Genomic DNA, 57,671 nt, shown 5'->3' on the forward strand with positions numbered 1-57,671 from the left:
ATTCAACTTTGGGGGCTACCCGCATGGCCTGGCTCCTTTTGGGGATCATCGTGAATCGATGAAATCCCAGCCAGATTTTAAGCTTCATCAAGAATAAAACACTACACTAGTGTAGTGTTTGATGCTTGATGCGACAAATAAAACCGATGGATTTTTGGTCTGGGCAAGGCGCAAACCGCAGCGATACCGGGTGGTATCGCGAGGATTTGCAACGCGGCCCAGGCCGAAAAGACGCGGTTTTATGTCGCAAATAGCGTCGAACACTACACTAGCAGCCCGTCCGGGCTGCTCTACCTTGCTGCGCGCTTGGTGCGGCGTGCAAGATCGCGCGCGTTCACAGGGAGTCGATGAAGCTGCGCAGCTTTTCCGAGCGGCTCGGGTGCTTGAGCTTGCGCAGCGCCTTGGCCTCGATCTGGCGGATGCGCTCGCGCGTCACGTCGAATTGCTTGCCGACTTCCTCGAGCGTGTGGTCGGTGGACATTTCGATGCCAAAGCGCATGCGCAGCACCTTGGCTTCGCGCGGCGTGAGGCTGTCGAGGATGTCCTTGACCACGTCGCGCAGACCGGCTTGCATCGCGGCATCGACGGGTGCGGTGTTGCTGCTGTCCTCGATGAAGTCGCCCAGGTGGCTGTCCTCGTCGTCACCGATCGGCGTTTCCATGGAGATCGGCTCTTTGGCGATCTTCATGATCTTGCGGATCTTGTCCTCGGGCATCTCCATCTTTTCGGCGAGCAGCGAGGCATCGGGCTCGAAGCCGAACTCCTGCAGGTGCTGGCGCGAGATGCGGTTCATCTTGTTGATGGTCTCGATCATGTGCACCGGGATGCGGATGGTGCGCGCCTGGTCGGCGATCGAGCGCGTGATCGCCTGGCGGATCCACCAGGTCGCGTAGGTCGAGAACTTGTAGCCGCGCCGGTATTCGAACTTGTCAACCGCCTTCATCAGGCCGATGTTGCCCTCTTGAATCAAATCCAGGAACTGCAGGCCACGGTTGGTGTATTTCTTGGCGATCGAAATCACGAGACGCAGGTTGGCCTCGATCATCTCCTTCTTCGCGTCGCGGCTGGCCTTTTCGCCCTCGTTCATGCGCTTGTGGATGTCTTTGAGCTCGGCCAGCGGTACCACCACGCGCTGCTGCAGGTCGATCAGCTTTTGCTGCAAGTCCTGCACCGGCGGAATGTTGCGCGCGAGCACGGCGCTCCAGGGTTTGCCTGCCGCGGCCTGCTGCTCGACCCAGCGAAGGTTCAGCAGGTTGGGCGGGAATTCCTTGATGAAGACTTCCTGCGGCATGCCGCACTTGTCGACGATGATGCGGCGCAGCTCGCGCTCCTTCTTGCGGATGTCATCGACCTGCTCGCGCACCATGTCGCACAGCTTCTCGATGGTCTTGGCCGTGAAACGAATGGTCATGAGCTCGGCCGACAGCGCACGTTGCACTTCCAGATAGGCGGGCGTGCCGTAGCCTTCTTTTTCATAGATGGCATGCATCTGCTCGAACAGCGCACGCAGCTTGTCAAAGCGCTCCAGCGCCTGTCGCTTGAGCTCTTCGAGCTTCTTGGTCAGGGCCTTGGAGCCGCCCTTGCCGTCATCGTCGTCGGCTTCGTCGAATTCGTCGAAGTCCTCCTCGGCCACGTAGTCGTCGGCTTCGTTGGGGTTCGAAAAACCATCGACCACGGTGGAGATGTTGACCTTGCCTTCGCGAATTTCGTCGGCCATGCGCAGGATTTCGGCGATCGTCGCGGGCGAGGCGCTGATCGCTTCCATCATGGCCATCAGGCCGCCTTCGATGCGCTTGGCGATTTCGATTTCGCCTTCGCGCGTGAGCAGTTCCACCGTGCCCATTTCGCGCATGTACATGCGCACCGGGTCGGTGGTGCGGCCGAATTCGCTGTCCACCGTAGAAAGTGCAGCTTCGGCGGCCTCCTCGGCTTCTTCTTCGCTCGCACCCGTGGGGGCGTTGTCGGTGATGATCAGCGCCTCGGCATCAGGCGTTTGTTCGTACACGGCCACGCCCAGATCGTTGAGCGTGGCGATCACGGCTTCGAGCGTCTCGGCATCGACGAGCTTGTCGGGCAGGTGGTCGGAGATTTCGACGTGCGTGAGGTAGCCGCGTGTCTTGCCTAGCTTGATCAGCGCCTTCAGGCGCGAACGGCGCTTGGCCAGGTCTTCCTCGGACAGCACTGTTTCGTCGAGGCCAAACTCCTTCATCAAGGCGCGCTCTTTGGCCTTGCTGAGCTTCATGCGCAGTGGTTTGGCTTTTTCGACCGGCGCGGCTTCGGCTTCGGGAGGCACCTCGGCGGTGACATCTGCCTCGATTTCAACATCCAGGTCGAGCGCGAGGTCCAAATCGCCCTCGCCAAGATCGGCATCGTCGAGCGCCGGTGCTTCGGCGACCTTGGACTTGCGGCCGCGCTTGGCGGACGTTTTGGCCGCTGCCTTGGCGGGCGCTTGGGTATCGGCAGTGTCAGCACGGGCAGGCTTGTCGGCCTGCGTGCTGCCACTGGGTGTTTTGCTCGCGCGCTTTGCAGGTTTGGCAGCCGGCTGTTGCGCAGCAGCAACGGTTGCTTTTTCAGCGGTTTGTTTTTCTTTCGTGGCTGCAGCGCGTGTGGTCTTGGGCGGGCTGGCCACGGCTTGGACGTCGGTGGTCACGGGCTCGCTGGCAGCGGTCGCTGGAGCGGCCGTGATTTTTTCTTTTTTCTTCTTGGCCGCGACGGTGGAAGATGCGGAGGTGGCGGAAGTAGCAGACATCGCAGGCTTCGCGGACTTTGTGGCAGACATTGAAAAGACCTCGGAGTCAAAAAACGGTCAGGATGGGCTCAAATGTGAAGGCATACATGGCGCAGACAAGGGGCAAAAACAAAGTGCCTCGTGAGCAATGCGCACGCGCGCTGGAAAAAGTCCACGCCTTTTGGCACAAACCTTGGAACGAACCTTCACATGCGCATGAAAACACGCCCCCGATCGCAGGGCAAAATGGCCGCGCAACGAGCGCCGAACCATCCTTGCCGCATTCGCATGTTCGGCCCCCGGGCACCAAAAACAACGAACAACGGGCTGCACATCGAGTGCGCTGGCAAGATGTCTGGGCGAACATTTGGTGTGCAGTCCTTGCGATGGATGGGCCGCGCGTAACTAGATTTACGCGGTGCTGTGTTTTGCGCTGCCATCTCATACCAAGTAGGAAGGCATGCGCGGGCCCGGCTCGGAGGTGCTGCTGTCGCTCTTGCCAATGAACCCTAAATTATAGCAGGAGGTCGAATTTCAAGAGTGCAAGCGCAGGCTGTGCGCCGCCTCCAGCGCCTTGCGCCGGGCTTGCAGCTCGCGGTAGCGCTGCAGCGCCGCCGGGTCTTGGCTGGCCGTGGCGATGAGCGTGCTTTCCTCGGCCTTGATCTGTTCGATCAGCACGCGGTTGAGCAGGTCGCGCAGTTCGGCGCGCAGCTCGTGCAGGTCTCCCTCGGTCTGGGCATGCGAGCCGGTCATGAGCTTTTCGGCCAGCGGCGCGCAGGCGTGGCCGCGCAGGCGCTCGCGCAGCAGCGCCCAGGTCTGCACGCCGTGCGTGTGTAGCTGCTCTTCGAGCCAGATGAACAAGGGCCCGTGCGGCGGCGGCAAAGCACTCAGGGCTGCATGGTCTTCGGGTGCGAGCTCTTCGAGGAAGGCCATGTGCGACAGCAGCAGCCGCACGGCGTGGTCGGCGCGACTCGTGGGCGCGGAGCGCGGCAGGTGGGCGCGCCATGCCGTCGCGGCGTAAGGGCTGGCCGCGGCACCCGTGAACCTGCCGCGCGGGTGGGCGATCAGGCCGCCGCGCTGCTTCGTGCCCGCTGGATGGGCGCCTGCGCCGGGCGCAGGGTGTTGCGCCTGCGCCCAGAATTCACTGAGCTCCGCAGCGTCGATTTGCGCGAGGCTCGCGAATTCGCCGAGCAGCTGGCGCTTGAGCAGCCCTTCGGGCAGCGCGCTCCACAGAGGCCGGGCGTGGTGTGTCATCTGCGCACGGCCTTCGGGCGTGCCCAGGTCGCAGCCTTCGCTCGCGGCGTCGAGCAGAAAACGGCTCAGCGGCACTGCGTCGCCGATGTGGCGCGCAAACGCATCGCGGCCCCAGGCGCGGATGAAGCTGTCGGGGTCATGCTCGGGCGGCAGGAACAAAAACTTGAAGCTGCGCGTGTCCTGCGCGTGCGGCAAGGCGGCGTCGAGCGCCTTGCGCGCGGCGCGCCGGCCCGCGGCGTCGCCGTCGAAGCTGAACACCACGGCGTCGGTAAAGCGCAGCAGCTTTTGCACATGCTCGGGCGTGCAGGCGGTGCCCAGCGTGGCCACCGCGTTCGGAAAGCCGAGCTGCGCGAGCGCCACCACGTCCATGTAGCCCTCGGTCACGAGCGCGTAGCCATGCTCGCGGATTGCGCTGCGCGCCTCGAACAGGCCGTACAGCTCGCGCCCCTTGTGAAACACCGGCGTTTCGGGCGAGTTGAGGTATTTGGGCTTTTCGTCGCCGAGCACGCGCCCGCCAAAGCCTATGCACTCGCCCTTGACGTTGCGGATCGGGAACATCACGCGGTCGCGAAAACGGTCGTAGCGCTTGTGGTCTTCGGGCTGCACGATGACCAGGCCCGCCTCCTCGAGCAGCGGGTCGTCGTAATGGGCAAAGACGCCCGCGAGCTTGTGCCAGCCTTCGGGCGCGTACCCAAGCCCATAGCGCTTGGCCACGGCGCCCGACACGCCGCGCTGTTTGAGGTAGGCGATGGCGCGCGGAGACTTGCGCAGCTCCTCGCCATAGGCGGCGGCGGCACGCGCGAGCACTTCGGTCAAAGTGGCGCGCTGTTGCCGCTGGGCCGCAGCGCGTGCCTTGTCCTGCGTCGAGGCGTGCTCCTCGGGCACCTGCAGGCCGACTTGCTGCGCCAGCTCGTGCACCGCCTCGACGAAGTCCAGCCCCGCGTGCTCCATCAGGAAGCCGATGGCGTCGCCGCTCTTGCCGCAGCCGAAGCAGTGGAAGAACTGCTTGGACGGGCTCACGCTGAACGAGGGCGATTTTTCTGCATGAAACGGGCACAGACCCATGAAATTGGCGCCGCTTTTCTTGAGCGGGACGTAGCGGCCCACGACGTCGACCATATCGACGTGCGCGAGCAGTTCTTCGATGAAAGACTGAGGGATGGACACGGCGCGATTGTCGCCCAATGCCGTGGGCGTCGCCCCGATGGGCCGATGGGCCGATGGGCAGGCCAGGCATTGATCAGCCTCGCGTCAGCCGCTTTTGCTGTAATCGGGGGTGTAGGAAAAACGCAAGGAGCCCTTCATGAGCAGCATCTTCGACCAGCATCTCGAGCGCAACGCAGCCAATTACGCACCGCTCTCGCCCCTGTCCTTCATCGAGCGCACGGCTGAGGTCTATCCCGAGCGCCTGGCCATCGTGCACGGCAGCCTGCGCCAGAACTGGCGCGACACCTACGCGCGCTGCCGGCGCCTGGCCAGCGCCCTGCGCCAGCGCGGCATAGGCAAGAACGACACCGTGGCCGTGATGTTGCCCAACACGCCGCCTATGGTCGAGGCGCACTTCGGCGTGCCCATGGCGGGCGCGGTGCTCAATGCGCTCAACACCCGGCTCGACCCCGAAGCCATCGCCTTCATGCTCGACCACGGCGAAGCGCGCGCGGTCATCGTCGATCCCGAATTCGCACCCGTCATGGCCAAGGCCCTGGCCCTGCGCCAGAACCCACAGCCGCTGCTGCTGATCGACGTGGAAGACGCCGTTTATGGCCCCGCGGCGCAGCGCCTGGGCAGCCTGAGTTACGAGGACTTGCTCGCAGAGGGCGATCCGCAGTTTGCCTGGGAGCTGCCCGCCGACGAATGGGACGCGATCGCCCTCAATTACACCAGCGGCACCACGGGCAACCCCAAAGGGGTGGTTTATCACCACCGCGGCGCGGCGCTCAACGCCATCTCCAACGTGCTCGAATGGGACATGCCCAAGCACGCGGTCTATCTATGGACGCTGCCCATGTTCCACTGCAACGGCTGGTGTTTCCCGTGGACGGTGGCGGCGCGCGCGGGCGTGAACGTGTGCCTGCGCCGCGTCGAGGCGCAGGCCATTTTCGACGCCATGCGCCAGCACGGCGTCACGCACTACTGCGGCGCGCCCATCGTGCACAGCCTGCTCGTGAATGCACCGGCCGCGCTCAAGGAGGGCGTGCCCAAAGGCATCAAGGCCATGGTCGCGGGCGCCGCGCCGCCGGCCTCGATGATCGAGGGCATGGAGATGCTGGGCTTCGACCTCACGCACGTGTATGGTCTGACCGAGGTCTATGGCCCAGCCACGGTGTGCGCCAAGCATGAAGCCTGGAACCAGCTCGACATCGGCGAGCGCGCGCGCCTGAACGCGCGCCAGGGCGTGCGCTACCACCTCGAGCGCGACGTGCGCGTGCTCGACCCCGAAACCATGCAGCCCGTGCCGCAGGACGGAGAAACCATGGGCGAGATCATGTTCCGCGGCAACATCGCGATGAAGGGCTACCTCAAGAACCCCGAGGCCACGGCGGAAGCCTTCCGCGGCGGCTGGTTTCACAGCGGCGACCTCGGCGTGCAATACCCCGACGGCTACATCAAGATCAAGGACCGCAGCAAGGACATCATCATCTCGGGCGGCGAGAACATCTCCTCGATCGAAGTCGAGGACGTGCTCTACCGCCACCCGGCCGTGCTCGCGGCCGCCGTGGTCGCCAAGCCTGACCCGAAATGGGGCGAGACGCCCTGTGCCTTCATCGAACTCAAGCCTGGCGCGCAGGTCACGGCCGAGGACATCATCGCCCATTGCCGCGCGCACCTCGCAGGCTTCAAAGTGCCGCGCGCCGTGGTCTTTGGCGAGCTGCCCAAGACCAGCACGGGCAAGATCCAGAAGTTCGAGCTGCGCAAGCAGGCCGGCTCGGCCGCGGCCCTGGACGCATAAATCGCTGGGATCATCCCAGAATGTCCATTAGGACGCGGGATGATGGCGAGGCGGCTGGCGTGGCAGTTTGGTCGTGGGTGAGAAGTCCATGGCCAGTGTCATGGACGCCGAAGCCGCGGCCAAAATGACCGGCAGCAGTCCGCCAGCGCCCGCGTAGGTGCGCAGCACCGCCTAATGGACAATCTGGGATCATCGTACGAAGCCGGTCAAAATAGCGCTTTTGCCACACCCGAAAGCACGCGCCGGCGATGCGTCGCCCGTTGCTCGCAAGCGCCGGCCGCGACGGGCTTTCGGTGTTTCTCTAATCGACTGGATTCATGTTTCCATTTTTTTCCCGCAGCAAAATGTCCGATGCACCTGAAGTGACCCCGGCTCCGGCCCCGAGCAAGACCCACGAGCCGCATCCGCTCGATGCGCTGACCGGCGGCGCTTTCTCGGCCGCCACCTCCGGCGAGCGCGCCGCGCGTATCCGCGAGTGGCTGGCCACTCAGCCCGCGCCCGAGCAGCTGCAGGAGGTGTTCAAAGAGCTCAGCGCGCGCGACAAAGGGGCGGCGCGTGCGGTGCGCGAGCGCCTCGACGAAATCCGCCGTGCCAAGGCACAAGAAGCCATCGCCGCCGAATGGGCCGAAAAAGCCCAGGCGCTGCTGGCCGCGCCCAAGCTCAACATCGCCGACGCGCTGGCCTGGCAGCGCGACGCCGCGAAAGCCGGCGCGCCGCTGTCGCGCGAGCCGCTCGCCACGCTCAAGGCGCAGCTGGCCGAGCGCGTCAAGGTGATCGAAGACCTGCAGCACCGCGTGCAGGTACAGCGCGAGGCCGCGGTGCTGCTCGCGCAGCGCATCGAGGTGCTCTCGACCAAGCCTTGGCGCGACGCGCAGGCGGCGCTCGAGCAATTGCGTGCCGACATCGCGCGCTGGCAGACGCAGGCCGACGAGCTCACGGGCGACGCGAGTTGGGCGAGCGTGGAAGCGCGCTTTCCGCCGCTGCTCGAAACTTCGCGCACGCAGCTGCTCGCCGTGTGGGAGGCCTTCGAGGCCGCGCTCGCGCAGGCCGTGGCTGCGGCCGAAGACGCGCAAGCGCCGCTGCCGCCCGTGCCGGTGTGGGCCGAAGAGCTGCGCGCCGCGCGCGGCCTGCCGAGCGAGGCCGTCGCGCGGCCCGAGCGCCCCGCCAAACCTCCGATCGCGCCCGAAGTGCGCGAAAAAGCCGAGCAGGCCGTGCGCAGCGCGCTCGCCGTACTTGAACAAGCCACCGCCGAAGGCCAGGGCAAGGCCAGCTCCGCCGCTGCCGCGGCGCTGCGTGCCGTGCTCAAAGAACACGGCAAACACATAGGCGCGGCCCTGGAGCAGCAAGTGCACCAGGCACTGGTGGCCGCGGGCGAGCTCGAAGGCTGGCAGCGCTGGAGCGCCGACCAGGTGCGCGAAGAACTCGTCGCCAAGGCCGAGGCACTGCTGCAGCGCCCCGAGGGCCAGGCACTGGGCGGGCGCAAGATGCAGGAAACCTTGCGCCAGCTGCGCGAGCAATGGAAGCAGGCCGACCAAAGCAGTGCGCCCAACCATGCACTGTGGAAGCGCTTTGATGATGCCTGCAATGCCGCGCACAAAGTCGTCGAAGAATGGCTCGAGAAGGTGCGCGCCGAAGCTGCGCAGCACCGCGCCCAGCGCGAGGCCCTGATCGAGGAGCTCAAAACCTGGGCGCAAACGCAGGCGCAGGCCTTGGCCGCTGCGGGCGACTGGAAGGGGCTGCAGCGCGCCCTGCACCAGTTTGCCGAACGCTGGCGCGACGCCGGACACGTGTCCGAAAAGGTTTTTGCCGAATTGCAGCCGTTGTGGAAACAGGCCATGGCCGAGGCCAGCGCGCCGCTCGAAGCCGCGCAAAAAGAAAGCCTCGCCCGCCGCCACGCGTTGATCGAAGAGGCGCAGGCCTTGGCCGCTGCGCCGAGCCTGCGCATAGACGCCGTGCGGGCCTTGCAGCAGCGCTGGCAGGCCGAGGCGCAGGCCGTGCCGCTCGATCGCAAGCTCGAGCAAAAGCTCTGGGAGTCATTTCGCCAGCCGATCGATGAAGCCTTTCAGCGCAAAACGGCCGAGCGCAGCAAGGCCGAGGCTGCGCTGTCTGCGCGCGATCGCGCCGTGATCGAGGCCGCGCGGGCCCTCGAAGCGGCAAGCGCAAGCGGCGATGCGCAGCAGATCCGCGCCGCCATGGCCGCGCTCGACGCCGCGCTGCATGCGCCGGCCGTGCCCGAGCCTGGCGCCGCACCCGCGGCTCCAGCTGCTGCACCTGCGCAGCCTGCTCCCGCCGCTGCAGAATCTGAACAAAATCAGCCCGTAGCGCCCGTAGAATATACGCAGATAGCTCCTGAAAGTGAAGCTGCCGAAGCTGCAGGTGCTGCGGCAGAAACGGTGGCACCTGCCCCCGCTGCCGCCAAACCCGCACCGCGCCCCGTGATCGCCGTGCGCGGCGACGACCGGCCCGGTGCGCAGAAGAATCTGCCTGCCACACACCCGCACGGCGCCCGGCCCGCAGGCCGACGTGATGCACGCCCCGAAGGCGGGCGCGCTGCATTCGGGCGTGATGCCAGCCGAACGGGTGAGCGTGCAGGACGGGGCGGTTATGAAGGGCGGGAAGGGCGCGGGGAACGCGCAGAACGTGCCCCGCGCCTGGGCGATGCGGCTTTCCGTGCGCAGCGTGAAGCGCTGGAGCGTGCCCAGCTGGCGCTCAAAAAGCTCGCGGCGCAGGCGCACGGCGAGGTGCTCACGCACTTGCTCACGGCCTGGGAAAAACGTGATCCGGCGCTCGTACCCGCTGCGCAACAACTGGGCGTGCGCGTGAGCGCAGCGCAGCGCAATGCCTGGGTGCAGGCCCTGTCTGCCGCGCCCACGGCGTCTGCGGCCGATGCCGAACAATCGCTGTTGCGCCTGGAGATCGCCGCCGAAGTACCCACGCCCGCAGAGCAATTGAGCGCGCGCCGCCTGCTGCAACTGCAGTTGCTCACGCGCCGCAACGAGCCCGCGCCGGCCCAGACCTGGACGCAGGACGTAGCCAAGCTGCTTGCCGCGCCCTACGACGCCGCGCAGGCGCGCCGCCTGCAAAACGTGCTCAAGGTACTGCTGCGCAACAAATGAGCAGTGCCATGGGGCAAGGCGAGGGCAGGGCGCCTGAAGGGCCTGGGGCAGTGCCGACACCGCTTGCACGGCCGGGCGGGCACAAAGAGATCGACCAAGGGCATACCCTCCACCCACCTGCAGATCGCGGCCACGCCGACGCCAACCCCCATGCCTGTGGGCCGGGCGTGCGCCACCCCTGCCATGGGCACTTTCACCATGAACACCACCACGGCGCAGCCGGGCAGGATTTCAGTCGCGCGTTTGCGTTCGGCATCGCGCTCAACCTTGGCTTCGTCGTGCTCGAAGTGGCAAGCGGCTGGTGGGCCGGCTCGCTCGCCTTGCTTGCCGACGCGGCGCACAACCTGAGCGACGTGGCAGGTTTGGCGCTGGCCTGGGCCGGGGCCTGGGCGCTGCGCCTCAAGCCCGACGCACGCCACACCTATGGCTGGCAGCGCGCCTCCATCCTCGCGGCTTTTGCCAACGCGGTGCTGCTGTTTGCGGCCATGGGCTGGCTGGCCTGGGAGGCGGTGCAGCGCCTGGCGCAGCCGCAGGCCGTGCAAGGCTGGACGGTGGTGGGCGTGGCCGCTGCCGGCATCGTGGTCAACAGTGCCACGGCGCTGCTGTTCCTGCGCGGCCAGCACGGCGACCTGAACGTGCGCGGCGCCTTTTTGCACATGGCAGCCGACGCGCTGGTGTCGCTGGGCGTGGTGATTGCGGGGGCGCTGTACCTGTGGCGCGGCTGGAGCTGGCTGGATCCGGTGATGAGCCTGACGGTGGCCGTGGTGATCGTGCTTGGCAGCTGGGGGCTGCTGCGCGAATCCACACGCCTATTGTTCGACGGCGTGCCCGAGCGCGTGGACCCGCTCGCCGTGCGCGCTTACCTCGAACAGCTGCCCGGCGTGGAGCGCGTGGACGACCTGCACATCTGGGCCATGGGAACCACGCAGATCGCTCTTTCGGCGCATTTGATCGCACCTGGCGGGCCGCTGGGCGATGCCGCACTGCACCGCATCGCCGAAGAGTTGCAACACCGTTTCGGCATCCAGCACGCCACACTGCAGGTGATGCGCGAGCCGATCACATCACTGCATGCCAGCAGCCTGTCGGACTTTGGGCGTCGATAGCGAGAATGGGCCCCAGCGAGGCCAGTTTTTGCCGGATTCGCCGCCCCATAGCGGGACTATGGGGCAAGAAGACGGTAAAAAATGGGCCGCTGCGGCGCATTCGCAGCCGACGATTCCAAAGTCCGACAGGCTGCCAGCCACGGCTGAGCGCCAGCATCGCCGCTCGAGCGCTTGCTGTGCTTGCCTCCTGCGCGCGCTCATTGGCCGGCGAGCAATTTGTGCACGAGATCGGTGGTCGTCGAGGCGCCGTACTTGCGCATGAGGCGGGCGCGATAAATTTCCACGGTGCGATGGCTGATGCCCAGTGCCTTGCCGATCTCCTTGGACGTGAGTCCTTCGAGCAGACGGGCCGCGACTTCGCGCTCGCGGCCCGTGAGCTGGGCGTGTACGGGGCGCTGCGCGCTCAGGTCTTCGAAGCTCCAGATGCCCGATTCGTGCGGCGCAGCGCGGTTGAGCGCGCGGCCGGCCACATGGCACCAGAACAATTCACCGCTGGCACGCTTCATGATGCGGTCATCGGCGTAATGGCCCTTGGCATTCAAAATGGGCGCCATGCGCGCACCTTGGCGTTCGTATTCGTCGGCGCTGGGGTAGAGCACCTGAAAGGATTGGCCGATCAAGACCTCACGCGAGGCACCGAATATCTCGCACACCAGCCGATTGCAGTCCACCATGGTGCGGTTACGCGAAAGCACGAGGCCCACGGGCGCCATCTCGAAGGCCAATCGATAATCGGGACTTGGGTCGCTCATGGGATTTTTCTCTACGGAATACTACTTATAAAAATACGTAGTATCTTCGAATTCCTTTATGTAAGGAGGTAATGGTGAACAAAGTATTTCCTTCCGCTGCCGATGCCTTGCGCGGCGTGGTGGCCGATGGCCAGACGCTCGCCGTGGGTGGCTTTGGTTTGTGCGGCATTCCCGAGGCCCTGATCGACGCGCTGCGCGACTCGGGGGTGAAGAACCTCACGGTGATCTCGAACAACGCTGGTGTCGATGGCTTTGGCTTGGGCAAGCTGCTCGAGACGCGCCAGATCAAGAAAATGATCTCGTCCTACGTGGGCGAAAACAAGGAGTTCGAGCGTCAGTACCTCTCCGGTGAGCTCGAACTCGAATTCACGCCGCAAGGTACGCTGGCAGAAAAGCTGCGTGCGGGTGGTGCAGGCATCCCGGCGTTTTTCACCAAGACCGGTGTGGGCACGCTCGTGGCCGAGGGCAAGGAGCTGCGCGAGTTTGACGGCGAGACTTACGTCATGGAACGCTCGCTCGTGCCCGACGTGGCGCTGGTCAAGGCCGACATCGCCGATCGCGCGGGCAATCTGCGCTTTCACCTGACGGCGCGCAACTTCAACCCGGCTGTAGCCATGGCCGGAAAAATCTGCATCGTCGAAGTCGAGCGCGTGGTGGCAACGGGCGAGCTGGCCCCGGATGACATTCACTTGCCGGGCATTTACGTGCACCGCATCGTGCACAACCCCACGCCCGAAAAACGCATCGAAAAACTCACCACGCGCAACCGCAAATAAAGGAGAACGTCATGCCCTGGAATCATGACCAAATGGCTGCGCGCGCAGCGCAGGAATTGCAAGATGGCTTTTATGTCAACCTCGGCATTGGCATCCCCACGCTGGTGGCCAACCATGTGCCCAACCACGTCGAAGTGTGGCTGCAGAGCGAAAACGGCATGCTCGGCATAGGGCCCTTCCCGTATGAGGACGAAGTCGATCCCGACCTGATCAACGCGGGCAAGCAGACCGTGACGACGATCAAGGGCTCGTCGATTTTCAGCAGCGATCAGTCTTTCGCGATGATCCGCGGCGGCAAGATCAACCTGTCGATCCTGGGCGCGATGCAAGTCAGCGAAAAGGGCGATCTGGCCAACTGGATGATCCCTGGCAAGATGGTCAAAGGCATGGGCGGGGCCATGGACTTGGTGGCCGGCGTGCCGCGCGTGATCGTGCTCATGGAGCACGTGGCGCGCCGCAAGGATGGCGGCGAAGACTTGAAAATCCTGCCTCAGTGCACGTTGCCGCTCACGGGCGTGGGCGTGGTCGATCGCATCATCACCGACCTGGCGGTGCTCGACGTCACGCCGCAAGGGCTCAAGCTCATCGAACTCGCGCCGGGCGTGACCATGGACACGCTGCGCGCCAAGACGGGTGTGCCCGTGCTTGCCTGAGCGAAAGGCGCAAGCCGGCGTGCAGCGGACGGGGGGTGGGGTCAGCCGGCTGAATACGAAGCCATGGCCTCGCCGAGCCGCACGCCCTGGCCGGCTTGCCACCGGGGATGGAATTGCAAGGACAGGTTCGGCTTGCGCGGCAGCAGCAGTACCACGGTCGAGCCGAGCTGAAAGCGCCCCATCTCCTGCCCTTGCTCTAGTCGTACTTGGCCCGCGCTGTAGTCCCAGCGGCGCACCACGCCGGGGCGCGGCGGATTCACCTGCCCGTGCCACACCGTGGCCATGCTGCCGACGATGGTCGCGCCCACGAGAACGAGAACGAAGGGGCCGTGGACGGAGTCGAATACGCAGAGCACACGCTCGTTGCGCGCAAAAAGCCCGGGAATGCCACGTGCCGTGGCCGGGTTGACCGAAAACAACTCGCCGGGCACATGCACCATGCGCTGCAATTCTCCGGCGCAAGGCATGTGGATGCGGTGGTAGTCACGCGGGCTCAAGTAAAGCGTGGCAAAGTAGCCCTGCGCGAACTGCGCTGCAAGCGCAGCATCGCCGCCGAGCAAGGCCGTGGCGCTGTAAGAATGTCCCTTAGCCTGGAAAATCTGCCCCGCCTCGATCGCGCCGAACTGGCTGATTGCACCATCGACTGGGCAGATCCAGTCCGCTTGGGCCAGGGGGCGAGCATCGGCGCGCAAGGCGCGCGTGAAAAAGTCGTTGAAGCTGGCATAACGCGCAATATCGGGCTGGGCTGCTTCGGCCATGTCCACGCGGTAGTGGGCCACGAATCGGCGGATTGCAAAATGCGTCAAAGCCCCCAACTGGGCGCGTGCAAAACGGCCGGCCAGCACGGTGAGCGCCCGTTTGGGCAGAATCTGTTGCAGGGCGACGAATAGACGGTCGTGCAAGAAAGATGCCTCTCGAAAAGCTGCGCATTGTAGGCGCGCAGCAAAAAACCGCTGGCGTTACAATCAGCCGTTTTGCACGGCGCTGTGCGGCGCCTTTGCCTTCAGCAGTCTGAGTCCCTGGCTTTGGGGCGCCAGCCAGCGGTGCATCGTGGGCCGCAATGCGCTGCGCCCTTGGGCGCGGAGAACTTTTACCGCGCTTGCAGCAGTTCATCTCTGTCCGCATCTATCGGCGCCACAGACTCAGCGGGCATGGATTTTTGCTGCGCTGGCGCAAAGAAAAATCACATTTGTCAAAAAACAATTTATGGCCAAAGAAGAATTGATCGAAATGCAGGGCGTCGTGACCGAAGTGCTGCCGGATTCACGTTTTCGTGTAACGCTCGACAACGGTCACCAACTGATTGCCTATACCGGCGGAAAGATGCGCAAACACCATATTCGCATTCTGGCGGGCGACCGGGTGTCGCTCGAAATGTCGCCTTATGACTTGACCAAGGGCCGCATCACCTTCCGTCATCTGCCCGGCCGTGGCCCGGCGCCTTCAGGAACGTCAGGCTCAAGCCGTTGAACAAAAAGCCGCACGGCTTCGCCAGGAAAGCCCATTTTGCACGGTAGAATTGCCGTTTGTCGGAGCGTAGCGCAGCCTGGTAGCGCATCTGCTTTGGGAGCAGAGGGTCGCGAGTTCGAATCCCGCCGCTCCGACCAAGTTTTGACTTCTCCAAGGGGCTTGCGGTCTATGCTGCAAGCCCTTTTCTGTCGGCAAAAGAAAAAGACGCACAAAAAAGCCTGCAATGAATCGTCATTGCAGGCTAAGCCAAAATCTTGGATGAAATACCGGTGCGCTTTGCGCAGGTTTTTGCGTGGTGCCCAGGAGAGGACTCGAACCTCCACGATGTTACTCGCTAGTACCTGAAACTAGTGCGTCTACCAATTCCGCCACCTGGGCATTTCAGGAAAGAACGAAATTGTACACTAAAAAAACCACTTCAGTCAGAGCCTCGAGCGCAGGCGCCCAACAAAGTCGCCTGACCGATGAGATCGTGGGCACGGTGCAGGGGCATCGCGATGGGCATGGCTTTGTCATCCGCGACGATGGCGAGCCCGACATCTATCTGCCGCCGAATGAAATGCGCGCCGTGCTGCACAAGGACAGGGTGCGCGTGCGCATCGTGCGCTACGACCGGCGCGGCCGCCCCGAGGGGCATGTGGTCGAGATCATCGAGCGTCCGCCGCAGCCCATCATCGGGCGCCTGCTGCAGGAAAGCGGTGTGTGGCTCGTCGCGCCCGAGGACAAGCGCTATGGGCAGGACATTTTGATTCCCAAGGGCGCGACGGGCAGCGCGAAGCCGGGGCAGGTGGTGGTGGTGCAGCTGACCGAGCCGCCGGCGCTGTTCGGCCAGCCCGTGGGGCGCGTGACCGAGGTGCTCGGCGAGGTCGATGACCCGGGCATGGAAATCGAAATCGCCGTGCGCAAGTACGGCGTGCCGCATGTGTTTTCGGCTGAATGTCTGGCTGAAACCAAGGCCTTGCCCGACAAGGTGCGCGCGCAGGACAAGCGCGCGCGCATAGACCTGACCGATGTGCCGCTCGTCACCATCGATGGCGAGGATGCGCGCGACTTCGACGACGCCGTTTACGCCGAGCCTGCGCGCGTGGGGCGCGGCAAGGGTTGGCGCCTGCTCGTGGCGATCGCCGACGTGAGCCACTACGTGAAGACCGGCAGCGCCATAGACACCGACGCTTACGAGCGCGCCACGAGCGTGTATTTCCCGCGTCGCGTGATCCCCATGCTGCCGGAAAAGCTCAGCAACGGGCTGTGCTCGCTCAATCCGCAGGTCGAGCGGCTGTGCATGGTTTGCGACATGCTCGTCACCGCCAAGGGCGAGGTGCACGCCTACCAGTTCTACCCCGCGGTGATGCGCAGCCACGCGCGCTTCACCTACACCGAGGTGGCCGCGATCTTGGCCAACACGCGCGGGCCCGAGGCCGCGAAATACGCCGAGCGCGTGCAGGACTTGCTGCACCTGCACGACGTCTATCGTGCGCTGCTGCAGGCGCGGCAGGCGCGCGGCGCGGTGGACTTCGAAACCACCGAGACACAGATCATTTGCGACGACAACGGCCGCATCGAAAAAATCGTGCCGCGCACGCGCAACGAGGCGCACCGCCTGATCGAAGAGGCCATGCTCGCGGCCAACGAGTGCAGCGCCGACTTCATCGCCCAAGGCGGCCACGCCAGCCTGTACCGCGTGCACGAAGGCCCCACGCCCGAAAAACTCGAAGTTCTGCGCAACTACCTCAAGGCCATGGCCGTGGGCATGTCGATCAGCGAGAATCCGCGCCCCGCAGAATTCCAGGCCATCGCCGAGGCGACCAAAGCCCGGCCCGATGCGCAGCAGATCCACACCATGCTGCTGCGCTCCATGCAGCAAGCGATCTACACGCCCTACAACAGCGGCCATTTCGGCCTGGCGTTCGAGGCCTACACGCATTTCACGAGCCCCATCCGGCGCTACCCCGACTTGCTGGTGCACCGCGTCATCAAGGCCATCCTGGCGGGCAAAAAATACCGTTTGCCCCCTTTGCCCACGCCCGGCGAAGCCCAGTTCAAGCTCGCCAAGCGCCTTGCGGGGCGTGCGGGAGCCGGCGCACAGGCCGAGGCGCCGGTGCGCGTGGACCCGGAACTGCTCGCCTGGGAGGCTGCGGGCCTGCACTGCAGCGCCAACGAGCGCCGCGCGGACGAGGCCAGCCGTGACGTGGAAGCCTGGCTCAAGTGCAAATACATGCGCGAGCACCTGGGTGAGGAATTCAGCGGCGTGGTCAGTGCCGTCACGGGTTTTGGCATCTTCGTCACGCTCGACGCCTTGTACGTCGAAGGGCTGGTGCACATCACCGAGCTCGGCGGCGAGTATTTCCGCTTCGACGAAGCGCGCCAGGAACTGCGCGGCGAGCGCACGGGCATTCGCTATGGCATAGGCACGCGGCTGCGCGTGCAGGTCAGCCGCGTCGATCTGGACGGCCGCCGCATCGACTTTCGCCTCGTGCGCGAGGGCGAGGATCGTCCGGCGCGCAGCGCCAAGGACAAGGGTGAGAAAAACACCGACCAAGCTGCGGCGCGCGAAGTGTCTGCCCCGGTGCCCGACGCCGTGCCCGATGCAGCGCCCAAGTCAAACCCGCGGACGCCACGCAAACGCGAGAAAAAGCCTGAAGCGGCCGGGCTCGAACGCCCCGCAGCGCGCACCAGCCGCAAGGGGATGAAGAAGGCAGGCAAAGACGCTGCCGGGAAACGCCCTCCGCGGCGTTGACGCGCCCCTTTGGCGCCTTCGGCGGCACGTCTCAAACACACAAACTTCGCGCCAAAGCCCCCGCCGTGAGCGTGCGTCCCGCGAGCCATTGGTCGGCGGCCTGGCCGTGCTGGTACACGGCGGCGCACGCCGCTTGCAAGGCCGTGTGTCCGGCGGCAAGGCGCGCACCGATCAGGCCCGCGAGCACGTCGCCCGTGCCGGCGGTGGCCAGGCGTGCGTTGCCCGTCGGATTGATGCTGGGCGCGGCGCCGGGCGCGGCGACGACGGTGCCCGAGCCTTTGAGCACGGCCACGCACTGAAAGCGCTCGGCCAGCGCGCGTGCGGCGCGCAGGCGGTCGGCCTGGACACTTGCCGCATCGGTACCGAGCAGGCGCGCGGCTTCGAGCGGGTGCGGCGTAAGCACGGTGGGCTGGCCGCGGCTCGCGCGTGCGGCCAGCAGCGCTTGCAGCGGCGGCGTTGCGGCGATGGTGTTGAGCGCGTCGGCGTCGAGCACGAGCCGCGCGGCGTGTTCGAGCACCGCGGGCAGCACGGCGCGCACGGCCTCGCCGCCACCGCAGCCGCATACCACGCTGAGCTGCTCGAGCGCGAGCACCTCGAAGCGGCGCAGCATGAGCTCGGGCTGCTGCACATCGACGGCCAGGCCCGCATCGTCGAGCAGCGCGAGCAGCACGCGCCCGGCGCCGCCGTGCAGCGCGGCAGAGGCGGCCAGCAGCGCGGCCCCCGTCATGCCCAGGCCGCGCCGCGCGAGCCCTTCGCCGCCGACCACGGCCACGTCGCCAAAGCTGCCCTTGTGGCTTGCGTGCGCACGCGGTGCGGGCGCGGGCGGGCCACTGAGCCAGGCGCTCGCGGGCATGTCGGCGCTAGGAGCCTGTCGGACTTTGGGCTTCGAAAGCGAGAATGGGCCCCGGCGAGGCCAGTTTTTGCCGGATTCGCCGCCCCATAGCGGGACTATGGGGCAAGAAGACGGTAAAAAATGGGCCGCTGCGGCGCATTCGCAGCCGACGATTCCAAAGTCCGACAGGCTCCTAGACATGTCGGTTTCGGGCGCCACGCCCAGATCGTCGAACCACAGCGTGCCGCAGGCGTCGCGGCCTTCGCAGGTGAACAAGCCGGGTTTGAGCGTGAGCAGGCTCAGCGTGTGGCGGCGGTTTTCGGCATAAAAATGGCCGTTTTCGCCCGTGTAGAAATCACTAGTAGCTTCTGAATAAATAGCATCCGGGCGCAGCCAGCGGCCCGTGTCGGCGTTCAGGCCCGTGGGCAGATCGACGGCCAGGCTGCGCGCGGGGCTTGCCGCCATGTGCGCGAGCCATGCGGCCATGCGCCCTTCGGGGGCGCGCGTCACACCGATGCCGAGCAGCGCGTCTATGCAGAGGTCTTGCGCCTGCAGCGCAGGCGGCGCGTCGGCAAAGCACACGCCGGCGGCGCGGGCGCGTGCGAGCGAGGCGCGCGCGTCGGCGGGGGCATGGGCTTCGTCGCCAAGCCAGGTGACCACGGGTGCAAGCCCCCATTGGCGCAGGTGCATCGCGGCTTCGAGTCCGTCCCCGCCGTTATTGCCGGGGCCGCAGGCGACCCACACGGTACGCGCGTGCGGCGCGAGCGCCAGCGCGAGCCGCGCCACCGCCAAGCCTGCGCGCTGCATCAAGGTGTGCGGCGGCAGCGTGGCGGCAGCGGCTTGTTCGATGCGGCGCGTGGCCGCGGTGTCGTACAGCGGGTAGGGGGTGGAGGGTGTGATGCGAAGCATGGTGCGAAGGAGTCCGGTAGGTGCGGTGCCCACAGCAGGGGGCTGTGCAATAGCGTGGATTTTGCGCTGCTGCGCATCCACAGGGCCAATGCTCGCTGCTTGTCAGGGGCAGCGGCGCGCAGCGCATGTCAAGGTGCGCAAGCCGCACAGCGGGGCCGCCGGGTTTCTCGCGCAGCGCCGCACGCCATCGGGCGGAGCTGGCGACAATCGACGGCTATGCGTTCTTCTTCTTTTCATTCCGTCATGCAGGCGAGCCCGGCCGCGGCGTCTGCTGCCGCAATGTCCGCTCCTGCGAAGGCTGGCCACTCCTTGCCGCCCGAGAGCCTGCCCAAAAGCCTGTCTGCAACACCCGGCGCGCCCGATCCCGAGCGCGCGAGCAGCCTTGCGATGCTGGTGGTGGTCTGTGGCATCGCTGCGGCGGTGCTCGACGCGAGCATCGTCAATCTGGCGCTGCCCGGCATCGCGCAGGAGTTGCAGGCCGACGCGGCGCAAGCGATCTGGGTGCTCAACGCCTACCAGATGGCGACGCTGGTGATGCTGTTGCCACTCGCGGCGCTGGGCGAGCGGCTGGGCTACCGGCGCGTGTACCTGGGCGGGGTGATCTTGTTCACGCTGGCTTCGCTGGGTGCGATGCTCGCGCATTCGCTCTGGACTCTGATTTTGGCGCGCGCCGTGCAGGGCCTGGGAGCCGCCGGGGTGATGAGTGTGAACACGGCGCTGGTGCGGCTGATTTACCCGCGCGCGCTGCTGGGGCGGGGCATGGCCATCAATTCGATGGTGGTGGCGGTGTCTTCCGTGGCCGGGCCGGCGGTGGCGGCGGCGATCTTGTCGGTGGCCTCGTGGCCCTGGCTGTTTGCGCTCAACCTGCCGCTCGGGGCCTTCGTGCTGTGGCTGGGGTGGCGCGCACTGCCGTTCAATGCCCACCCGCACACGGGCGCGCAGCGCCTGGGCTGGCTCGACGTGCTGCTCAACGTGTTGATGTTCAGCCTGGTGTTCGTCGGCGTCGATCAACTGGGGGTGCGCAGAGAGCAGAAGGCGGGTGTGGATGCCGGGCTGGGCTGGGCGCTGCTCGTCGCGGGGGTGCTGGTGGGCTGGTTCTATGTGCGGCGCCAGCGCCACCTGGCGGCGCCCCTGTTTCCGATCGACTTGCTGCGCATCCGGGTGTTTGCGCTTTCCATGGCTTCGTCCGTCGGGGCGTTCTGCGCGCAGACGCTGGCTTATGTAGCGCTGCCCTTTTTGCTGCTCGACACTTTCGGACGCACGCACTTGCAGGCGGGTCTGCTGATCTCGGCCTGGCCCTTGGCCATCGTGGCGGTGGCGCCGCTGGCCGGGCGGCTGATCGGGCGCTACCCCGGTGGGCTGCTGGGGGGCATAGGCATGGCGGTGTTTGCCTGCGGGCTGCTGCTGCTTGCGCTGCTGCCGGCGCAGCCGACGAATTTCGACATGGTCTGGCGCCTGGCGCTGTGCGGCGCGGGTTTTGCGCTGTTCCAGTCGCCCAACAACCACACCATCGTGACCTCGGCGCCCTTGCACCGCAGCGGCGCGGCCAGCGGCATGCTGGGCACGGCGCGGCTCACGGGGCAGACGCTGGGCGCGGTGGTGCTCGCGGGCTTGTTTTCGCTGTGGCCCGCGCAGCTCGGGCGTGCGCCCATCGTGGCGCTGTGGGTGGCCGCAGGCTTTGCGGCGCTCGCGGGCGTGACGAGCACGCTGCGCGTGCGCGCAGCGTGAGCAAAGATTGCGCATAAAAAATGGCTTTTGTGCGCAATTGGCAAGCGTCTGCAGATATGCTTTTGGGAGCATTTTGAGCGCTCTCATGCTGCCGGCGTATGGCACACTCGCAGGCTTTCCCGTGCCTGTTTTCGCTATAGAACCATGGAATCCATCGTCCGGCAGCTTGCCGCAGAAATCCGTATTTCCGAGGCGCAGGTGCGCGCCGCCGTCGCTTTGCTCGACGGCGGGGCCACGGTGCCCTTCATCGCGCGCTACCGCAAAGAGGCCACGAACGGGCTCGACGACGTGCAGCTGCGCGAACTCGAAGCGCGCCTGGCGTACCTGCGCGAGCTGGCCGAGCGGCGTGCGGCCGTGCTCAAGAGCATAGACGCGCAGGGCAAGCTCACCGACGCGCTGCGCGCCGCGATCGCCGCTGCGCCGACCAAGCAGGAGCTCGAAGACCTGTACCTGCCGTTCAAGCAAAAGCGCCGCACCAAGGGGCAGATCGCGCGCGAATGCGGGCTCGAGCCGCTCGCGGACCTGCTCTGGGCCGACCCCACGCGCGACCCGGCCGAGGCCGCGCAGGCCTTTTTGCGCGCGCCCGAAGTGCTCGAGGATGGCAAGCCGGGGCCGGACTTTTCCACCGTGGCAGCGGTGCTAGACGGCGTGCGCGACATCCTGAGCGAACGCTGGGCCGAAGACGCGGCGCTCGTGCAGGTGCTGCGCGCCTGGCTCTGGGACGAGGGCGTGCTCGCGAGCCGCAAGATCGAGGGCAAGAACGAGAGCGACCCCGAAGTCGCCAAGTTCCGCGACTATTTCGACTATGCCGAGCCGATCCGCCGCGTGCCCTCGCACCGCGCGCTGGCCGTGTTCCGCGGGCGCGCGCTCGAGGTTCTGGACGTGAAGCTGCTGCAACCCGCAGAGCCCGCGCCCGGCCAGGCGAGCCTGGCCGAAGGGCGCATCGCGCTGCACCTGGGCTGGAGCCACAGCGGCCGCGCCGCGGACGACCTGCTGCGCAAGTGCGTGGCCTGGACCTGGCGCGTCAAGCTCAGCCTGGCGCTGGAGCGCGACCTGTTCAACCGCTTGCGCGAAGAGGCCGAGCAGGTGGCGATCAAGGTCTTTGCCGACAACCTGCGCGACCTGCTGCTCGCCGCGCCCGCGGGCCCGCGCGTGGTCATGGGGCTCGATCCGGGCATACGCACGGGCGTCAAGGTCGCCGTGGTCGATGCCACGGGCAAGCTCGTCGCCACCGCCACGGTGTATCCGCACGAGCCGCGGCGCGACTGGGACGGGGCGCTCTTCACACTCGCGCAGCTGTGCGAGCGCCACCGCGTGCAGCTCATCGCGATCGGCAACGGCACCGCGAGCCGCGAGACCGACAAGCTCGCGGCCGAGCTCATCGCTTTGGTACAAAAACAGGCCAAAGCCAAGGCGGATACTGCGCTCGCAGCTATACAAAAAATAGTCGTGAGCGAAGCCGGCGCCTCGGTCTATTCGGCCAGCGAGTACGCGGCGCAGGAAATGCCCGACGTCGATGTGAGCCTGCGCGGCGCCGTGAGCATCGCGCGGCGCCTGCAAGACCCGCTCGCCGAACTCGTGAAGATCGACCCCAAGAGCATAGGCGTGGGCCAGTACCAGCACGACGTGAACCAGAGCGCGCTCGCGCGCACGCTGGACGCGGTGGTCGAGGACTGCGTGAACGCCGTGGGCGTGGACTTGAACACGGCGAGCGTGCCGCTGCTCGCGCGCGTCTCGGGGCTCTCGCCCGGCGTGGCGCGCGCCGTGGTGCACTGGCGCGAGGCGCATGGCGCGTTCCGCAGCCGCAGGCAGCTGCTCGAAGTCGCGGGCCTGGGCCCCAAAACCTTCGAGCAAAGCGCGGGCTTCCTGCGCATCCGCGGCGGGGACAACCCGCTCGACATGACCGGCGTGCACCCCGAAACCTACCCCGTGGTCGAGCAGATCATCGCGCGTGTCGGCAAACCCGTGGCGGAGTTGATGGGGCGCGCCGAGCTGCTGCAAAGCCTGCGCCCCGAGCTGTTCGCGAATGAGCGCTTCGGCGTCATCACGGTGCGCGACATCCTCGGCGAGCTCGAAAAACCGGGCCGCGACCCGCGTCCGGACTTCAAGGTGGCGCGCCTGCACGAAGGCGTGGAGGACATCACCGATCTGCGCGAAGGCATGGTGCTCGAAGGCACGGTCAGCAACGTGGCGCAGTTCGGCGCCTTCGTCGATCTGGGCGTGCACCAAGACGGCTTGGTGCACGTGAGCCAGCTCGCGCACCGCTTCGTGCACGACGCGCGCGAAGTGGTCAAAACCGGCGACATCGTGAAGGTGCGCGTGCTTGAAGTCGATGTGCCGCGCAAGCGCATCAGCCTGAGCATGAAGCTGGACGCTGCCCCGGCGCCGCCGGGCGCGCGGCGTGGCGCCGAGCCGCATGCGTCGGGCGCCGCACATGGCAGAAACAGTCAGAACGGCCCGCGCTCCGCCAGCCCCAGCCGCCACACGCCGCGCAATGCAGAACCGGCAGCGCCCTCGGCCATGGCCGCAGCCTTTGCCAAACTGCAGCGAGGCAAGGGGCCAGTGCCCTGAGCCCCTGCCAAGGCGAGGGCTGACCCACCTCCCGCACGCGCACGACTGACGACGTCATGCAAGAGCTCGACGCGCTGCTGGCCCACAGCGGTAAGCTGCCCGCCTTGCCGCGCAGCGTGGCGCTGCTGCTGGCCGAGCTCGCGCACGCGCAGCCCGATCTGCGCCGGCTGAACCAGCACTTCGGGCAAGACCCGGTGCTGGCCGCGCGTTTGCTGGCGCTGGCCAATGGCCCGGCATTCCAGATGGCGCGGCAGGTGGCCGGCATCCCTGAGGCGCTGGCGCTGGCAAGTGGGCAGCAGCTGCGCACGCTCGTGGCCGCAACGGCGGTGAGCACTGCAGCGCAAGCCCCATCAGGCGTGCGCCTGGCGCAGTTTGCGCACTACAGCCAGCAGACGGCGCGCCTGGCGCGTGCACTGGCGGGTCAGCTGCCGCAAGACCAGGTCGCCGCCTACACCGTGGGCTTGCTGCATGGGCTGGGCGAACTGCTCTTGCGCCTGGGCATGCCCGAAGAGATGAGCGCCATCGATGCGCTGGTGTCGCCGCTCGATGCGCGGCGTGGCTTGGTCGAGCAGCAAATCCTGGGCTATAGCTATGCGCAGGTGAGCGCACGCCTGGCCGAGCGTTGGCGCTTGCCCATGCGTATCGTCGAAGCAATGCGCTACCAGAATGAACCGCTCGCAGAAAACGCAGGCGAGCCGCTCGCAGCCATCGTCCACCTCGCCTCCTGGCGCATGCGTGCGCACCTGGCGAAGCTGGACGAAAAGCAAATGGCCGACAGCTTTCCGGGCGACGTGGGCCTGCTCGTGGGCTTGGACATCGACATGGTGCTGCAGCAAGACCCTTTCGACTGGCGCGGCCAGCCAGCGTAGAACGTAGAAAACGCGCGCTGCTGCATCCTTGTTTGCGTAAGTCCGACAGGCTGCCCTTGAATCGCAGTTTTTGCCCGCTTGCAACGGGCAGCGGCGAATACCCCTGCGGGGCAGTGAAGTCTTCGCGACTGCGAATGCCAACATGCTTCGTGCTGGGTTATTGTTTTAGGGTTTTCCCTTATCTAGTCCAGTGTTCGACGCTATCTGCGACATAAAACCGCGTCTTTTTGGCCTGGGCCGCGTTGCAAATCCTCGCGATACCACCCGGTATCGCTGCGGTTTGCGCCTTGCCCAGACCAAAAATCCATCGGTTTTATTTGTCGCATCAAGCATCAAACACAGCACTAGTTTGCGTATCCAACCGTTGAAGGAGTCTCTTGATGGGCATGATCAAATCCTGGGCCGCCAAGGCCGCCGGACAAGCGCTCGAGCGTTACGACTACGACCCCGGCCCGCTCGGCGCCGAAGAGGTGGAGATCGCGGTCGAATACTGCGGCGTCTGCCATTCGGACTTGTCCATGATCGACAACGAATGGGGCATGGCCAGTTTTCCGCTGGTGCCTGGGCACGAAGTGGTGGGCCGTGTGGCGGCATTGGGCAGCCAGACCAAGGGCTTGCAGGTGGGCCAGCTCGTCGGTCTGGGCTGGACGGCCGCCAGCTGCATGCACTGCCGTAGCTGCCTGGGCGGCGACCACAACCTGTGTGCCCACGCCCAGCCCACCATCGTGGGACACCATGGCGGTTTCGCCGACCGTGTGCGCGGCCACTGGGCCTGGGTGGTGCCGCTGCCCGAAGGCGTGCGCGCCGAAGTGGCCGGGCCCTTGCTGTGCGGCGGCATCACGGTGTTCAACCCGCTGCTCGAATTCGATATCCTGCCCACGAGCCGCGTGGGCGTGGCGGGCATTGGCGGCCTGGGCCACATGGCGCTGCGCTTTGCGCGCGCCTGGGGCTGCGAGGTCACGGCCTTTACCTCGAGTCCGGACAAGGCCCAGGAGGCGCTCGAGCTCGGTGCCCACCGCGTCGTCTCCAGCCGCGACGGCACGGCGATCCGCGCCATCGCGGGGCAGCTCGACCTGATCCTCGTGACCGCGAACGCCGCGCTCGATTGGGACGCCATGCTCACGGCGCTCGGGCCGCGCGGGCGGCTGCACGTGGTGGGCGCAGTGCCGCAGCCTATTCCTGTGCCCGCGTTCTCGCTGATTTTCGGGCAAAAGCAGGTGTCCGGTTCGCCCTCCGGCTCGCCGACGGCGATCGCGCGCATGCTCGACTTCTGCGCGCGCCACGGGATCGAGCCCATGGTGGAGATGTTCCCCATGTCCGAGGTCAACCAAGCCTTGGAACGCCTGCGCACGGGCAAAGTGCGTTACCGCGCAGTGTTGCGCAATGATTTTTGAAAGGCCATTGAGATGCAAGAACGTCAATTGGGTGCACTGAAAGTTTCGGCGCTCGGGCTTGGCTGTATGGGTATGTCCGAGTTTTACGGACCGGGCGACGAGGCCGAAGCCATCGCCACCATTCACCGCGCGCTCGACCTGGGGGTGACGCTGCTCGACACCGCCGACATGTACGGCGTCGGGCGCAACGAGGAGCTGGTGGGGCGTGCGATCCGCGGGCGGCGCGAGCAGGTGGTGCTGGCGACCAAGTTCGGCAACGTGCGCGCTCCCGATGGCAGCTTCGTGCGTATCGACGGCTGCCCCGAATATGTGCGCGCCGCCTGCGAGGCGAGTCTGCGCCGCCTTGGGGTGGAGACCATCGATCTGTATTACCAGCACCGCGTCGATCCGAACACCCCGATCGAGGACACGGTGGGTGCGATGGCCGAGCTCGTGCGCGCGGGCAAGGTGCGCTACCTTGGCCTGTCCGAGGCCGCGCCCGAGACGATTCGGCGCGCGCACGCGGTGCATCCCATCACCGCCTTGCAAACCGAGTATTCGCTGTGGAGCCGCGACCCCGAGGACGCCATCCTGCCCACGGTGCGCGCCCTGGGCATCGGTTTCGTGGCCTACAGCCCACTGGGGCGCGGCCTTCTGACCGGGCAGATCAAGCGCATCGAAGACCTGGCGGCCGACGACTACCGGCGCAACAGCCCGCGTTTTCAAGGCGAGAACTTCGCGCGCAATCTGGCGTTGGTGGCCGAGGTCGAGGCCATGGCGCGCGAAAAAGGCTGCACGCCCGCGCAGCTCGCGCTCGCCTGGGTGCTGGCGCAGGGACAGGACATCGTTCCCATTCCTGGCACCAAGCGGCGCCGTTACCTTGAAGAAAACCTGGGCGCTCTGGCCGTGCAGCTGGACGCACAAGACCTCGAGCGCATCCACCGTATCCTGCCGCCGGGAGCGGCTGCGGGGACGCGCTACGCAGCGCCGCAGATGCAGGCACTCAATCGTTGACGCTGGCAGGCTGCTAGCGCCCAAAGGAATGACCCTATGAGCAGCACCAGTGCGACAGAAGATTTTTTGCGCGAGCGCGTGGCCATCGTCACGGGCGGTGGGCGCGGGATGGGGCGGGCGATGACGCTCGCTCTCGCCGCGGCGGGCATGCATGTGATTGCCACGGCGGCACGCGAGCGCGCCGAGGTCGAGGCGGTGGCCGAAGAGGCGCAGCGTCAATGCGGTCATGCGCGTGTGCTGCCGCTGTGCGCCGACGTCACGCACGAAGACGACTGCGAGCGCGTCGTGGCTGCGGCGTTGCAGCGTTTCGGGCGGCTGGACGTCCTCGTCAACAACGCCGGGCGCGGCATGAAGTACGTGAGCCCGCAATTCCTGACCGAGCCCACGCGCTTTTGGCAAACCGACCCTGCCGTGTGGCGCATGGTCATCGATACCAACGTGAACGGGCCGTTTTTCATGGCACGGGCGGCGGTGCCGACGATGCTGCAGGCGGGCTGGGGGCGCATCGTCAACCTTTCGATGAACCGTGAGACGATGCGCCGGCGCGGTTTTTCGCCCTACGGCCCCTCCAAGGCCGCGCTCGAGTCCGAAACCGTCATCTGGGCCCAAGACCTTGCTGGTACGGGCGTCACCGTGAATGCGCTGCTGCCCGGCGGCGCGACGCACACCGGCATGATTCCCGAGGGCGTGGACGCTTCGGTGCGCGCCGGCCTGCTGGTCCCCGAGGTGGTGGTGCCGCCGCTGCTTTGGCTGCTCTCCCCCGCGGCCGATACCGTGACGGGCAAGCGCGTGGTCGCAAACCGCTGGCGCGCCGGCCACGAAGGCGACGCGCTCGAGGACGCGGGCTGCTGACGCGGGCTGCAACGGCGTCTTTGCGCACGCCTCGTTGTATGCGCCGCATCATGCGACGCGCAATGCAGCCTGCTCCTGGATGTCGCGGGTGCGGCTTGTCGTTGCCGGATCGGCGGGCGTGCTGCTGGGGTCGCTGGGTGCTTGCTGCACCGCAGACAGCGTGCTGCTGCGCAGCGCCTGCATGAGCCGACCCGCGTCCAGGCACTGCACCAGTAGCGGCGGCTCGCCCGGGGCCGGGTCGGGCTGGATCAGTGCGGTGACGAGCTGCGCCTGGTTGCCCAGCACGTTCGGTGCCTCGAAGATGCGCGTGCGCGCAAAGGCCGTGACGCCGTGCAGTTCGTTGACGAGCAGGCCGATGCGCCGCCCTTCGTGCTGCAGCACGATGACCTGGCTGTCGGGCGTGATCTCGGACGGCGTGCCGCGCAGCAGCTGGCCCAGGTCGAACACCCAGACGTAGCCGGTGACGCTGCCGTGCGCCTTGCGTGCGAGCGTGCCCACGCAGTAGGGCATGCGCCCGGCAGAAACGGCCGCGATGGCGCTCGCGGGCAGGGCTTCGAGCACTTCCTCGGCCTTGAATGCGAACAGTGCGGCGTCGATGAAGAAGGTCGCCATCTCCTGCACCTCGGTCTGGCCCACGTCGGCCGTGAGGACGGTGCGGCGGCGCTGCACGGCGTCCAGGGCCCCGGTCTGCACCGCGCCCAGCGACTCGAACGAGAGTGCGAGCACGTCGTCGCGGTAGCCGTCGCTGACCTTGAACTCGCGGTAGCCGTGCGAGGCCGAGCAGCCGACGATGCAGTAATGCCCGTCGTGCACCATGGCGCGCGAGGTGCTGTGGCCGTTGGGCAGCGCGAGCAGGTCCGGCGGCAGCGCCATGGTGTGACCGGGCGGGCGCGCGGGGTCGGTGCTCGCAATCACTTGGCCCGAGCGGTGCACGAACACGGTGTGCGTGTGCGGTTTGCTTGCCGTGGCGCCGCGCAGCATGGCGTCGAACTCCACGCTGGAGTTGAACACGATGCCTATGCCGCCCACGACTTCGCTGGCAGCGCCGGGCGCGCGGATCGCGGCGTGATAGACGTAAGTCAGGCGCCCTTCGTCGAGCGCCGAGGCCTGCCAGGGCGAGACATGGTAGGACTGCGTGTCGGGCAGCGTGAGCACCGCGGCGAGTGTGGCCGGGTCTATGCGCGTGCCGAGCACCGAGCTGCCGTCCTTGCACGTGGGGCGGCTCGCGGCGACGATGCGGCCCGTGCGGTCATAGACCACGAGGCGCGTATAGACCGTGTAAAGGCTGTTGATGTGCTCGAGGATGCGGCAGGCCGTGGTTACGTCTTCTGCCTGCAGGCGGCCCTGCGCGGCGTCGGCGAGCAGGGCGCGCAGCTCGGGTGTGAGCGCCCACCAGCGGCAGTCGTTGGCACGCTCGTAGAGGTTGCGGTCGAGCAGATCGACGAGCAGCTGCGTGAGGAACATGCTGTCGCGCATGCGCGAGCTCAGCACGGTGTCGTAGAGGTCGCGGATCGACTGCGTGAACACCTCATTGGTGCGCGCGCCGGTCTCGCCGATCTGCTCGAGCACGGCCTTGAGCTTTTGCGCCGCGCCTTGCTTGCCCGCGGTCATGACCTGGCCGTTCCAGACCACGCGGCGTATGGTGTCGGCCGCGGTGACGATTTCATACAGCGGTGGGCAGAAGGTCTTGGCGTGTGCGAGCAGCCCCTGCGCAATCGCCGGGTCGAGCGCGTCTATGGTGCGCTGCAGCTTGGCCGAAAACGCCAGCTCCACGGGCACCATGACCTGCCCCTTCCAGCCCGGCGGGCCGGGGTAGCCCTGGTAGCCTTGTGACGCCACCGTGCGCACCAGATAGGTGCGCCCGCCGTGCACCAGCAACTGCGGCGCACCGCCGAGGTTCACGGGCACCTGCGCGCCCACGGGAATCCACAGCGCGTCACTGCTCGCAATCACGCGGTTGTCGGCGTCGAGTAGCAGCGCGATGTTGCGCTGGTTCCTGCCCTGGCGCGCATGGAAGATGCCCTCCATTTCGCTGTGAAAGGCAAAGCTCAGGCACAGCACGCCGGCCGGCTGGCCGGTGCGTGGGTCGAGCATGCGCTGCGAGTAGATCAGCGCATGTTCCTTGCCGGGGCGCAAGGGCGTGGCGCGAAAGGTCTCGACGTGGCCCGTGGCGGCGAGCGTCTGCGCGATCAGCGGGTCGTGGCTGCCTTCGACGGGTGCGTCTTCGTCGATCTGCGCGAGCACGGCGCCCTCGCGGTCGAGCAGCATGATTTCGTCATAGACCGTGTATTTGTTGCGGTACTCGCGCAGGCGCTGCAGCACGGGGCCGGCGTCGGTGGTGATGCCCGCGACGAAGCGGCACAAGTCTTGGTCGGTGGCGAGAAATCCCACGTCGGCCGTGCGCTCGTAGAGGTTGCGCACCACGATGTCGATCACGTGGTGCGCATGCGTGCCGATCTCGGCCATGACTTCGCCGAGCGACTCCTGCACCAGCGAATGCACCAGGTCGCCCTCGAGGCGCTGAAAGCCCGCGCGCGTGGCCGCCATCATGGGCAGGATGCTGTGCGCCTCCTCGGGGCAGTTCATCTTGGCGGAAGACTCTATGAGCCGCCACATCAGATTGAGCTCGCGCAGCGCGCTCTCGCAGCGCACCACGTCGCGCATGAAGGGGATGAAGGTGTCGGTGTGGACGCTGGCGGCGGTAGATACGTCCGCTGCGTCGATGTTGCCGTGGGCCATGGGCTGCTTTCCTTTTTTGCGCGGGGTGGGCCTGCGGTAAGGCAGGCGTCGTTACTTCCTGAAACGACACAAGCAATAGGCTTGCCAACCCGTGGACTTGGCCGCGCAAAAAAGCAAAGCGTGCGCTGGAGCGGATGCGGCGCAGCGGCCGCTGCATCCACGCGGGGCTACTCGATGTCTATGCAGTGCAGGCCGAAGCTGCCGCGTTTGCGGTCGGCGAAGTAGCAGCGCAGCGTCTCATTCACGGTGCGAAACGCGATTTCGTCCCAGGGCACCTCGTCTTCGGCGAACAGACGTGCCTCTATGGTTTCGTGGCCGGGGTTGAACTGATCGCTCAGCAGCGTGGCGAGGTAAAACAAATGCACCTGGCCCACGCGCGGCACGCTGAGCAGGGTGAACAGCGGCCCCAGACGGATGTGCGCACCGGCTTCTTCCTCGGTTTCGCGCACGGCCCCTTCGGCGGTGGTTTCGTCGAGCTCCATGAAGCCCGCGGGCAGCGTCCACTTGCCCCAGCGCGGCTCGATGTTGCGTTTGCACAGCAGCACGCGACCATCGGCAGACACCGGCACCGTGCCCACGACGTTGAGCGGGTTCTCGTAGTGGATGGTGCCGCAGACGGTGCACACGGCGCGCTCGCGCGTGTCGCCGTCGTCCGGCAGGCGGTAGGTCACGGCGGCGCCGCAGGCACGGCAATACTTGATGGGACTGCGGAAGGTCATGCAGGAATTTTGGATGAAAAATGCTTCTTATGCTTGTCTGATCTGCGCTAATAGCTATTGAAAAAATAGCGTTCGTTCAGACGACTTGTACGCGCAAGGGCGTGAGGCCAGCGACGCCGCATTCGATCACGTCGCCGCGCACCACCGCGCCCACGCCTTCGGGCGTGCCGGTGTAGATCAGGTCGCCGGGCTGCAGCGTCCAGGCGGCCGAGAGGTGCTCTATGGTTTCGGCGATGTTCCAGATCATTTGGCTGATCTGGCTGCGCTGGCGCTCAGCACCGTTGACCTGCAGCCAGATCGCGGCCTGCGCGAGATCGCCCACCTGCTCGGCGGGGGTGATAGGCGCGATCGGCGCGCTGTGCTCGAACGCCTTGCCTATGGACCAGGGGCGGCCTTGCTTTTTCATCTCGTTTTGCAGGTCGCGCCGCGTCATGTCCAGGCCCACGGCGTAGCCGAACACATGCTGCAGTGCATCGGCGGCGCGGATGTTGCTGCCGCCACGGCCCAAGGCGACGACGAGCTCGACCTCGTGGTGCAGGTTGCTCGTGAGGCTGGGGTAGGGCAGCGCGCCGGTTTCGCCCGCCGGCACGGCCAGTACGGCGTCGGCGGGTTTGAGGAAGAAAAACGGCGGCTCGCGCCCCGTGAAGCCCATTTCCTTGGCGTGCTCGGCGTAGTTGCGACCCACGCAGTAGATGCGGTGCACGGGAAAGCGCTCGGCCCGGCCTACGACGGGCACGCTGGCGATGGCAGGGGGTGGGAAAACGTAGTGCGTCATGCAAAAACTCAGCTGGCAGCGGGGTGGAGATTTTGGGTGTTGTGTGTGCGGCGCGGGCGACGGCGACACAAGCTGCAGTGTGCCATGGCGAAGCTGCCTGCGCAGTTGCTGGTGCAGGCTGGCGGTGCGCGGTTATGCTGCCGGCCATGCCCACGCCTTTTGCTTCGCCCGCTGCAGCGTCCGTCTCATCCAGCGCCGCGCCGCCCGCGGACTGGCTCATTCCCGACTGGCCGGCGCCGCCCGGCGTGCATGCGCTGTGCACCACGCGCACGGGCGGCGTGAGCGCGGCGCCCTACGACAGTCTGAACCTCGGCGACCAGGTAGGTGACAACCCCGCTGCGGTGCAGGCCAACCGCGCGCGCCTGCAGGCTGCGCTGCAAAGCATCACGCCGGGCACGCGCCCCGTGTTTCTGCGCCAGGTGCACGGCACGCGCGTGCTGCAGCTCGACGCCGCCACGCCCGACGGCTCCGAGGCCGACGCCTGCGTCAGCACGCAGCCCGCGCTTGCGTGCACCATCATGGTTGCGGACTGCCTGCCGGTGCTGCTCGCGCACCGCTCGGGCGCAGTCGTCGCGGCGGCACATGCGGGCTGGCGCGGGCTGGCGGGGCAGGGCGGGGTCGGTGTGCTGGAGCGGATTTTCGAACGTTTTTGCGCTTTAGCCCAATCCCAGCAAGCGCAAGCAGCTATTCAAAGTGAAGCGCCGGAAAGCGTGGCCGCAGACACACTCGCCTGGCTCGGGCCGTGCATTGGGCCGCAGGCTTTCGAGGTCGGCGCCGAAGTGCGCGCGGCTTTTTGCGCGGCCGATGCGGCGGCAGCGCGTTTTTTTGCGCCCGCCGGGCCGGGGCATTTTCTGGCCGACCTCGCGGGCCTGGCGCGCCATCGGCTGCGCGCGCTGGGCATCACGCAGGTCTATGGCAACGACGGCAGCCCCGCGTGGTGCACGGTAACGCAGGCCGCGCGCTTTTTTTCCTACCGCCGCGACCAGCGGCTTGGGGGCGGCAGCGGGCGCTTGGCCGCGTGCATCTGGCGCGCAAACGCGGATTTGCTGCGATGAGTGCGTGCAATGGCCATGGGCCGCAGGCAGAATGCTCATTTCTTTAGAACGAAAACCAAGGAGGCTTCCATGAACTCGCCCTCGTCTTTCTGGGCCGCAGGTGCCCAGCCCTTGACGCAATTGCTGGGTCAGGACTGGACCCAGGCGTTGCAGGCTTTCGAGCCGTTGGCCCCCGCAGCGGGCGCGCCCGGCGCGGCGCCGTTGCGTTTCGTGCCGGAAAAGTTGCAAGCACTGCAGCAACAGTATCTGGAGGAGGCACGCGCGCTCTGGATGCAAAGTCTGCAGGGCAGCATCCCCAGCCTGCAGGACAAGCGCTTCAGCGGTACGGCCTGGGCCGAGAACCCGATGGCGGCCTACACCGCGGCGGTGTACCTGCTCAATGCGCGCACGCTCATGGGCCTGGCCGAGGCCGTGGAGGCCGACGCGAAGACGCGCGCGCGCATCCGCTTTGCCATAGACCAATGGTTGGCCGCGATGGCGCCGAGCAACTTTCTCGCCTTCAACGCCGAGGCGCAGAAAAAAGCCCTCGAAACCAAGGGCGAGAGCATTGCCAAAGGCTTGCAAAACCTGCTGCACGACATCAGCCAGGGCCATGTGTCCATGACCGACGAGAGCCAGTTCGAGGTCGGCCGCAACGTCGCGACGACCGAAGGCGCGGTGGTGTTCGAAAACGAGCTGTTCCAGCTCATCGAATACAAGCCGAGCACGGCCAAGGTGTACGAGCGCCCTTTGTTGCTCGTGCCGCCGTGCATCAACAAGTTCTACATCCTCGACCTGCAGCCTGACAACTCCTTCGTGCGCTACGCCGTCGAGCAAGGGCACCGCACCTTCATGCTGAGCTGGCGCAACCCCGACGCGAGCCTGGCGCACAAGACCTGGGACAACTACGTCGAAGACGGTGCCATGGCCGCGATCGAGGTGGTGCGCAACATCACCGGCGCGGCGCAGATCAACGCATTGGGCTTTTGCGTGGGCGGCACCATCCTCAGCAACGCACTCGCCGTGCTCGCGGCGCGTGGCGACGAGCCCGTGGCGAGCGCCACCTTTTTGACCACGCTGCTGGACTTCAGCGACACGGGCATCCTCGACGTGTTCATCGACGAAGCCTTCGTGCGCATGCGCGAGCTGCAGTTTGCGCAAGGCGGCATCCTTCCTGCTGCCGAGTTGGCCTCGACCTTCAGCTTTCTGCGCCCCAACGACCTGGTGTGGAACTACGTGGTGGGCAACTACCTCAAGGGCGAAACCCCGCCGCCCTTCGACCTGCTGTATTGGAACAGCGACAGCACCAACCTGCCAGGGCCGTTCTACGCCTGGTACTTGCGCAACTTCTACCTCGAAAACAATCTCGTCAAGCCGAACAAGCTCACCGTGTGCGGCGAGAAGATCGACCTGAACCAGCTCCAGCTGCCCGTCTATATCTACGGCTCGCGCGAGGATCACATCGTGCCCATTCATGCCGCCTATGCCAGCACGCAGGTGCTGCCCGGGCCCAAGCGCTTCATCATGGGTGCTTCGGGCCACATCGCGGGCGTGATCAACCCGCCGGCCAAGAAAAAGCGCAGCTACTGGTCGCGGGAGGACGCGCAATTTCCCCCCACGCTCGAAGAGTGGCTCGCGGGCGCGACCGAGCACCCGGGCAGCTGGTGGCCCGACTGGGCGCAGTGGCTCGCAGGCCACGCAGGCAAGCAGATCGCCGCGCCCAAGACGTATGGCAAGGGCAAGTTCAAGCCCATAGAGCCCGCGCCGGGGCGCTACGTCAAGCAAAAAGCGTAGCAGCTCTGGCCGGCTGCTTGCGGCTTGCAGGGCTCTGCGGGCTCAGCCTCTCAGGCGAGTTCGGCGATCAGCTCGATCTCCACGCACGCGCCCATGGGAATTTGCGCGACGCCGAAGGCGCTGCGTGCGTGCGCGCCCTTGTCGCCAAACACTTCGGCGAGCAATTCGCTCGCGCCGTTGGTCACGAGGTGCTGCTCGGTGAAGTCGGGGCTGGAGTTGACCAGGCTCATCACTTTGACGATGCGCTGCACGCGGTTCAGGTCGCCGCCGGCCGCGGCCTGCAGCGTGCCCAGCAAGTCTATGGCCACGGCACGCGCCGCGGCCTTGCCCTCTTCGGTGCCGAGGTTACGCCCGAGCTGGCCGACCCAGACTTTGCCGTCCTTGCGCGCGATGTGGCCGCTCAAAAACACCAGCTTGCCGCTTTGCACATAGGGCACATAAGCGGCTGCGGGCACGGCGACGGGGGGCAGGGTGATGCCGAGTTTTTGCAGTGATTCGTACACGTTCATCGGGGGGCCTCGTGGATGTGAGATGGGTTAGAAATGCGGAGCGTAAGTGTTGCACAGCCCGGGCGCTGCTGCAGTGCGGGCGAGCCATTGCGCTTGCGGCACCCGGGTACGATGCGCGCATGCCGCCCCCTGCCGTAGATTCGTTCCTCGCGGAAGATCCCGAGCGCGCCTTCTGGCGCCTGCCGGCGCTGCTGCTGGGCGTGCTCGCGGGCAGTGCGTTGCAACTGCAGCAGGCGGCATTGTGGGATTGGCGCGCGTATGCGGGGCTGCTGCTTTGGGCGCTGGCGTGTGGCGCGCTGGGCGCGTGGCTCGTGCGCCGCTCCTGGCGTGCGCGCTCGGCGCGCGCGCTGCGCTGGTTGCGCCGCGGCGCGTGGTGGCTTGCGCTGGTGGTGGGCGCGCTTGGGGCGTTTGCCGGCGTGGGTTTGCGCGCCGCGGCCTACCAGGACGATGCATTGTCGCCCGCGCTCGAAGGGCGCGACCTGCGCGTCACGGGCGTGGTCGCGGCCATGCCGCAGGTCAGTGACGTGGGGCTGCGTTTGCGCTTTGCGGTCGAGTCTGCCGAACTCGCGGGCAGGGCCGTCGCGCTGCCGCCCTTGCTCGAGCTGAGCTGGTGGGGCGCGAGCCTGTTCGAGTCGCCCGAAGGCAGCCAGGGAGAAGACGCCGACCCGACGGCTGTGAGCGCGCGCGCCACGCCTTCGATCGCTGCGGGCGAGCGCTGGGCCATGACGGTGCGCCTCAAGGCCCCGCACGGCGCGCGCAACCCTTACGGCTTCGACTCCGAACTCTGGTTTTGGGAGCAGGGCGTGCAGGCCACGGGCTACGTGCGCACGGGGCGGCGCGATGTGCCGCCGCAACGGCTCGCGCGCACCTGGCTGTACCCCATCGAGCAGGCGCGGCAGGCCGTGCGCGACGCCATTTTTGCGCGCCTGCTGCCTGCGGACGCAGGCGCTGCGCAAGAGAGTCCGCTGGCTGCGCGCGCTGCGGGCGTGGTCGCGGCGCTCGTGACGGGCGACCAGCGCGCCATCGAGCGCGCCGACTGGGACATTTTCCGCGCCACGGGCGTGGCGCACCTCATGAGCATCTCTGGTCTGCACATCACCATGTTTGCGTGGCTCGCGGCGCGCCTCGTGCGCTGGGCCTGGGGGCGCTCGGCGCGGCTGTGCCTGGCGGTGCCGGCGCAGTCTGCAGCGCTCGTCGCGGGCGTGTTGCTCGCGGCGGCGTATGCGCTGTTCAGCGGCTGGGGCGTGCCCGCGCAGCGCACCGTGACCATGCTCGCGACGCTCGCGCTGCTGCGCCTGGCGGGCCTGCGCTGGCCCTGGCCGCAGGTGTGGCTGCTTGCGTGCGCAGCGGTGGTGCTGGTCGATCCCTGGGCTTTGCTGCAGGCGGGTTTCTGGCTCAGCTTCGTCGCCGTGGGGGTGCTGTTTGCTTCGGATGTAGGAGCTGCTGACGCAGGTGCGAAGGGCGTGAGAGGCCATTTTTATGCTTTATTGCGCGAGCAATGGGTGGTCACGCTCGCGCTCACGCCGCTGTCGCTGGTGCTGTTCGGACAGATTGCGCTCGTGGGGCTGCTCGCGAACCTGCTGGCGATTCCGTGGGTCACGCTGCTCGTGACGCCGCTCGCGCTCGCGGGCGTGTTCTGTGCGCCGCTGTGGCAGCTCGCGGCCTGGACGCTGCAGCCTTTGCTGGCGTTGCTGCAATGGTTGGCGGCCTGGCCGCAGGCCGTCTGGTTTTTGCCGCAGGCGCCGCTGTGGGCGGGCGTGGCTGCGGTGGGCGCGGGCGCTTTGCTCGCCACGCGCTGGCCTTGGGCCGTGCGTGCGCTGGCTTTGCCCTTGCTGCTGCCGGTGCTGTGCTGGCAGCCGGCGCGGCCCGCGCCGGGGCAGTTCGAATTGCTCGCGGCCGACGTAGGGCAGGGCAGCGCAGTGCTGGTGCGCACGGCCACGCACAACCTGCTCTACGACGCCGGGCCGCGCTACGGCCGCGCGGGCGTGGCGAGCGACGCGGGCCAGCGCGTGCTCGTGCCGCTGCTGCGCGCGCTCGGCGAGCGCCTGGACATGCTCATGCTGAGCCACCGCGATGCCGACCACATCGGCGGCGCGGCTGCCGTGCTCGCCCAGCAACCCAAAGCAGCGCTCACGGGCTCCATCCTGAATGAGAGCGCCTTGCTTGCCCTGCGCCCCGCTAGGCCCTGCCTTGCCGGGCAGCGCTGGCTGTGGGACGGCGTGGCTTTCGAGGTGCTGCACCCGCAGGCGCAGGAGGTGGCGGCTGCGGAGCGCGCCAAACACAGCAACGCCACCAGTTGCGTACTGCGCATCAGTGCCGCCGCAGGAGGTGACGGCGCACCTGGCGCAAGTGGCGCATCTGCTGCGGCCTTGCTGGTGGGCGACATAGAGTTTGCGCAAGAGCAGGCGTTGCTCGCGCGCGGCGCGCCGCTGGCCGCCGACTGGCTGCTGGCCGCGCACCACGGCAGCAAAAGTTCCTCGGGCGCGGCGTTTCTCGACGCCGTGCAGCCGCGCACCGTGATGGTGCAGGCCGGCTATCGCAACCGCTACGGCCATCCCGCGCCTGAAGTGCTCGCGCGCTACGCCGAACGTCACATCCGCGTGGTCGAATCGACACGCTGCGGCGCTGCCACCTGGGCTTCGGCTGCGCCTGACGAGGTGCAATGCGAGCGCACACAGCGGCAGCATTACTGGGCGCATGTGCCGCCGCCGAGTAGGACGCACGATGGCGCGATCGATGGCACTGGTGGGTCTGCAGCCGTCATGGCGCGCTAATTGCTTTGGCAGGGATGCAGGAGGCTTTTTGCATGCAAGCATTCGACGAGATGTACGCATCCCTGCCCTACGAGGGCAGCGAGGTGCGCGCCCATTACCGGCGCTATGCGCACTGGCTGGTGCGCCAGCCCGTGGAGCGCATGCAGGCGCGCCGTGCCGAGGCCGAGGTGATCTTCCGCCGCGTGGGCATCACCTTTGCGGTCTATGGTGCCAAGGACGAAGACGGCGCGGGCAACGAGCGCCTGATCCCTTTCGACCTGATCCCGCGCATCATCCCCGCGCAGGAGTGGGCGCACCTGCAGCGCGGCCTGGTGCAGCGCGTGACGGCGCTCAACCGCTTCATCCACGACGTCTATCACGCGCAGGACATCCTGCGTGCCGGCGTGGTGCCCGCCGACTTGGTGCTGCACAACGTGCAGTTCCGGCGCGAGATGATCGGCGTGCAGGTGCCGCGCGACGTGTACGCGCACATCGCCGGCATAGACATCGTGCGCGCGGCCAATGCGCAGGGCGAGGGCGAGTATTACGTGCTCGAAGACAACCTGCGCGTGCCCTCGGGCGTGTCCTACATGCTCGAAAACCGCAAGATGATGATGCGGCTGTTTCCGGGGCTGTTCAACGCGCACGCGGTCGCACCGGTGGCGCACTACCCCGATTTGCTGCTCGAGACCCTGCGCGCGTGCGCCCCCACGACCTCGGCCGAGCCCACCGTCGTGGTGCTGACGCCGGGCATGCACAACAGCGCCTACTTCGAGCACGCCTTCCTGGCGCAGCAGATGGGGGTCGAGCTGGTCGAGGGACAAGACCTGGTGGTCAAGGACAGTTTCGTTTACATGCGCACCACGCGCGGCCTGCAGCGCGTGCACGTGATCTACCGGCGCGTCGATGACGATTTTCTCGACCCGCGCGTGTTCCGCAGCGACTCCATTCTCGGTTGCGCGGGCCTCATGGAAGCCTACCAGGCCGGCCACGTGAGCATCTGCAATGCCGTGGGCACGGGCGTGGCCGACGACAAATCGGTCTACCCTTACGTGCCCGAGATGGTGCGCTTTTACCTCGGGGAAGAGCCCATTTTGAACAACGTGCCAACCTGGATCTGCCGCAACCCCGAAGACCTGCGCTATGTGCTCGCGCACCTGCCCGAGCTCGTGGTGAAAGAGGTGCACGGCGCGGGCGGCTACGGCATGCTGATCGGCCCTGCCGCCACCAAGGCCGAGATCGAGGACTTCCGCCGCGCGCTCGAAGCCGACCCGGCGCGCTACATCGCCCAGCCCACGCTGAGCCTCTCGAGTTGCCCGACCTTCGTCGCCAGCGGCATCGCCCCGCGCCACATCGACCTGCGCCCCTTCGTGCTCAGCGGTCGCGAGGTACAGATGGTGGCCGGCGGCCTCACGCGCGTCGCGCTCAAGGAGGGCTCGCTGGTCGTCAATTCGTCACAGGGAGGCGGCACCAAGGACACCTGGGTGCTCGGAGAAGAAGAGGAGGGCACCCCATGCTGAGCCGCACTGCCGATCACCTTTTCTGGATGTCCCGCTATACGGAGCGGGCAGACAAGACCGCCGCTGGCGGGCTTGCACCAGAATACCGCGGGCGCGCGCAGCGCGTGCGGGGTTCTCTGCCCGCCGTCGCACCGGAGGCCCTATGTTGAGCCGCACTGCCGATCACCTCTTCTGGATGTCCCGTTACACGGAGCGGGCAGAGAACACCGCCCGAATGTTGAGCGTGAGCTACGAGACCTCCCTGCTGCCACAATCTGCTGCCGAGGCGCAGGCGGGCTGGCAGGGGTTGCTGTCGATCAGCGAGCTGATGCCGGCGTACACGCAGAAACACGGTGAAGTCACGCCCGCCCGGGTGCTGGAATTCATGGTGTGCGACGGCGACAACCCTTCGTCGATCTTCTCGTGCCTGCGCGCCGCGCGCGAAAACGCACGCGCGGTGCGTGGCGCGCTCACCACCGAAATCTGGGAGACGCAAAACCAGACCTGGCTGGAGCTGCGGCGCCACCTCGAAGACGGCGAACTCGAGCGCGACCCTGGGCAGTTTTTCGAATGGGTCAAGTACCGCTCGCACCTCTCGCGCGGCGTCACGCTGGGCACCATGCTGCAGGACGAGGCGTTTCACTTTTTGCGCCTGGGCACCTTTCTGGAGCGCAGCGACAACACGGCGCGCCTGCTCGACGTGAAGTTCCACGCCGCGTCCAAGGACTTTTTCGGGCGCGCGAGCGAGCGCAACCTCGAGAGCGACTTCTACCACTGGAGCGCCGTGCTGCGCAGCGTCTCGGCCTTCGAGGTGTACCGCAAGGTGTACCGCGACGTGATCACACCAGACCGCGTGGCCGACCTGCTCGTCCTGCGCCGCGACATGCCGCGTTCGCTGCACGCGAGCATGCGCGAAGTGGTGGACAACCTGGCCGCAGTCGCCAACGCGCAGTCGGCCGAAACCCAGCGCCGCGCCGGGCGCCTGCTGTCCGACCTGCGCTACGGGCGCATCGACGAAATCCTGGCCACGGGCTTGCACGCCTTTCTGACGCAGTTTCTCGACCGCGTGAACGAGCTCGGCACGCGCATCAGCCAGGACTTTCTGGTGCTCGAAACCGATTGATTGTGGCCGCACCATCCTTATATGGCAGCCGTGCCGCTGCTGCCGCGGCTGTCAATGCGTGGTGTCACATGCGTGGTGGCCGTATCGCGTAGCATGCGCACGTTTGGCCGCAGGCTCGGCATAGGAAAGCCCAATCGATTGCATGCAAGCAATCAATTGGCCCACCAGCGGGTTTGCGCCTAGACTTGCATCCGTGTTCAGCAACTCAACCCAAGGAAACTGAAATGTCCGTACTCAACACGCAAATCAAGCCTTTCAAAGCCATGGCCTACAAGGGTGGCAAGTTCATCGAAATCACCGATGCCGACGTCAAGGGCAAGTGGGCAGTGTTCTTCTTCTACCCGGCGGACTTCACCTTCGTGTGCCCGACCGAGCTGGGTGACATGGCTGACCACTATGCCGAGTTCCAGAAGATGGGCGTCGAGATTTACTCCGTTTCCACCGACACGCACTTCGTGCACAAGGCCTGGCACGACAGCTCCGAGACCATCCGCAAGATCCAGTTCCCCATGCTCGGCGACCCGACCTGGGAAATCAGCACCAACTTCGACGTGCTGCGCCCCGGCCAAGGCCTTGCTGACCGTGGCACCTTCATCGTCGATCCGCAAGGCATCATCCAAGCCATGGAAATCACTGCCGAAGGCATTGGCCGCAACGCCGAAGAGCTGCTGCGCAAGGTCAAGGCTGCCCAGTATGTTGCCTCCCACCCCGGCGAAGTCTGCCCTGCCAAGTGGACTGAAGGCGCCGCCACGCTCAAGCCTTCGCTCGACCTCGTGGGCAAAATCTGAGCCAGCGTTCCGTCCGTCAGTGAGCGCGCCGGCCACGTGCGCGCCCTGATCGGCCCGACGCCCACCGGGCTCCTGGCAGCTTGCCGGGCGCCCGGTTTTTTTGACCCCCAAGTTTGGATATTTCAGGAGTCCTCTCATGCTCGACGACAACCTCAAGGCGCAACTCAAGGCTTATCTGGAGCGCATCACGCGCCCTGTGGAGCTCGTGGCCACGCTCGACGAGCGGCCCGCGTCGCAAGAGCTGCGCGAGCTGCTGCAAGACATCCGCGCGCTGTCCGACAAGATCACCGTGGTCGAGAAAAACGACCTGCCGGTGCGCAAACCCTCGTTCCTCATCACCCAGCCCGGCGCAGCCACGGGCCCGCGCTTTGCCGGCGTGCCGCTGGGGCATGAATTCACCTCGCTCGTGCTGGCGCTGCTGCACACGGGCGGCTACCCGCCTAAGGCCGACGCAGACTTGCTCGAGCAGATCCGCCATCTCGAGGGCGACTACGAGTTCGAGACCTACTACTCCGTCACCTGCCACAACTGCCCCGACGTGGTGCAGGCGCTCAACCTCATGAGCGTGCTCAACCCGCGCATCCGCCACACGGCCATCGACGGCGCGCTGTTCCAAGACGAAATCGAGGCGCGCGAGATCATGGGCGTGCCCACGGTGTTTTTGAACGGCAAGCTGTTCGGCCAGGGGCGCATGGAGCTGGCCGAAATCGTCGCCAAGCTCGACCAGGGCGCGGCCGCGCGCGAAGCCGCCAAGCTCAACGCCAAAGAGCCCTTCGACGTGCTCATCGTCGGCGGCGGGCCCGCGGGTGCTGCGGCTGCGGTGTACGCCGCGCGCAAGGGCATACGCACGGGCGTCGCGGCCGAGCGCTTCGGCGGCCAGGTGCTCGATACGTTGGACATCGAAAACTACATCTCCATCCCCAAGACCGAAGGCCCGCAGTTTGCCGCCGCGCTCGAGCGCCACGTGCGCGAGTACGAGGTGGACATCATGAACCTGCAGCGCGCCCAGGCGCTGGTGCCCGCGAGCACGCCGGGCGGCCTGATCGAAGTGCGCATGGAAAACGGCGCGAGCCTGCGCGCCAAGGCCGTGATCCTGGCTACGGGCGCGCGCTGGCGCAACATGAACGTGCCGGGCGAGGAACAGTACCGCACCAAGGGCGTCACGTATTGCCCGCACTGCGACGGCCCTCTGTTCAAGGGCAAGCGCGTGGCCGTGATCGGCGGCGGCAACTCGGGCGTGGAGGCCGCGATCGATCTTGCGGGCGTGGTCGCGCATGTCACGCTGCTCGAATTCGCGCCCGAGCTCAAGGCCGACGCGGTGCTGCAGCGCAAGCTGCGCAGCCTGCCCAACGTCGAAATCATCGTGAACGCGCAAACCACCGAAGTCACGGGCGACGGCCACAAGGTCACAGGGCTGCAATACCAAGACCGGGTCAGCGGCGCGCAAAAATCGCTCGCGCTCGAAGGCATCTTCGTGCAAATCGGCCTGCTGCCCAACACCGACTGGCTCAAGGGCACGCTCGAGCTGTCGCGGTTTGGCGAAATCGTGGTCGATGCGAAAAACCACACCAGCCTGCCCGGCGTGTTCGCCGCGGGCGACTGCACCACCGTGCCCTACAAGCAGATCATCATCGCCGCAGGCGAGGGCGCCAAGGCCGCGCTGAGCGCGTTTGACCACCTGATCCGCAGCTAGCCGATTTTTGAGCAAAAACCGCCTCTGGCCCAGATAGGTCCTGCGCTTGCAGCTATCGAAATAGGATTTTTTCAGCTGCGGCGCTGGCGCCATCCTGCGCTGGCCCTTGCGCCTGCGCCAGGATGCCGGCGAGGATGTCGGGGATTTCGAACACCGCACGGTTTTCCAGTGGACGCACGCGCGCACGGTAGGTGTCGAGCTGCTGCACCATCTCGGCCACGGCGCGGCGGATCGAGCGGAAGCTGCGCAGCACGATGCCGATCTGCTGCTCTTGCACCCAGACGGTGTTGTAACGCTCCTGCGGCATGGTCCAGGCGTTGCGCTCCACGATCACGGGCAGGTTTTTCTGCACCGCTTCGCTGAGGCTGCCCGGCCCCGGTTTGCCGATGAAAAAATCGGCCAGTTCCATGTAGTACGGGATTTCGCGCGTAAAACCCAGCACCAGCCGCGGAGCAGCCGCGGGCAAGGCGCGCAGCTTGTTGGCCAGCGCCTCGTTGTGCCCGCACACCAGAATCAGCTGCGTGTCCTTGAGCCGCTCGGCGATGCCCAGCATGGCCGCCGAGCCGCTGCCGCCGAAAAGCACCAGGCCCGTGGGCAGGCCGGGGTCCAACCCGTGCTTGCGACGTTCGCTGACACGATCTATCTCCAACGGACGGTAAAAATCCGGCCGCAGGATCATTCCTGAAGTCGCATGCACTTGCTCTGGGCCGTAGCCCATGGCGTACGCTTGTGCGACGGCTTTCGGTGTGCCGCAGATGAAGTGCTGCGCCTGGCCGCGCTCGATCCAGAAATGCGGTGGGTAGTCGGCCAGATCGGTGAGGATGGTGACGTAGGGTACGCCGGGCAGCGCCGAGGTCAGGCTGGCGTAGAGCGCGCGGTTGAAGTTGGGCACCACCGAGACGACCATGTCGGGCTCGGTGCGCAGCCAGTGCTGCTGCAGACGGCGCACGAGCCGCGGATGCGCGAGGCGGATGACGGCCTGCAGCAGCTTGAGCTCCTGGCGAAAGCTCAGCGTCCAGCCGCGCTCCAGGCGCCGGTTGTAGAGGTCTTCGGGGCGCATGCCCGTAAGCTTGCGAAAGTACCCCTGCGGGTCGAGCACCTCGAACAGGTTCACGAGCCGCACCTGCCAGGGCCTGCCTTGCTCGTGGATCACGGCTTCGAGCGCATTGGCCGAGGCGCGATGCCCGCCGCCCGCGTCGAAAAACACCAAGTCTATGCATGTCATGCGCGGCCATCATGGGCGGCATTCGTGACTTGCGCGTGACGTGGCGTTGATCGGGAGCATCGTCTGGTCAGCCAAAGAGCGTCTCCGGCTTTTGATGAATTGTCCGCTGGCTGTCTCAAGCCGTTGCACTAGCAGCCTGTCGGACTTTGGAATCGTCGGCTGCGAATGCGCCGCAGCGGCCCATTTTTTACCGGCTTCTTGCCCCATAGTCCCGCTATGGGGCTGCGAATCCGGCAAAAACTGGCCTCGCTGGGGCCCATTCTCGCTATCGACGCCCAAAGTCCGACAGGCTGCTAGGGGCCAGGCCACACGAGGCGCACGCACAAGCCGCCTTGCGGCGGGGTCGTGATCTCCAGGCGTGCGCCCAGCAGCTCGGCGTAGCGCGTGACGATGGCCAGACCCAGGCCCGCGCCTTGGCCCAGGCTCTGTCCTACCTCGCCTTGCACCCAGCGCTGGCGCAGCCGGTCGCGCAGCGCGGGCGAGATGCCGGGGCCGTTGTCGCTGACCGCAAGCACCACTTCGCCGCCCGTGTGCTCGAGCGCCACGGTGATCTGCGCCGCGACGCCGCCGCGCGCTGGGCGGCCGTGGCGCAAGGCGTTGTCGATGAGGTTGTGCAGCACGCCTTCGAGCAGCACGGGCTGGGCCTGCAGCGTCACCGCCTGTTCGAGGCCGCGCGCGCCCAGATCGACCTGTGCGGCGTCGGCGCGCTGCAAAAAGCGCAGCACCACGGCATGCACGAGCTCGTCGAGGCGCACGGGCTGGGCGGGCAGCACGTAGCCGGCCTCGTCGGCCAGCGCAAGCGCCAGCAATTGCTCTACCAGGTGGCTCGCGCGCTCTTCGCTGTGCAAAATGGCATGCAATTGCGCTTGCCACACGGCGGGCTCGTCGTGCTGCAGCGCGTAGCTTGCGAGCGCCCGGATGCCCGCGAGCGGCGTGCGCAGCTCGTGTGCGACATTGCCGGCGAATTCGCGTTGCGCGCGCACGCTGTCGGCCACGCGCGCGAGCAGGCCGTTCACCGCGGCTCCGAGGTTCCAGAGGTCGCGCGTCGAGGGCCGTACCTGCAGCGGGGCGAGGTCGCGCGCGGCGCGCTGCGCCAGCGCTTGCTGCAGTGCGACGAGCGGCTGCAGGTCGCGCTGGATGGCGCGCCGCAGCCACCAGCTCAGCGCGAGCAAGAGCACGATCTGCGGCGCTATCGAATACCCCAGCACGCTGCGCAGCAGCGCCGCGCGGCTGTGCACGGTCTGTGCCATGACCACGTCGAAAGGCGGCGACCCGCGGGCGTGCAAGCGCACCGCGCGCAGCGCATGGCCTTGGTAAGACACGTCGGAAAACCGGTATTCCTCCCCGGCTTGCGGCGCTGGCACGGGCAGATTGGCGTTGCCAGCGAGCATCGTGCCGTCGGGGCGCAGCACCGCGAAATACACCGTCTCGACCTGGTCGAACAGCACCGCCTGGACTTCGCGCGAAGTCAGTGCGAATTCGAGCCGACCATTGGCCGCGCGCACGTTCGCGGCGACGGCGTAGGCGTCATCCAGGATGGAGCGGTCGAAGGCGCGCTGCACAAAGCCATTGGCCACCAGCACCGAGATGGCCGTGCCCACGAGCCAGGTCAGCGCGAGCGGCGCGAGCACGTGGCGCAGCAGCCGCGTGCGCAGCGAGGGCAGAGGCGTGTGTGCCGTCCGAAGGCCTGCCGCCGGTGCGGTTTCTGGCTGTGCACCCATGGGCGCCTTCTGGGGCATGGGTGTGGCGCGCGCTGCGGGGGTGTCTGAGGGCATGTTCCCTGCGGAAATGGACGCTTACTGCGCTTCGAGCATGTAGCCGAGGCCGCGCAGCGTGCGTATGCCTGCGCCGCTGTCCGCGAGCTTTTTGCGCAGGCGCGAGATGAACGCCTCGAGCGCGTTGTCGCCCAGCAGCTCGTCGAAGTCCGAGAGCTTTTCGGCGAGCTGGCGTTTGCTGACCACACGCCCCGGCGGCGTCATGAGCTCCCACAGCACTTCGAATTCGCGCGCCGGCAGCTCCAGCGGCTGCCCTTGCGCGGTGAAGCGGCGTGCGCGCCGGTCGAGCGCGAGCGCGCCTACACACACGTGGTCGTCGGCACCTTGGGCGCGTCGCGCCAGGGCGCGCAGGCGCGCTTCGACCTCGGCGAGGTCGAACGGCTTGCCCAGGTAGTCGTCGGCGCCCGCGTCCAGGCCGGCGATGCGTTCTTCGGTGCGGTCGCGCGCCGTGAGCACCAGCACCGGCGTGCGGTCGCCCCGCGCACGCGCGGCGCGCAGCGCCGTGAGGCCGCTGCCTGGCGCACTGCTTTGTGCGCTGCCAGGGGTGTTGTCGAGCGGCAGATTCAGGTCGAGCAGCACGGCATCGAAGCTCTGCACGCGCCAAAAATGCTGCGCCTCGGCCACGCTGCGCGCCAGATCGACGCGGTGCCCGGCTTCGGTGAGGCTGCGCAGCATGACGCCGTGCAGCACGGCGTCGTCTTCTACGAGCAGGATTCGCATGGGGCGTAGAGGGTCGGGGAAAGGTCAGGTCGCGGTCAGGTCGCACGCGCGATAAACGCGGCATGAGCATACGACAGTCCCTCGTTCTTCGCCGCTGCGGTGTGGTTTGGGCGCTCGGGGCGCTCGCATGGGCGGGTGCGGCGCCCGCGCAAGAGCGCGCCGCACCTGCGATGCCGGCGCCCGCAATGCTTGCGCCTGCGCTGGCCGAGCCGGCAGCCATGGCGCAAGCCGCCGGCGCGCGGGCCCTGACCTTGGCGCAGGTGCTTGCGGCAGCGCGCGACAGCAGCGCCGTGCTGCAGGCGCGTGCAGCGTTGTCGGCAGCGCAGGCCGACATCAAGAGTGCCGACCATGCGCCTTTGCCCGTGTTCACCGGCAAGTCTTCGTCCATGGATTTGCAGCACGGGCTGGGCAGCGGCAGTTTGCTCGGGCAAAAGCGCATCGACAAGTCGCTGGAGCTCGACTGGACTTGGGAGCGCGGCAACAAACGCGCGCTGCGCACCGAGGCCGCCCAGCGCAGCGCAGACGCCGCGCAGTCGGACGTGCACGAGGTGCAAACGCAGCAGCTGCAGGCCGCGCTCGCGGCGTACTTCGAGTTGCTGGCGGCGCAGGAGCGCCTGCACGAAACGCAGGCCATAGAGCACAGCGCACAGGAGCTCGCACGCCTGGCCGAGCGCCGGCTGCAGGCGGGCGACCTTGCGGCGCAAGACGTGCAGCGCACGCGCATCGAGGCCGAGCGCGCGCATACCGACACGCAGGCCGCCACGCTCGCGTACGAGCAGGCGGCCGTGGCCCTGGTGCAAATCATTGGCCGCAACGCGGGCCTGGGCGCGGGTGCGGCGCTCAGCGCTTCGGCGAGCGACTGGCCCGCTGCCCCGGCAACGGCCGACACCGCGCTGCCGCCCGCGCTGCGTGCCGACCTGGACGCGCTGGTGGAGGATCGCAGCGACGTGCGCGCGGCGCTCTCGCGACTTCGCGCCGCGCAGGCGGCGCTCGCCTTGGCGAACGCGCAGCGCAAGTCCGACTGGACGCTGGGAGCGTCTTACGACCATTGGCCGGGCACCTCGAACCGCCTGGTCGAGCTGCGCATCCAGATGCCGCTGCAATGGGGCTACCACTACGAGGGCGAGATCGGCCGTGCGCAAGCCATGGAGGAGCAAGCGCAGGAGCTGCTCGACGACACGCGCCGCCAGGCACGCCTGGACTTGCAAAACCTACAGCAGACCGCCTTGCGCGCCGCGCAGCGCGTGGCGAGCTTCGAGCGCGGCATCTTGCCGCGGGCGCGCGAGGTAGCCCAAAGCGCCGAATTCGCGTACGCCAAAGGTGCGCTGCCGCTGACCGATTTGCTCGACGCACGCCGCACGCTGCGCGCCACCCTGCTCGACGCGGTCACCGCGCGCGCCGACTACGCCAAAGCGCTCGGCGCCTGGCAGTTGCGCGTGCAGCCACAAGCGCTGCTCGGGCCACAGCCCTGACCGTGGGGCGCACGAACGCCGTTTTTTGGGATGCACAAGCCATGTTGATGAACTTTTCTTTTCACAAAGCCCTTCGCGCCCGCCTGCGCCGCGGTGTGCCGCTGGGCCTGCTGGCGCTCGCGGCGGCAGCGTTGCTCGGCGGTTGCGGCCGCGCGGCCTCGTCCGAGGCTGCGAGCGCCGCGCCCGAGGCGGCGCCGCCCATCGTGCAAAACGGCCAGCTGCATTTCCCGCCAGGGCATCCGCAGCTCGCGTTGCTGGGCGTGGCCACGGCGCAACCGAGCCAGAACATCGCGCTCGATCTGCCTGCGCGCCTGGTATGGAATGAGGAGCGCACGGAGCGCATCTATCCTGCGTTTGCGGGCCGTGTGGCTGCGATGCGGGCGGACTTGGGGCAAACCGTCAAAGCCGGCACGGTGCTGGCCTTGCTGGCCTCGCCCGACTTTGGTCAGGCGCAGGCGGACGCTGCCAAGGCGCGTGCCCAGGAAAGTGTCGCGCTCAAGGCCTTGCAGCGTCAGCGCGAACTGTTCGCGGCGGGCATCGTGGCGCGCAAAGACCTCGAACAGGCGCAGGCTGACGCCGTGAGTGCGCAAGCCGAGTCTGCGCGTGCGGTTGCGCGCACGCGCCTGTATGGCGGCGACGCGCGCGTGGATCAGCAGCTGGCCATCAAATCCGACATTGCCGGCGTGGTGGTGGAGCGCAACCTGAATCCGGGGCAGGAGTTGCGCCCCGACCAGTCCGGCCCCGGCACACCGGCGCTGTTCGTCGTGACCGATCCGAGCGTGTTGTGGCTGCAGATCGATGCGCACGAGGCCGACCTGGCGGCACTGCAGCCCGGCAGCCGCTTCAGCCTCACGGTCAACGCCTATCCAGGCGAGCGCTTCACGGGCCAGGTCATGGCGCTCGCGGACGCCATCGATCCGACCACGCGCACCATCAAAGTGCGTGGCGTGGTGCCCAACCCCGACCGGCGCCTCAAGGCCGAAATGCTCGCCACCGTGCACCTGACGCAAAAAAGCCCCGGCGGCGTCGTGGTGCCCGCGCAGGCCGTGACTTTGCGCGGCAACGCGCATGTCGTGTTCGTGCAGCGCGAGCCCGGCGTGTTCGAGCCGCGCACGGTGACGGTGGGCAATGAAGGACAGTCGCAGGTCGTCATTACCGCGGGTTTGCGTGCCGGCGAGAAGGTGGTTTCGCAGAATGTGCTGCAACTGGCCCAGCAGTACGCCATGGGCATCGAAGACGCTGGCGTGAAAAAGGAAGCGCAATGAAGCGGCTGATCCACTACGCGCTGCACCAGCCGCTGTTCATCGTGCTGGGCACGCTGCTGTTTGCGCTGGCCGGCGTGATTGCGTTCAAAAACCTGTCGGTCGAGGCGTTCCCGGACGTCACGGACGCGCAGGTGACCGTGATCACACTCTATCCGGGCCGCGCCCCCGAGGAGGTGGAAAAGCAGGTCACCTTGCCGATCGAGGTGGCGCTATCGGGCCTGCCGCACGCGATCCGGGTGTTTTCGCACACGCAGTTCGGTTTGTCTTACATGGTGGTGACCTACGACGAAGACGTCGATATCAACGTCGCGCGCCAGCAGGTCGGCGAGCGCCTCGCGGGCACGGACTTGCCGCCCAACGTGCAGGCGCAGATCGCCCCCAACGCCACACCCGTGGGCGAGATCATGCGCTACCGGATCAAGGGTGACGGCCTTTCGACCACCGAGCTGCGCAGCATCGAAGACTGGACGGTGGAGCGTGCGCTGCGCCAGGTGCCGGGCGTGGCCGACGTGGTGGCCATGGGCGGCGCCATCAAGCAGTACGAGGTGCAGCCCAATCTGGACGCGCTACGCGCCTACAAGGTCACCTTCCAGAACCTGCTCGACGCGCTGGGACGCGGCAACGCCAATGCGGGCGGCAGCTACGTGGCGCAGGGTGCGCAGCAGTTCACGATCCGCGGCATCGGGCTGCTGCGTTCGAGCGAAGACATAGGGCGCATCGTCGTTGCGGCGCACAACGGCACGCCGGTGCTGATCCGGGACGTGGCGCAGGTCAAGGTGGGCGCCGTGCCGCGCCTGGGCGTGGTCGGCCAGGACCAGGACGACGATGTCGTGACCGGCATCGTCGTGATGCGCAAGGGCGAGAACCCGCGCGAGGTGTTGCAAGGCGTCAAGCAAAAGATCGCCGAGCTCAACGCCCGCGGGCTGCCGCCGGGCGTGCAGATCGTGCCGTTCTACGACCGCACCTGGCTCATGGACAAGACCCTCAGCACGGTGTTCCATAACCTTGTGGAAGGCGCGCTGCTGGTGTCTTTGGTGCTCTACCTTTTTCTGTCCAATCTGCGCGCGAGCATCGCCGTGGTGGCCATCATCCCGCTGGCGCTGCTGTCCACCTTCATGGGGCTCAAAATCCTCGGCGTGCCGGCGAACCTGCTGAGCCTGGGCGCGATGGACTTCGGCATCATCGTCGATGGCGCGGTGATCGTGGTCGAGAACATCATGCACCGCCTGGCCGAGCGCGGCGAAAACATGGACGAGGACACGCGGCGCGCAACCATCATCGATGCCGCGAGCGAAGTCGGGCGGCCCACGCTGTTTTCCATGCTCATCATCATCGCGGCGCACATCCCGATCTTTGCGCTGCAGCGCCACGAAGGGCGCATCTTCCGCCCCATGGCCCTGTCGGTGACCACGGCGCTCGTCGGCTCGCTGGTGTTTTCGCTCACGCTGGTGCCACTGCTCGCCTACTGGACGCTGCGCAAAAAACTGCCGCATGGCGACAACCGGCTGGTGGCAAGGGCCAAGCAGTGGTACGTCCCGCTGCTCGACTGGGCGCTCACGCACCGGCGCCGGGTCACCCTGATTGCGGTGGCGGTGTTCGGCGTGGCGATGGTGGCGGCGGCGCGGCTCGGGTCGGAGTTTTTGCCCGAGCTCGACGAAGGCACCATCTGGGTGAACTTCGACCTTGCGCCCAGCGTGTCCAGTGCCGAGGCGACGCACATCCTGCATCAGGCGCGGCAGGCGCTTTTGTCGGTGCCTGAAGTGCGCACCACGGTCTCCAAAGCCGGGCAGCCCGAGGATGGCACCGACCCCAAGACCATCTCCATGACCGAGACCTTCGTCGATCTCAAGCCCGAGGAGCAGTGGCGCCACGGCATGACCAAGGAAAAGATCATCGAGCAAATGGATCACGCATTGCGCGCCATCCCCGGCATAGACCCTGCGTTTTCGCAGCCGATCCGCGACAACGTGCTCGAATCGATCTCGCAGATCAAGGGCCAGATCGTCATCAAGCTCGCGGGCGACGATCTGGTCGAGATGAAGCGCATCACCGACGAAATCGCGCAGCAGGTGCGCCAGGTCGCAGGGGTGGCGCGCGCCGAGATCGACCGCGACGGCCAGGTGCCGCAGCTGCTCATCGACATCGACCGCGACCAGGCCGCGCGCTACGGCCTCAACGTGGGCGACATCGAGGACGTGATCGAGGCCGCGCTCGCGGGCAAGGCCGCGACCAGCATCTGGGAAGGCGAGCGCAAGTTTGCCGTGGCCGTGCGCCTGCCCGAAGACCAGCGCGTCATCGCGCGGCTGCCGCAAACGCCCATCGCCACGCCCGAAGGCGGCTACGTGCCGCTGAGCGCCGTGGCGCACATCCGCGAATCCTTGGGGGCGATGAACATCGCGCGCGAGGCCGGCCGGCGCACCACCGCGATCGGCATCTTCATCCAGGGCCGCGACATGGGCTCGGTGGTCGCGGACATGAAGGAGCGCGTCGCGCGCAATGTCAAAATTCCCACGAGCTACCAGGTCACCTGGTCGGGCGAGTTCGAAAACCAGGAGCGCGCCATGCAGCGCCTTTCGATCGTGACGCCGATCTCGCTGCTGCTGATCTTCGTGCTGCTGTTCGATGCGTTCAAGTCGATCAAGACGGCGGCGCTGATCCTGGTCAACGTGCCGCTCGCGCTGATCGGCGGTTTTCTGGCGCTGTGGGTGCTGGACATTCCCTTGTCGGTGTCCGCCGCGATTGGCTTCATTGCGCTGTCGGGCCAGGCCGTGCTCAACGGCGTGGTGATGCTTTCGGTCTATCAGCAATTGCAGGCCGGCGGCCTGAGCGTCCTCGAAGCCGTGCGCCAGGGCTCGCTGCAGCGCCTGCGCACGGTGTTGATGACGGCGCTGCTCGCCATGCTCGGGCTGCTGCCCATGGCCTTGTCGCACGAAATCGGCTCCGAGACGCAGCGCCCGCTGGCCATCGTCGTGATCGGCGGCCTGGTCACGGCCACCTTGCTCACGCTGGTGGTACTACCCGCGCTCTACGTGGCCTGGTTTTCGCCGCGGCCAAAATGACCTCCGCCAACACCCGCGTAGGCGCGCAGCGCTGGGTTCAATACGACTTGGGCAAGCCCAGCACGTGTTCGCCGATGTAGTTGAGCAACATTTCGTTGTTGATCGGCGCGATCTTGAGCAGGCGCAGCATGGGCCAGAGCGTGACCACGTCGTAGTCGCGATCGAACCCGTAGCCGCCATGCGTTTGCAGCGCGGCTTCGACGGCGGCGACGGCGGCTTCGGAGCCGAGCAGCTTGGCCATGTTGGCGTGCGCGCCTGCGTCTTCACCGGCGTCGAAGCGCTCGGCGGCCGAGTAGGTCATGAGGCGTGCGGCCTCGAGCTGCGCCTTGGCCATGGCCATGCGGTGTTGCAGCGCCTGGTACGAGCCGATCGGCTTGCCGAAAGGCTTGCGGTCCTTGGAGTAGGCCACGGCCTTGGCAAGCGCATAGTCGCCCAGTCCGAGTGCGGCGCCGGCGGCGAGCAGGCGTTCGGAATTCAAGCCTTCGAACATCGCCTTGGCGCCCTTGCCGGCCTCGCCGATCAGCGCGTCGGCGGGCAGTTCGACGTTGTCGAAGAACACCATGTACTGGCGCTCGGCCGTCTCGACCTGGATGTTGAGCTGCTGCAGCTTGATGCCGGGCGTCTTCATGTCGAGCACGAACAGCGACATGCCTTCGGTGCGGTTCTTGACCTCGGCCGCGCGTGTGGTGCGCGCCACGACGAGCATGTAGTCGGCGTCGCGTGCGCCGGAGATGAACACCTTTTGGCCATTGAGCGTCCAGCCGCCCTTGCCGTTCGGTTGGGCGAGCGTGGTCATCGCGAAGCTGTTGGTGCCGGCGTTGGGTTCGGTGATGGCAAAGCACATCTTCTTTTCGCCGGTGCAGGTCGGGGTGACGTATTTCTTGATCTGCTCGGGCGTGCCGTTGCGCACGATGGGCACGCGGCCCAGCCCCGTGACGACGAGGAACAGCGTGGGTACGCCGGCGAGGGCCAGGGCCTCGTTGAGCGCGGTGATTTCGAGCACGCCGCCGCCCGAGCCGCCGTATTCCTCGGGGATCGAGAGGCCCAGCAGGCCGAATTCACCGAGCTTGGCCCAGAGTTCGTCGGGGAAGCGGTCTTCCTTGATGCACTGCAGGATGTAGGCGCGGTCGTACTGCGCCGTCACGCCGCGCGTGGCTTCTTGGATGTCGCGGATGCGCGCTTGCAGGGCCTCCATGGAGGTGCTGGGCTTGATGGGTGCGTTCATGGTCTATCTCCTCGCTGTCATGGGGTGGGGGAAAGGAAATGCTGCGCCCATCAGATGGCCATTTCAGCCGGGATGGGAACGGGGAAGTCGAGCAGCATCTGCGCGTAGGCCTTGGCTTGCGGGTCCATGCGGATCGAGGCGATGCCGCCGCCGCCGAGGGCCTCTTGGAGCAGGAAGTTCAGCGCGTGCGTGCCCGGCAGGTCGAAGCGCTCGACCTTGCCTTTGACGAGGTGCGCAAAATAGCCGGCCACGGCCTGCTCGGTCAGCGCGGCGCGGATGAAGGGCAGAAATTCGGGGCGGCGCGCGATGATGCCGATGTTGGCCGCGTCGCCCTTGTCGCCGCTGCGCCCCCAGGCGAGCCTGACCAGCGGCACGGTGCGCACGCCGCGCGCAAAGGCGTTGGCGGCGGGCAACGGGCCCGTGACGGCGGGCAGGCTCGCGGGGTTGAAAGGCTGGCCGCTCCATTGCGGCGCAGGCACGGTCTGCTCGCCCATGTCTATGCTGGTCACGACCTGCGCCTTGGGCACCAGGCACGAGAACAAGCGCACGACAGGCTGCACCTTGGGGCGACCGCCGGTGAAGCCCGTGATCGCCGGGGCCGACATCAGTGCGAGCGGCGCGACTTCGCGCGAAAACAGCTCCAGCGCGTCCTTCATGGGGTGACGCACGCCCACCTTGAGCATGACTTCGCGCGAGTTCGAACGTGCGTGCGGGCCGTAGGTGTCTTCGGCGCCTATGGCTTCGACGCTGGTTTCGGAGAAGTCGGGCCAGCCGCGCTGTGCGAAATAGCGGCGCAGGCGCGCAAGCATGGCCGCGCCCACGCGGTGTGCCTTGGGGCCCGCGTCTATGCCGCCGATCATGAACAGGCTCATGGCGCGAAAACCGTCGGCGTAGGTGACGCTGACCTTGGCCTGGTCGGTGGGTGCGCGGCCGCGTGCGCCCTTGACCTCGACCTGGTCGGGGCCGAGCTGCGTGAGCGTGACGCCCGTGAAGTCGCACACCACGTCGGGCAGGATGTAGGCGCGCGGGTCGCCGATTTCGTAGAGCATTTGCTCGCCCACGGTGGAGGGACACACGAGCCCGCCCGTGCCTTCGGGTTTGGTGATGACGAAGCTGCCGTCGGCGCGGCACTCGGCGATCGGAAAGCCCATGTCGTCCCAGCCGGGCACGGATTCCCAATCGGTGTAGTTGCCGCCGGTGGTCTGCGTGCCGCATTCGATCAGGTGGCCCGCGAGGCTGCCTTGTGCGAGGCGGTCGTAGTCGGTGGCGCTCCAGCCGAAGGCGTGGATCAGCGGCCCGAGCGTGACGGCGCTGTCGACGCAGCGGCCCGTGACCACGATGTCGGCGCCCGCGGAGAGCGCCGCGGCAATGGGGAAGGCGCCGAGGTAGGCGTTCGCGCTCATGACCTTTTGCGGGAAGGGTGCGCCCGAGAACATCTCTTTGGTTTGCGCAGCGCGCAGCGCTTCGACCTGCGGCATGAGGTCGTCGCCGAGCACGGCGGCGATCTTCAAGTCCACGCCTTCGGCCTGCGCTGCCGCGACCAGCGCCGCGCGGCAGGCGGAAGGGTTGACGCCACCGGCATTCGCGACCACCTTGATGCCGCGCGCCTTGATCTCTTTCATCAGCGGGCGCATGGTGCTGATGAAGTCGGGCGCGTAGCCCTGCGCCGGGTCTTTGGCCTTGACGCGGCTGAGCAGCGACATGGTGATTTCCGCGAGGTAGTCGAACACCAGCACGTCGATGTTGCCGTGTTCGATGAGCTGGGCCGCGGAAAACTCGGTGTCGCCCCAGAAGCCCGAGGCGCTGCCTATGCGCAGGGTGGTCTTGGTCATGCTTGTCTCCGGTGGATTCGTCGGTGGTGATAGGTGTTGTGTCGGGGGGCGGGTGGCGGCCGTCAGCTGGCTGCGGCAAGCTTGTTGCGCGGCCAGAAGATGCGCCAGATGCCCTTGGCCGTCGCGCAGACTTTGCCGTTGGCATCGACGAAGTCACCCTCGGCAAAGGCGGTGGACTTGCTCACGCGCACGATGCGGCCATGCGCCTCGAAGCGCGAGCCTATGGCGGCGTCGAGGAAGGTGATGTCGAGGTTGATGGTGAACTGGCGCAGGTCGGAGGGGTTGATTTCCTTGGCTTCGGGCAGATCCATGAGCGCGGACATGATGGCCCAGCCGAGCGCGCCGTCGAACATGTACGAGATGACGCCGCCATTGAGCACCCCGCTGTTGAGCTCGTTGTCGGTGCCGCCGCCGCCGAGCTGGGACGGCTGCACTTGCGGCAGGCGCACGGTGACGCGGCCCACGCCGGTTTCTTCGACTTCGAGACCCTGGGCTTTGAGGAACGTGCTCTCGTTCCACTTTTGTTTCCAGGCGGCGATGCGGTCTTGCGCAGAGGCGGGGGTACTCAAGAGATTCTCCTTTGGTGAAAGCAATATGGCGTGGGGGCTCAGGCGCTGGCGGAGTGCGTGCGCAGCAGCGCATCGAGCACACTTTCGAGCTGCACGAGCGAATTGCACTCGCGCGCGATATGGCAGTAGGGTGCGTAGCGCTTCATCTCCGAATCGCCCAGGCCCCAGAACGAGGTGGGCTCGGGGTTGAGCCAGATCACGCGGCGCGCGCGCTCGTAGAGCAGGCGCATGACTTCGGTGTGCGCCTCGCCGCGGTTGTTGCGCGCGTCGCCGAGGAACAGGATGGTGGTGCGGCGATCGATCTGGTCGAGCAATTGTTCTTCGATGTCGAGCAGGGTCTGGCCGTAGTCACTGCCCGCGCCGCCCACGGCCTGGATGACCTTGTCCACGGCCTGCTCGACCGGCAGCTGCGTGAAGGTGTCGCTGACATCGACCAGATGGTTGGTGAACGCATAGCTGCGCACGCCGCTCAGCTGCTCGTCCAGGCTGTATAAAAACAGGAGCAAAAAGCGTGCGTACTGGCGCACCGAGCCGCTCACGTCGCAGATGGCGATCACGCGCGGTCTATCGACCACCTTGGTGCGCCAGAAGGTCTCGAAGAGGATGCCGCCGTAGGCAGCGTTTTTGCGCAGCGTCTTGCGGAAGTCGAGCTGGCCGTGCACGCGCTGCTTTTTGCGCCGCGCGTGGCGTTCGGCCAGGCGCTTGGCCATTTTGCGCACGATGATGTGCATGCGCTCGAAGTCGCGTTTTTCGATGTTCGAGAGCTTTTGCGTCTGCAGAAAATCGTCGTGCAGCTGGCGCGTGGGCGCGGTGCCGTAGAGCGCGAGCTTGCGCTCGACGAAGTTGCGCACCTCGTTGAACAGGCGCTTGCGCGCGAGCTCGAGCGCTTTGGCGCGCTCGGGCGCCATGGTCTGGCGCTTGGCGTCGGCGATTTCGCGGTCGAGCAGCTCCAGCCCCATGGCCTGCTGGATTTTTTGCGTGTAGTAGCCTTTTTGGGTGAAGAACCAGATGTCGGTCAGGCCGACTTCGCGCGCGGCTTCCTGCATGCGTTTGGCGAGCGCCGCCGAATCGCCCGAAAGCAGCAGCTGCGACAGCGCCTGCCCGCCGCTGCCCTGGCAGCCACCGGGGCCGCCCGAGCCCATTTGGGGCTGCTCGTCCTTGGGCTGATCAGTCGTGGTCTGGTCGGCATTTTGCTCGGCGCCGGGGCTCGCGCCCGAGGTGCCGGCCTTTGCTGCTGCCGGTTTTTGGAACGCATCGAAGCGAAAGAAGCGGTCGAAGGCCTCGTCGAACAGCACGCGGTCTGCCGTGGTCTTGGCCAGCGTGGTGCCGAGCGCGTTTTTCAGCAGCGTGCGGTCGCTCCAGCCGACGAGCTCGACGGCGCGCGCCGCATCGACCTGCGCGTTCAGGTGCACT

At 66.8% G+C, this 57,671-nt stretch carries 41 protein-coding genes and 2 tRNA genes (1 of these 43 running past the window's edge); 25 read left to right on the forward strand and 18 right to left on the reverse strand.

The genetic code is table 11. From position 1 onward, the window contains the following. Window positions 1-334: 334 nt before the first annotated feature. Both rpoD and dnaG read right to left on the reverse strand, forming a co-directional pair. Window positions 335-2,749 carry an RNA polymerase sigma factor RpoD gene (rpoD, locus tag DFR45_RS07190; RefSeq protein WP_421782118.1) on the reverse strand — a complete coding sequence of 805 codons (2,415 nt, stop codon included), beginning with the start codon at window positions 2,747-2,749 and terminating at the stop codon, window positions 335-337. A gap of 513 nt (window positions 2,750-3,262) precedes the next feature. Then, window positions 3,263-5,149, reverse strand: a complete 1,887-nt coding sequence (dnaG, locus tag DFR45_RS07195; protein ID WP_114483226.1) for a DNA primase — start codon at window positions 5,147-5,149, stop codon at window positions 3,263-3,265. A 136-nt stretch (window positions 5,150-5,285) separates the two neighbouring features. Here dnaG and DFR45_RS07200 point away from each other — a divergent pair, with 136 nt between their 5' ends. From DFR45_RS07200 to DFR45_RS07210, 3 genes are all read left to right on the forward strand, one after another. Then, window positions 5,286-6,932 carry an acyl-CoA synthetase gene (locus DFR45_RS07200; RefSeq protein ID WP_114483041.1) on the forward strand — a complete coding sequence of 549 codons (1,647 nt, stop codon included), beginning with the start codon at window positions 5,286-5,288 and terminating at the stop codon, window positions 6,930-6,932. Between the two features lie 317 nt (window positions 6,933-7,249). Then, window positions 7,250-10,048, forward strand: a complete 2,799-nt coding sequence (locus tag DFR45_RS07205; protein ID WP_114483042.1) for a DUF349 domain-containing protein — start codon at window positions 7,250-7,252, stop codon at window positions 10,046-10,048. Window positions 10,049-10,056: 8 nt separating this feature from the next. Next, entirely contained in the window at window positions 10,057-11,154 is a 1,098-nt protein-coding gene (locus DFR45_RS07210) for a cation diffusion facilitator family transporter (protein WP_114483227.1), read from the forward strand. 197 nt (window positions 11,155-11,351) lie between these two features. Here DFR45_RS07210 and DFR45_RS07215 read toward each other — a convergent pair whose 3' ends face one another. Continuing rightward, entirely contained in the window at window positions 11,352-11,906 is a 555-nt protein-coding gene (locus DFR45_RS07215) for a LuxR C-terminal-related transcriptional regulator (RefSeq protein WP_114483043.1), read from the reverse strand. A gap of 74 nt (window positions 11,907-11,980) precedes the next feature. On the opposite strand from DFR45_RS07215, the gene DFR45_RS07220 reads away from it, so the two are divergent. Further along, on the forward strand, window positions 11,981-12,682 hold the full coding sequence (locus tag DFR45_RS07220; RefSeq protein WP_114483228.1) for a CoA transferase subunit A: 702 nt from the start codon (window positions 11,981-11,983) through the stop codon (window positions 12,680-12,682). Between the two features lie 11 nt (window positions 12,683-12,693). Then, window positions 12,694-13,335, forward strand: coding sequence for a CoA transferase subunit B (locus tag DFR45_RS07225; RefSeq protein ID WP_114483044.1), 642 nt, complete (start codon window positions 12,694-12,696; stop codon window positions 13,333-13,335). Window positions 13,336-13,376: 41 nt separating this feature from the next. On the opposite strand, the gene asd is transcribed toward DFR45_RS07225, so the two are convergent. Then, window positions 13,377-14,237 (reverse strand): archaetidylserine decarboxylase, encoded by an 861-nt coding sequence (asd, locus tag DFR45_RS07230; protein WP_114483045.1) that lies wholly within the window; start codon window positions 14,235-14,237, stop codon window positions 13,377-13,379. A 304-nt stretch (window positions 14,238-14,541) separates the two neighbouring features. Here asd and infA point away from each other — a divergent pair, with 304 nt between their 5' ends. Both infA and DFR45_RS07240 read left to right on the forward strand, forming a co-directional pair. Further along, window positions 14,542-14,805, forward strand: a complete 264-nt coding sequence (gene infA, locus DFR45_RS07235; protein ID WP_114483046.1) for a translation initiation factor IF-1 — start codon at window positions 14,542-14,544, stop codon at window positions 14,803-14,805. A gap of 60 nt (window positions 14,806-14,865) precedes the next feature. Continuing rightward, window positions 14,866-14,942: transfer RNA gene (locus DFR45_RS07240), tRNA-Pro, on the forward strand. 156 nt (window positions 14,943-15,098) lie between these two features. Here DFR45_RS07240 and DFR45_RS07245 read toward each other — a convergent pair. Continuing rightward, window positions 15,099-15,183 (reverse strand) — tRNA-Leu (locus DFR45_RS07245). Window positions 15,184-15,202: 19 nt separating this feature from the next. On the opposite strand from DFR45_RS07245, the gene rnr reads away from it, so the two are divergent. Continuing rightward, window positions 15,203-17,542 carry a ribonuclease R gene (gene rnr / locus DFR45_RS07250; protein ID WP_114483047.1) on the forward strand — a complete coding sequence of 780 codons (2,340 nt, stop codon included), beginning with the start codon at window positions 15,203-15,205 and terminating at the stop codon, window positions 17,540-17,542. A gap of 31 nt (window positions 17,543-17,573) precedes the next feature. Here rnr and DFR45_RS14685 read toward each other — a convergent pair whose 3' ends face one another. Further along, window positions 17,574-19,283 (reverse strand): NAD(P)H-hydrate dehydratase, encoded by a 1,710-nt coding sequence (locus DFR45_RS14685; protein ID WP_241659363.1) that lies wholly within the window; start codon window positions 19,281-19,283, stop codon window positions 17,574-17,576. Between the two features lie 279 nt (window positions 19,284-19,562). On the opposite strand from DFR45_RS14685, the gene DFR45_RS07265 reads away from it, so the two are divergent. From DFR45_RS07265 to DFR45_RS07290, 6 genes are all read left to right on the forward strand, one after another. Then, window positions 19,563-21,011, forward strand: a complete 1,449-nt coding sequence (locus tag DFR45_RS07265; protein ID WP_421782208.1) for an MFS transporter — start codon at window positions 19,563-19,565, stop codon at window positions 21,009-21,011. Window positions 21,012-21,155: 144 nt separating this feature from the next. Beyond that, window positions 21,156-23,582: a Tex family protein gene (locus tag DFR45_RS07270; protein ID WP_114483049.1), complete on the forward strand. Its 2,427-nt coding sequence runs from the start codon at window positions 21,156-21,158 to the stop codon at window positions 23,580-23,582. A gap of 56 nt (window positions 23,583-23,638) precedes the next feature. Then, complete coding sequence (locus tag DFR45_RS07275) at window positions 23,639-24,451, forward strand: HDOD domain-containing protein (RefSeq protein ID WP_114483050.1); 813 nt, start codon at window positions 23,639-23,641, stop codon at window positions 24,449-24,451. A 380-nt stretch (window positions 24,452-24,831) separates the two neighbouring features. Continuing rightward, window positions 24,832-25,845 carry an NADPH-dependent aldehyde reductase Ahr gene (gene ahr, locus DFR45_RS07280; RefSeq protein WP_144686931.1) on the forward strand — a complete coding sequence of 338 codons (1,014 nt, stop codon included), beginning with the start codon at window positions 24,832-24,834 and terminating at the stop codon, window positions 25,843-25,845. Between the two features lie 12 nt (window positions 25,846-25,857). Beyond that, complete coding sequence (locus tag DFR45_RS07285) at window positions 25,858-26,838, forward strand: aldo/keto reductase (protein ID WP_114483051.1); 981 nt, start codon at window positions 25,858-25,860, stop codon at window positions 26,836-26,838. Window positions 26,839-26,874: 36 nt separating this feature from the next. Next, window positions 26,875-27,690, forward strand: coding sequence for an SDR family NAD(P)-dependent oxidoreductase (locus DFR45_RS07290; RefSeq protein ID WP_114483052.1), 816 nt, complete (start codon window positions 26,875-26,877; stop codon window positions 27,688-27,690). A 48-nt stretch (window positions 27,691-27,738) separates the two neighbouring features. On the opposite strand, the gene DFR45_RS07295 is transcribed toward DFR45_RS07290, so the two are convergent. The 3 genes from DFR45_RS07295 to DFR45_RS07305 form a co-directional block, all read right to left on the reverse strand. Next, window positions 27,739-30,429: a chemotaxis protein CheW gene (locus DFR45_RS07295; RefSeq protein WP_241659364.1), complete on the reverse strand. Its 2,691-nt coding sequence runs from the start codon at window positions 30,427-30,429 to the stop codon at window positions 27,739-27,741. Between the two features lie 167 nt (window positions 30,430-30,596). Next, a complete protein-coding gene (locus tag DFR45_RS07300) occupies window positions 30,597-31,148 on the reverse strand; it encodes an NUDIX hydrolase (protein WP_114483053.1) in 552 nt (183 codons plus the stop codon). A 76-nt stretch (window positions 31,149-31,224) separates the two neighbouring features. Next, window positions 31,225-31,923, reverse strand: coding sequence for a fumarylacetoacetate hydrolase family protein (locus tag DFR45_RS07305; RefSeq protein ID WP_114483054.1), 699 nt, complete (start codon window positions 31,921-31,923; stop codon window positions 31,225-31,227). A gap of 146 nt (window positions 31,924-32,069) precedes the next feature. On the opposite strand from DFR45_RS07305, the gene pgeF reads away from it, so the two are divergent. Beyond that, entirely contained in the window at window positions 32,070-32,978 is a 909-nt protein-coding gene (gene pgeF / locus DFR45_RS07310; protein ID WP_114483232.1) for a peptidoglycan editing factor PgeF, read from the forward strand. 69 nt (window positions 32,979-33,047) lie between these two features. Beyond that, complete coding sequence (locus tag DFR45_RS07315; RefSeq protein WP_114483055.1) at window positions 33,048-34,751, forward strand: PHA/PHB synthase family protein; 1,704 nt, start codon at window positions 33,048-33,050, stop codon at window positions 34,749-34,751. A 50-nt stretch (window positions 34,752-34,801) separates the two neighbouring features. Here DFR45_RS07315 and DFR45_RS07320 read toward each other — a convergent pair whose 3' ends face one another. Further along, window positions 34,802-35,260: a RidA family protein gene (locus tag DFR45_RS07320; RefSeq protein ID WP_114483056.1), complete on the reverse strand. Its 459-nt coding sequence runs from the start codon at window positions 35,258-35,260 to the stop codon at window positions 34,802-34,804. Between the two features lie 119 nt (window positions 35,261-35,379). On the opposite strand from DFR45_RS07320, the gene DFR45_RS07325 reads away from it, so the two are divergent. From DFR45_RS07325 to ahpF, 6 genes are all read left to right on the forward strand, one after another. Further along, window positions 35,380-38,034, forward strand: coding sequence for a DNA internalization-related competence protein ComEC/Rec2 (locus DFR45_RS07325; RefSeq protein WP_114483057.1), 2,655 nt, complete (start codon window positions 35,380-35,382; stop codon window positions 38,032-38,034). Window positions 38,035-38,066: 32 nt separating this feature from the next. Beyond that, window positions 38,067-39,533 carry a circularly permuted type 2 ATP-grasp protein gene (locus DFR45_RS07330; protein ID WP_114483233.1) on the forward strand — a complete coding sequence of 489 codons (1,467 nt, stop codon included), beginning with the start codon at window positions 38,067-38,069 and terminating at the stop codon, window positions 39,531-39,533. Beyond that, complete coding sequence (locus DFR45_RS07335) at window positions 39,527-39,682, forward strand: alpha-E domain-containing protein (RefSeq protein ID WP_114483058.1); 156 nt, start codon at window positions 39,527-39,529, stop codon at window positions 39,680-39,682. Before DFR45_RS07330 ends, DFR45_RS07335 begins: the two co-directional genes overlap by 7 nt. Continuing rightward, the gene (locus DFR45_RS07340) at window positions 39,676-40,635 is read left to right on the forward strand and encodes an alpha-E domain-containing protein (RefSeq protein ID WP_114483059.1); all 960 of its coding nucleotides are present in this window, start codon (window positions 39,676-39,678) and stop codon (window positions 40,633-40,635) included. The genes DFR45_RS07335 and DFR45_RS07340 overlap by 7 nt, the downstream gene beginning before the upstream one ends. Window positions 40,636-40,859: 224 nt before the next feature. Beyond that, window positions 40,860-41,423 carry an alkyl hydroperoxide reductase subunit C gene (ahpC, locus tag DFR45_RS07345; protein WP_114483060.1) on the forward strand — a complete coding sequence of 188 codons (564 nt, stop codon included), beginning with the start codon at window positions 40,860-40,862 and terminating at the stop codon, window positions 41,421-41,423. A gap of 136 nt (window positions 41,424-41,559) precedes the next feature. Beyond that, the gene (gene ahpF, locus DFR45_RS07350) at window positions 41,560-43,116 is read left to right on the forward strand and encodes an alkyl hydroperoxide reductase subunit F (RefSeq protein WP_114483061.1); all 1,557 of its coding nucleotides are present in this window, start codon (window positions 41,560-41,562) and stop codon (window positions 43,114-43,116) included. A 52-nt stretch (window positions 43,117-43,168) separates the two neighbouring features. Here the strand turns inward: ahpF and DFR45_RS07355 are convergent, their stop codons facing one another. The 4 genes from DFR45_RS07355 to DFR45_RS07365 all read right to left on the reverse strand — a co-directional run bounded on the left by DFR45_RS07355 (window position 43,169) and on the right by DFR45_RS07365 (window position 46,836). Further along, window positions 43,169-44,341 (reverse strand): glycosyltransferase family protein, encoded by a 1,173-nt coding sequence (locus DFR45_RS07355; protein WP_114483062.1) that lies wholly within the window; start codon window positions 44,339-44,341, stop codon window positions 43,169-43,171. 9 nt (window positions 44,342-44,350) lie between these two features. Further along, entirely contained in the window at window positions 44,351-44,548 is a 198-nt protein-coding gene (locus DFR45_RS14345) for a hypothetical protein (RefSeq protein ID WP_147269959.1), read from the reverse strand. Between the two features lie 86 nt (window positions 44,549-44,634). After that, a complete protein-coding gene (locus DFR45_RS07360) occupies window positions 44,635-46,062 on the reverse strand; it encodes a sensor histidine kinase (RefSeq protein WP_421782211.1) in 1,428 nt (475 codons plus the stop codon). A gap of 75 nt (window positions 46,063-46,137) precedes the next feature. Next, entirely contained in the window at window positions 46,138-46,836 is a 699-nt protein-coding gene (locus DFR45_RS07365; protein WP_114483064.1) for a response regulator transcription factor, read from the reverse strand. 62 nt (window positions 46,837-46,898) lie between these two features. On the opposite strand from DFR45_RS07365, the gene DFR45_RS07370 reads away from it, so the two are divergent. From DFR45_RS07370 to DFR45_RS07380, 3 genes are read left to right on the forward strand one after another with little or no spacing between them, the layout of a single operon-like run. Then, window positions 46,899-48,308 carry a TolC family protein gene (locus DFR45_RS07370; protein WP_241659365.1) on the forward strand — a complete coding sequence of 470 codons (1,410 nt, stop codon included), beginning with the start codon at window positions 46,899-46,901 and terminating at the stop codon, window positions 48,306-48,308. 47 nt (window positions 48,309-48,355) lie between these two features. Next, window positions 48,356-49,573: an efflux RND transporter periplasmic adaptor subunit gene (locus DFR45_RS07375; RefSeq protein ID WP_114483235.1), complete on the forward strand. Its 1,218-nt coding sequence runs from the start codon at window positions 48,356-48,358 to the stop codon at window positions 49,571-49,573. Continuing rightward, window positions 49,570-52,632: an efflux RND transporter permease subunit gene (locus tag DFR45_RS07380; RefSeq protein WP_114483065.1), complete on the forward strand. Its 3,063-nt coding sequence runs from the start codon at window positions 49,570-49,572 to the stop codon at window positions 52,630-52,632. Before DFR45_RS07375 ends, DFR45_RS07380 begins: the two co-directional genes overlap by 4 nt. Window positions 52,633-52,669: 37 nt before the next feature. Here DFR45_RS07380 and DFR45_RS07385 read toward each other — a convergent pair whose 3' ends face one another. The 4 genes from DFR45_RS07385 to DFR45_RS07400 all read right to left on the reverse strand — a co-directional run. Continuing rightward, window positions 52,670-53,857 carry an acyl-CoA dehydrogenase family protein gene (locus DFR45_RS07385; protein ID WP_114483066.1) on the reverse strand — a complete coding sequence of 396 codons (1,188 nt, stop codon included), beginning with the start codon at window positions 53,855-53,857 and terminating at the stop codon, window positions 52,670-52,672. Between the two features lie 50 nt (window positions 53,858-53,907). After that, window positions 53,908-55,689: an acyclic terpene utilization AtuA family protein gene (locus DFR45_RS07390; RefSeq protein WP_114483067.1), complete on the reverse strand. Its 1,782-nt coding sequence runs from the start codon at window positions 55,687-55,689 to the stop codon at window positions 53,908-53,910. Window positions 55,690-55,751: 62 nt separating this feature from the next. After that, window positions 55,752-56,258, reverse strand: coding sequence for a PaaI family thioesterase (locus DFR45_RS07395; protein WP_114483068.1), 507 nt, complete (start codon window positions 56,256-56,258; stop codon window positions 55,752-55,754). Window positions 56,259-56,296: 38 nt separating this feature from the next. Beyond that, window positions 56,297-57,671, reverse strand: the 3' portion of a protein-coding gene (locus DFR45_RS07400; protein ID WP_114483069.1) for a VWA domain-containing protein. The gene runs 53 nt beyond the window's last position; the window shows 1,375 of its 1,428 coding nt (coding positions 54-1,428); its start codon lies beyond the right edge, outside the window — the gene reads right to left on this strand; its stop codon occupies window positions 56,297-56,299.

Source organism: Extensimonas vulgaris (assembly GCF_003337425.1).
Classification (GTDB): domain Bacteria; phylum Pseudomonadota; class Gammaproteobacteria; order Burkholderiales; family Burkholderiaceae_C; genus Extensimonas; species Extensimonas vulgaris.

What these genes read in the sequence shown, in the direction of transcription:
- DFR45_RS07375 (WP_114483235.1), top strand. Translation starts at nt 48,356, where the DNA reads ATGAACTTTTCTTTTCACAAAGCCCTTCGCGCCCGCCTGCGCCGCGGT.
- DFR45_RS07365 (WP_114483064.1), bottom strand. Translation starts at nt 46,836, where the DNA reads ATGCGAATCCTGCTCGTAGAAGACGACGCCGTGCTGCACGGCGTCATG.
- pgeF (WP_114483232.1), top strand. Translation starts at nt 32,070, where the DNA reads ATGCCCACGCCTTTTGCTTCGCCCGCTGCAGCGTCCGTCTCATCCAGC.
- ahr (WP_144686931.1), top strand. Translation starts at nt 24,832, where the DNA reads ATGGGCATGATCAAATCCTGGGCCGCCAAGGCCGCCGGACAAGCGCTC.
- DFR45_RS07205 (WP_114483042.1), top strand. Translation starts at nt 7,250, where the DNA reads ATGTTTCCATTTTTTTCCCGCAGCAAAATGTCCGATGCACCTGAAGTG.
- DFR45_RS07340 (WP_114483059.1), top strand. Translation starts at nt 39,676, where the DNA reads ATGTTGAGCCGCACTGCCGATCACCTCTTCTGGATGTCCCGTTACACG.
- ahpC (WP_114483060.1), top strand. Translation starts at nt 40,860, where the DNA reads ATGTCCGTACTCAACACGCAAATCAAGCCTTTCAAAGCCATGGCCTAC.
- DFR45_RS07315 (WP_114483055.1), top strand. Translation starts at nt 33,048, where the DNA reads ATGAACTCGCCCTCGTCTTTCTGGGCCGCAGGTGCCCAGCCCTTGACG.
- DFR45_RS07225 (WP_114483044.1), top strand. Translation starts at nt 12,694, where the DNA reads ATGCCCTGGAATCATGACCAAATGGCTGCGCGCGCAGCGCAGGAATTG.
- DFR45_RS07385 (WP_114483066.1), bottom strand. Translation starts at nt 53,857, where the DNA reads ATGAACGCACCCATCAAGCCCAGCACCTCCATGGAGGCCCTGCAAGCG.
- ahpF (WP_114483061.1), top strand. Translation starts at nt 41,560, where the DNA reads ATGCTCGACGACAACCTCAAGGCGCAACTCAAGGCTTATCTGGAGCGC.
- DFR45_RS07305 (WP_114483054.1), bottom strand. Translation starts at nt 31,923, where the DNA reads ATGACGCACTACGTTTTCCCACCCCCTGCCATCGCCAGCGTGCCCGTC.
- DFR45_RS07370 (WP_241659365.1), top strand. Translation starts at nt 46,899, where the DNA reads ATGAGCATACGACAGTCCCTCGTTCTTCGCCGCTGCGGTGTGGTTTGG.
- DFR45_RS07390 (WP_114483067.1), bottom strand. Translation starts at nt 55,689, where the DNA reads ATGACCAAGACCACCCTGCGCATAGGCAGCGCCTCGGGCTTCTGGGGC.
- DFR45_RS07360 (WP_421782211.1), bottom strand. Translation starts at nt 46,062, where the DNA reads ATGGGTGCACAGCCAGAAACCGCACCGGCGGCAGGCCTTCGGACGGCA.
- DFR45_RS07265 (WP_421782208.1), top strand. Translation starts at nt 19,563, where the DNA reads ATGTCCGCTCCTGCGAAGGCTGGCCACTCCTTGCCGCCCGAGAGCCTG.
- DFR45_RS07320 (WP_114483056.1), bottom strand. Translation starts at nt 35,260, where the DNA reads ATGAACGTGTACGAATCACTGCAAAAACTCGGCATCACCCTGCCCCCC.
- DFR45_RS07335 (WP_114483058.1), top strand. Translation starts at nt 39,527, where the DNA reads ATGCTGAGCCGCACTGCCGATCACCTTTTCTGGATGTCCCGCTATACG.
- DFR45_RS07285 (WP_114483051.1), top strand. Translation starts at nt 25,858, where the DNA reads ATGCAAGAACGTCAATTGGGTGCACTGAAAGTTTCGGCGCTCGGGCTT.
- DFR45_RS07300 (WP_114483053.1), bottom strand. Translation starts at nt 31,148, where the DNA reads ATGACCTTCCGCAGTCCCATCAAGTATTGCCGTGCCTGCGGCGCCGCC.
- DFR45_RS07330 (WP_114483233.1), top strand. Translation starts at nt 38,067, where the DNA reads ATGCAAGCATTCGACGAGATGTACGCATCCCTGCCCTACGAGGGCAGC.
- DFR45_RS07290 (WP_114483052.1), top strand. Translation starts at nt 26,875, where the DNA reads ATGAGCAGCACCAGTGCGACAGAAGATTTTTTGCGCGAGCGCGTGGCC.
- DFR45_RS07380 (WP_114483065.1), top strand. Translation starts at nt 49,570, where the DNA reads ATGAAGCGGCTGATCCACTACGCGCTGCACCAGCCGCTGTTCATCGTG.
- DFR45_RS07355 (WP_114483062.1), bottom strand. Translation starts at nt 44,341, where the DNA reads ATGACATGCATAGACTTGGTGTTTTTCGACGCGGGCGGCGGGCATCGC.
- infA (WP_114483046.1), top strand. Translation starts at nt 14,542, where the DNA reads ATGGCCAAAGAAGAATTGATCGAAATGCAGGGCGTCGTGACCGAAGTG.
- DFR45_RS07325 (WP_114483057.1), top strand. Translation starts at nt 35,380, where the DNA reads ATGCCGCCCCCTGCCGTAGATTCGTTCCTCGCGGAAGATCCCGAGCGC.
- DFR45_RS14345 (WP_147269959.1), bottom strand. Translation starts at nt 44,548, where the DNA reads ATGGGGCAAGAAGCCGGTAAAAAATGGGCCGCTGCGGCGCATTCGCAG.
- DFR45_RS07275 (WP_114483050.1), top strand. Translation starts at nt 23,639, where the DNA reads ATGCAAGAGCTCGACGCGCTGCTGGCCCACAGCGGTAAGCTGCCCGCC.
- DFR45_RS07215 (WP_114483043.1), bottom strand. Translation starts at nt 11,906, where the DNA reads ATGAGCGACCCAAGTCCCGATTATCGATTGGCCTTCGAGATGGCGCCC.
- DFR45_RS07270 (WP_114483049.1), top strand. Translation starts at nt 21,156, where the DNA reads ATGGAATCCATCGTCCGGCAGCTTGCCGCAGAAATCCGTATTTCCGAG.
- DFR45_RS07210 (WP_114483227.1), top strand. Translation starts at nt 10,057, where the DNA reads ATGGGGCAAGGCGAGGGCAGGGCGCCTGAAGGGCCTGGGGCAGTGCCG.
- DFR45_RS14685 (WP_241659363.1), bottom strand. Translation starts at nt 19,283, where the DNA reads ATGCTTCGCATCACACCCTCCACCCCCTACCCGCTGTACGACACCGCG.
- rpoD (WP_421782118.1), bottom strand. Translation starts at nt 2,749, where the DNA reads ATGTCTGCTACTTCCGCCACCTCCGCATCTTCCACCGTCGCGGCCAAG.
- DFR45_RS07200 (WP_114483041.1), top strand. Translation starts at nt 5,286, where the DNA reads ATGAGCAGCATCTTCGACCAGCATCTCGAGCGCAACGCAGCCAATTAC.
- DFR45_RS07295 (WP_241659364.1), bottom strand. Translation starts at nt 30,429, where the DNA reads ATGGCCCACGGCAACATCGACGCAGCGGACGTATCTACCGCCGCCAGC.